We start from the raw sequence: 53049 nt of genomic DNA, 5'->3' as shown, positions 1-53049 counted from the left end.
TCCGGGCGGAAGCCCGACCAGTGGTCCTCGTCGCTCGCGACGACCACCGGGGCGGCGGAGTAGCCCAGCTCCTCCGTGACGTAGGCGAGCGCTGCGGGGTTCGTCGTGACGTCGACAGTCGTGTACTCGATGCCCTTCGCGTCGAGGGCTCGGTAGGTCGCGGTGCACTGCACGCACGAGGGCTTCGAGTAGACGGTCAGAGCCATGAGGAATCTTCCAGATAGAACTCCATGTGCGCTTCGAACTCCTCGCGCTTCTCCTCGGCGCAGTGCGCGTGGATCCACCACCCGGCCGCGTCGCGGTCACCGGCCTTGTCGAGCATCTGCGCGATCACGTTGACCTTCTCGCAGGAGAGAGTGGGCGAGACGGTCATCGCCACGCGGAAATTCGCGAGGGCCGCGGTGTAGGTAGCGCCCGCGGTGAGGAACGCGGTCACCGCCTCGTCGTAGGCGGCCGCAGCCGCGAGATAGATTGTCACGGCGTCGGCCTTCGGCTGCTCGGTCATCGCTTCGCTCCTTCCGGGGTGTGCGCGTCGCCCTCGTCGTCGTCGGTCGCGTGCTCCGCGATCCACAGGTCGGCGGCCTCGTCTCGTCCGAATGCTCGCAGGAGTCCGGCCAACGCGTCGACCTCGCAGCAGCTCATCCGGACGGCCAGATCGTCGGCGGTGTCCCCGTGGGAGAACACGGACACGAACTCGGCCACCGCCTCCGGGAGGGTCGGTGTCTGCGGTTCGGTGGTGGCGGTGTCGGTCATGGTGAAGTCCTCTCGTCGTCGGGTCCCGGGCGGTGGTCCTGCCCTGCCCCTCCCCCTCGTTTTTTTGCCGTGATTCTCAATCAGATTTGTCAAGCCAGCGGGGGTGGTCTGGCCGGATCGTTCTTCCTTCTCTCCCAGCGTTTTTTTGCCTGGAAGGCACGTAGTGCCGAGCAGGGTCGGAGGTGGGAGCGCAACCCGGAGGGCGGCGGAGGAGAGGTTGTCGGCGCGATGGGAGGGAGCGCAGCGACCGCGTGCCGAGAACCTCGGAGGAGCCGGCCGCGCAGCGGCTTGCGTGGACGCCGGAGGCCCGTACGCTGCCGAAGGCTTCCAGGCAAAAATTCGCGCAGCGCACGACACCGCGCCGGCCTGAGGTCGGCGTCCGCTTGTTCGCGATCTGATGCGCGGAATTGCGGCCGCTCGAAACGGTCCCGACGCTGGACGTCCTAGCGACCGCTCTGCAAGGCAGAGTACAGTTGCTCTACACCACAGAGTGATCGGAGCATCATGTCGCTGACTCGCACGCCCTTAGAAGAACGGGTCCGAGACGCGCGGCACGTGTCATCACTTCCGCTGATCGTCTCCGGCGTCGGAGTGGTAACAGCCGGACTGCTGCCCCTGGCCGGTTCGACGCTGTTCACCGTCGGCTTCCTGATTCCTGCCTTCACGAGCATCGCTCTCTGGATCGTGCTGAGGGCTACTGCTGCTCACGCAGGTGTGGGAATGGGGCGCGAGCGCATGGGGCCGATCGCGGCCGTCATCGCCGCAATCTCGATCTTGACGTTTCTGCCCACGATGTTCGCCGGTCCGGCCTTTCTTGTTGAGTTCGTCGGTCCGGCGTTTCTTGTCGGGGTGCTCCTGTTCGCGATCGGTTGGCGACTCGAAAATCGCAGCCAGTGGCTTGCTGGCCTCGGGGTGGCAGTAGTTTCCCCCTTCCTCTTCAACAGCTTCTTGCAGGACGCTGCCCCCGAGAGCGGGTTGATCCTGGGTGCTTCCTACGGTTCCACGCCTTTGTCAATCGATGGCGTCGTTCTCACGATCGCCGGCATCACCCTCGTCGTTCTGGGTATTACTGCTTTCCGGCAGGAGACGGGACGTGCCCGTGGCACCAGGCGCTGAGGAGTCGACCGACGACGAGTTCGCGTCCTTGGACGATGCCGTCCACCAACGAACGCGTCTTGCGATTTTGACCATCCTTCACGAGGCCGGCGAAGCCGACTTCCGGTTCCTGCGCACCACCCTCGACCTCACCGACGGCAACCTTGGACGACACCTCGAAGTCCTACTCAGGGCCGGTCACATCACCACACGACGGGGCTACGACGGCCGCCGAGCCAAGAACTGGGTCGCTCTCACTCCTCAGGGCACCGCCGCCCTCAGCATCGAAGTCGAAGCACTGCGCGCGATTGTCGCGCGCGTCGATCGCGCGCAGAATCCCTGACCAGGATTACCCCGCAGCGAGGTGGTTCACCACGAGTGACGGTTGCCGATGCCCTCCCACGGATTCCCGCCAGCACCGAGACCACGAGCCGCCGACCCATCTGCGATCGTCCCTGACGCGAACGCGGCGGGCTCTGCGCCTGTGGGGTGATAGCTGGTCTGGTCGCGGAAAATTGCCCAGATGACGTTGATGCGGCGTCGGGCGAGTGCGATCAGTGCCTGCTTGTGCGACTTGCCCTCGCCACGTTTTCGCTCGTAAAACGAGCGAGAGACCGGGCAGTTCCTCGACGCGATGAACGCCGCTTGGAAGCAGGCGTTCAACAGCCGCCGGTCGTAGCGCCGTGGCCGGTGGTGGTTGCCGGAGATCTTCCCGGAGTCGCGCGGCACGGGAGCGAGGCCCGCGAAGCTGGCCAGCCGGTCGGGCGTCTCGAATGCGGCGAGGTCAGTACCGGTTGCGGCGAGGAAGTCCGCGGCGAGCCTGCGCCCGAATCCGGGGAGCGACACGAGCAGATCCGCAGAACTGCTGTCCTGTAGAACGGCGTCGATCTCGGCCTCGAGCTCGGCGAGTTCGTCGCGGATGCGGAGCAGATCGCGGGCGGACCGGCTCACCAGCCGGGCCGCGGCATCCTCCCCCGCGACGACCGAGGTCTGCTCGCGCGCGGCTTCCACCGCCGTCTTAGCGACGGCCGCGGACTTCCAACAGCCCTGCCCCTTCAACCACGACGCCAGACGGCTCTCCCCCGTCCGCCTGATCGCGGACGGCGTCGCGTACCGGGTGAGCAGCACCAGAGGTCCCCTGGTCGTCGCGTAGTTGAACGCTCCCTCGAGTGACGGGAAGTAGTGGACCAGGATGGCGCGTAGCCGATTTACGGCGCGGGTGCGGTCGTGCACCAGGTCCTCGCGCCGGGCTGAGAGCAGGCGCAGCTCCGCGGTGACGTCGTCGGCCTGCCGCATCAGCGTCACGTCTCGTCGGGTCCGGGCCTGGTCGGCGATGATGACCGCGTCCTTCGCGTCCGTCTTTGCCTCGCCTCGGTAGGCGCCCGAGGCGTGATGAACGACCCGGCCCGAGATGTAGAACAGCGGCTGCGCGTGGGAGCTGAGCAGCGTCTGCAGCAGCCCCGTTCCGCCGTGGTTGAGGTCCGTCGCCCACGCGACGTCGGTGCCACCCGGCAAGGAGGCGACGTCGCCCATCAGGGTCAGGATCGCTGACTCTCGGTTCTTGAAGCGCTGCGAGAGCAGCTTGGTTCCGTTGCCGTCGATGACGACGCAGTGGTGTTCGGTCTTGCCGGCGTCGATACCGGCCCAGAGTTGGGGCACGCAGGGTCCTTCCGTTGAGGGGTGCGGTGCGCCGTGAACGACCGTGCCGGCATGTCCTTACGGGGCGATCTGGTCGCGTTTCTCAATGAGCGGTCCTGCCGTTGCGGGGTCCCGGGCGGCCAATCACGGCATGCCATCAGGCGGCTGAAGGCGGTCAGCCATACCCAGGACCCCTGGCGCGTTCCGGAGCCTACAACTGCCCCGCATCCACGGAAATAACGGTAAGGAAGGCGGTTCTCCGCCTTAGCAACCGGAGGGCGCAGTGCAACCCGGAGGGCGGCGGTGGAGAGAGTTTCGGCGCGATGTGAGGGAGCGCAGCGACCGCGTGCCGAAAGTCTCGGAGGAGCCGGTGGCGCAGCCACTTGAACGGAGCCCGTAGGTAGCTACGACCGCAGCGAAGCGGAGGGAGCCGCCGAAGGCTTCACGGCAAAGAAACGTGAGCCCAACGGGCGAACATCAGCGGCCGGCACAGCCGGCCGAACCTCTGGGCGGCGCTCCGTCGCTGCTGCGCGAGTGCAGCTCGCGCCCCGGAACGGGATACCGGGGAGCGTGAGGGGTTATCCCTCACGGGGCGGCAACGCCGACCCTCCCCCACCGTCGACCGCGACATGCTGACTTGTAAACATGCCTACAAGTCAGCACGTGCTGTGGGGACTCGAACCTCCGTCACCAGAGTTGCCGAGCCGTGGGTTCGAACAGCGCCGCCGCCACCGCGCAGGTCCCCCGGAAGATAGCGGCGCCGACGCGCAGTAGCTCGTGGGTCATCCGATCCCGCGTCTGCCGGCTGCTCCCAATCACGGGGTCACCGCGGATGGCGAGTGACGGCCTGGGAGGGCCGGACGGCCCGGTATGCATGTAGGGAAGTTGACTTGATTACATGCTTACTTGTCATCAGCTTTGCGTCCCTCGTACTGGGCGAGGAGGAGTTGAAAGGCTTCCGCAGCGAGCACCTGTACGGGGACGCCCTGCTCGGCCGCCAGGATCTTCACCGCTCGGATCGACTCCTGGGGGAGTCGAACGGAGAACACGGCGAGCTGGGTCGGCGGCACGAAGGTGCCTTCGCCCACCTGGGCTCTCTTCGGTCGAGCTGCGCGGCCCGCGGCCGCAAAGCGGTTCTCGCTCACTTGACGATTCCCTTCAACTCCGCGAGCACGTTTCGGTACTGGCCAGGATCGGTGATCGGCAGGCCGTACGCCATCGCGAGAGCCTGCGCCTGCGGGATCTCGCTCGTCAGGACGGGGACGCCGAACGGTTCGAGCGCGTCGCGGATCTGCCCAGCGGCGACCGTGCGCTTGACCACTCGGGTGAGGAGGGTGAAGGCCGGCGCGTCCGTGAGAGCTTGAACCTGCTCGATGAGGTTGACCGTCTCCGCGTACTGGGAGAAGTCGCCGCTGGTGGGTTGGATCGGGATCAGGATCAGGTCAGCGGCTCGAGCTGCTGACGTCGTGATACCCAGATCGCCCGGGGGAGTGTCGATGAGCACGTTCTGGTGGCTGCTGCTCAACCAGGGCTGCTTGTGGATCGTGTTGCGAGGCAGCCCGGTCGCGTCCCAACCGAGGGTGTTGGCCCAGTCGAGCGCGCTGCCCTGCGGGTCGCCGTCGACAATGAGCACGCTCTCCCCGGTTTCGCGAAGCGCTGCTGCGAGATGGATGACGGTCGAGGTCTTGCCCGACCCGCCTTTCAGGTTCACTACCGCTGTAATCATGTTGACAAGACTACCAGTCTGCATGCTGACATGTAAACATGCTGACGTACTGACTTGGGGGATGTGCGGTTACTGGGGCCGTCGCTCGACGGCGGACGCCCAGACCCACAGTCGGCGGCTGGCGTCGCGGTCCTGCCACTCGACCATGACGGCTCGGGCGGTCCAGGCGATGGCGTAACCCTCGACGCGAACGGGGTTGCCGGGGTAGCGGACCCAAGCCCAGACGGGCAGGGGAGTGGCGGCCCAGGTGGGCCGCTGCCGGGTCTTGTCTAGCTCGTCGTCGGTCAGGCCGATGGGGTGGCCGCGGCCGGCCGTCTCTTCGATGCGTCGATCGATCTGGGCGCCGACATGGCGCTCGTAGCGTCGGTTCGTTCCCACGCCGCCAGTAGAACATATGTTCGAACGCGCGTGCGGTCGACGTCATGCGGCGGTCGAGGACCACCAGAGCGAGCCGGGGGCGAGCATGCCGGTGCGTCCCCAGTGCAGCGCCTCGCGGTGATCGCCGCGGCCGGCGGCGTCGCGGGGGTAGAGCGGCCAGACGCGCTCGCCAGCGGTGCTGTCCTCGAACAGGGGTCGGCTCGACACGTGTCGGCGTCGCGGTCGTTGCCTGGGGGAGGAGGACCGGTGAGCGAGCTCGGCTTGCCACCAGGCCCAGACTTCGCGCTCGACGTCGTAGCGGTGCGCTCGATCCGTCAAGACTCCGTCGACACCGATCGCGCGAGCGGCGGCGGTTCGGAGGTCGCGCTTGGCCTGGGTCCAGCCGTTGGTGTGCTTGACGATCAGGCGGTGGGTGCGCAGGCGGGAGAGGGCTGTGGCGGCGGTGCGGGTGGTCACTCCCAGCAGTGTGGCGGCGGCGTCGACGGCGAGGGTTCCTTCTCGGCGCAGCAGCGCGTACGCCTTCCCTGCCAGGTGTCCGAGGCCGGCGCGGGTGAAGAGGTCGTGCCGAGTGTCCGTGAGGTCCGCCTCGAGCGTGGTGAGCAGCATGGTTCGTTCAGTGAAAAGCGGCCCGGGGGGGCGGGGGTTATTAGTGGTTGTGACCGGACCTTGCAGTGAGCCTGTGGAAAAGTGCTCGGACAGTCGCCATTCGCTGGCGTTCGATCCGTCAGCGCGGACGACGAGCTGCACGTAGCCGTCCTCGCGCAGGCTCCGCAGGGCGCTGGCGGCCGTGGTGCGTCCCAGGCCCGCCAGGAGGGCCAGGTCGCGGATGGACGCGGCGACGGTGCGCTTGCCGGTGTGCAGGGTGAGGTAGGCCAGGGCGGTGAGGATCGTCTTCTCCGACGTCGCTCGCTCGGTCCTGCCCCACCGGCCCGGGCTCACCCGGAACCGGTCGAGGAGGCCGCTGACGGCGCCGACGATGCTGCCCAGCTCCGCCAGGTCGCTCATTTCGCGCTCGGGCGGGAGAACGGCGTGCAGCGCCGCGTACTGGCGGGCCTTCTCCCACTGCCGCGCCAGTCGCTCCGCGGCCTCGTCGCGGGCGCGGGGCCGGCGGTGGCCGCGGCCGGTGTTCTTGGTCCGGTAGTGCTCCATCCCGGGCGCGCTTCGGGCGGCGTGCTCGACGTCGGTCAGGGACCAGCCGGCGTGAGCAGCGGAGAGCAGGCACATGAACGCGGTCCACGATGGATTCGCGCCGCCGCCGGCCGTGGCCATGTGGGCGGCGCCGGCAGCGCTCAGCGTCCGGTGCGTGTGGTGTGCGGTGGCGGTGGGTACTGGGGGAGTGGCGTCGACGCGCTGCGGCGGACGGGACGCTTCCAGCGCGACCGTGACGGCATCGATGGCGGCCGCGGTGACGTTCGTGTCCAGCAGCTCCTCTGCGCGGCCGCGGAGGACCCTCGAGAAGCTGCCGTCGCGGTGCGGGGAGAGCGGCGGCCGGGCGGCGCCGGTGCGCGGGTTGCGGAGCATCCCGTGGTCGAGGGTGCGGAAGTTTGCTCGAGCGGCGATCGCCAATCGGGCCACCTGCTCGGCTGGGGCGGCTTCCGCGAGAGCGACCCACAGGTGGCGACCTCCGGTGCCGGAGGACTGGCAGACGACGTGAGCGACCTGGTGCGCGTCGAGGACGGCGGAAAGCGCGTCGCAGTCGTCCGCGGCCTGCTCCATGAGGTCGGCGTCGACGCCGCGGGAGTCCTTGCCGTCGAAGTCGAAGCACAGCAGCCGGAACGCTCCGGCGTCGTCGGTGAGGTAGATCGCCCACGGGGCGGCCGGCGCGACGGGGGAGACGGGGAACGCGGCCGGATAGGCGTTCTCGTCCAGGCGCCCGTAGGCATCCGGGCGCATCGTGCGCACCGCGGCACGGGGGCTCAGTCGGCGCGTCAGTGCCCAGGGCGCCGAGAAGGAGTCAACTTCGGCATTTTGGGCGTGCGCAGACACAGCAATGTGGCTTACGATGAGGTCACTTCTCCTCCCTCGGGGGGGATGGATGAGGCCCGGCCTGAGAAACCGGTCCTGATCAACTGCTTCACACCTGTCGCCCTGGTAAGCCTTTGGTGTGAAGCGAGAGCTTCTAGGCCCGTCGCGTGAGCGGCGGGCCTAATGCGTTAAGTGGTGGTGATCGGCGGCTCCGATCGGGACGCGGTGACCCGCGGGAGCGCGCCGTACTTCGCGAGCAGCTCGCTGTAGAGCATGTCGACGTAGAGCGAGACGGTCACGCCGCTGGCGGCGGCAGCCTCGGAGACGGCATCACGGTTGGTGGGCAGCACGCGGGCGTTGAGTTGCACCGCCGCCGCTCCATCGTTCCGTCGTCTTCTTCCCATGCGGCTCATCATGGTGTGAGTGCTAGCAGTATTCGGGGAGTGGTGCGGCGTGTCGAGTGTCATGGTCGTGGTCGCTGTCCCCTCTGCCTGCATCCAACGTGGGTGAGGCTGCCCGCTGGTCTGCGGCACTCTCGACCTCTGACTAACGTAATCGATACTTCACCGTAGCCGTTAACACCTGTCAGCCGGCCGCGGGGCGAGCGATGCTGGCGATTGCGTTGGAGACGGCCGTCATGTGGCGGGCGCCATCCGAAGCGACCGTGTTGGTTAGGTAGGCCACGACGAGCTGCGTGTCCGGGTCGGCCCAGGCGACGCAGACGTTGGACCCGTTGTGTCCGAACGTTCGCGGGCCGGCTATCGATCCGAGCGGCGGGTAGAGGTTGGGGGTGCGACCGCCGAGCTGGAATCCATGCGCCCAGAGGATCGGCGTGTGGGCGAAGCCGTCGACGTCGGCCTCGGTGGAGCTGGCGATCGTCGCCTGGGACAGGATCTCCGGTGAGACAACCTGCGTGTCATCGCGGCCCCGGCCATCGTTGAGCAGCATTTCGTAGAACCTGGCGACGTCGCGAGCGGTCGTTGAGATTCCGGCGCTCGGGATCACGGCCATGCGGACGGCACGGCTGTTCAAGGCCCCCATGGCGAGAGGTACGGAGCTGCGGATGGAGACGCATCGGGAGAGGTCGTGTTCAGCGACGCCCAGCATGGTGTTGGTGGCGCCGAGCGGAGTGAGCAGCACGTCGTTCATGACGTCGCGGAGAGGACGCCTGGTCACTCGTTGAATCACCTCGCCCAGGATGAAGCCGTAGGTGAACACCTGGTAGGAGGGAACGGTGCCCGGCACCGTCCTGAGGCGAGCGCTCTCGAGGTTACGGATCGAGCTGCGCCAGTCGGTCATCGCCAGGGCGTCCCCGATCAGTCCGCGCGAGGTCGAGAACCCCGCACGATGGTGGAGGACCTGGCGGAGAGTGATCGATCCTTTCCCGTGACGAGCGAACTCCGGCCAGTAGTAAGAGACTGCGGCGTCGATGTCGAGGAGCCCGTCTGCGGCCAACTGGTGCACGAGGATGCTCAGGTAGGGCTTGCTGACTGACCAGGACCAGAAGAGTCCATCGGGTGCGTACCCCTGGGAGTGGTCGAGAAGGACGTCACCGCCCCTGAGGACGACGAGCTGCGCGGACCCTCCTCGCTGACGAACGAGGTTGACCACGGGGGACAGCGACTGATTCACCCACACCCCCGGTTCTCGTGCCCGGAACTGGTCGGGGCCTGCTGAAACTAACAGTGCTCTCTACGAGCGGCTACCGTGGTCAGCATGGCTGCGAGAACAGGTAACGGCGCGTCCGAGTATTCGATGCGCGTTCACGCAGCGATCAAGACCTTGATGGCCAGAGCCGGTCTTTCGAACGTCGACTTCGCGACGCGCACGGGAATGACGCTGACCTACTTCTACGCGCGGATGCGCGGCGACGCGATGTTCGACACGAACGATCTGGAGCGCTTCGCGCAGGTTTTGGGAGTCAAGGTCGCCACCATCTTCACGATGGCGGAGGAGTTCGGCGAGCCCACCGCGGACGTTGACGAGGTGGTCGTGCTCACGAACGGTGTCGAGTTCGCCCGACGACTGAGCGTCCTCCTCCCGGCCGGCACGAGTGCGAGTGATGACGTCGCGGGGATCCCGGCGGCACGGCTGTCCGAGATGCTCGGCGCCACCGCGCGGTTCGGCGTGACTCGGAGCGAGCTCACTCGCCTCACCACTCACTTCCAGGTCCCTGAGGCGTTCTTGACGGAGCTGACGACCTCGGAGGACACCGCAATGATCGAAGCTGACCTCGAGCTGCGCCGAGCGCTCGCATCCAAGGGTGTCGAGCCGCTGGCGGCCCGGTCCCTCGGGGGAAACCTTTCCCCTGCTGCCATCCGCGGCATCGCCGCGTCGATCCGCGAGCTACGCGAATAGTGGCTGTATCTGGGAGGGGGAACTGTGGACGATCCGTGGCTCGTAACTGAGCAGATTCGCCAGACCGCCGAACGCGCCTTCAAGGAAATTTTCACTGAGAATTACCCCGGTGAACTGTCGACCGAAGAAGCCATCATCCGTCGCGCTCAAGAAGTGCTTGGTGCTGATATTGAGGTGTATCAGGGCGGAGACGAGTCGTGGGAGAACTATCTCGCCCTGACTCTTACCGAGACAATCGCCGCGCTGCTTCCTACCAAGTACATGATCCTCATCCGCAGCGACAAGAAAGCCTACTATCGGCTGTTCAATGTGTTCCACGAACTGGCTCACATCCTGTTGGGGCATCCTCCGAGTGAAGTCGAGCTCCCTCACGGTCTTAGCCTCGACAGCATGGGGCTGACGAGCGCAACGAACGCGGTACGTCACGCTAAGCAGTTTGTTTTCGATGGCGACGATTCCTCTCGGACGCATCGGATCCGCGAAGGCGAAGCTGAAGAATTCGCGCGTCTCATGGTGTCGCTCGTCATGTACCCGCGATACCGGTCGGGTGAGAGGAAGTTCGGCTAAGTGAGTCCGATCGAGAGCTTCTTCTTCACCGCCTCCTTCCTCGCCGTCACCGCCTACTTCTTGGGCTGGTTCATCGCCATCCTCGCCCGCCGACGTCCGCCGACGCGCCCATGGGTGGCAGCAGGCTTCGGGTCGGTGGGGCTGCTCGCACTGGGCGGCTTCCCGTGGCTGACGCTCGATGAGGCAGACAGCCTGTTCGGAGGAACGAACGTCTACTACTGCGTGATGCTCGTCGCCGCCTGCACGGCGATGTGGCTTCTCGTGGAGGCCGTGATCGACGTCGGCCGAGTGCGCCTCTGGTCGGTCGTCCTGCTCGTGGCGTGGATCGCGGCGTACGTGGCCGCGTTCATCGCGATCGACCGCCCGGCCACCTCGCCCAAGTTCTCGCATGAAGAAGTCGATCAGCTCCCGATGATTCTGTGCAGCGGGATCTACTTCCTCGGGCTGATGGTGCTGTTCGTGCGACTGATCGTGAAAGTCGCGAGGTTCCCCCGTCGCGCGTACTGGCCGTTCACTGTCGGCGGCGCGCTCATCATCGCCGGAGCCGCGGGCGAACTGGCCGGAATGCTGGTAGCGCGATACGTGCCCGACTCTGCCGCGACGACGAATGTCCTCTATCTCGCCTTCACCCCGGGATTCTTCGGTGGGATCCTGCTCTTCACCGCCGGCCTGTGCAGCTTCCCCGCTCGGCGTACGATTAGGGACGTCGCCGTCGACCTGAGCTCCCGAAAGCTCGTCACGATGCTGGCAGAGCGAGAAATCGCCGCCCCGCCCGTCTCATATGTGAGAGAAGGAACCGCGAGCGAGAAGAAGCTCGTGCGACTGATGACGCTACAGGTGCGCGTCACCGACGCGGTGATGGTCGGCGCAATGAAATTGAGCAACAACGAGAACGGTGTCGTTCGTCGCGCAGAGCGACTGATCGACGGTGAATTGCTAGCAGCAGGTATGGGATGGAACGAATGAACAAGTTGATCGTTGGAGCAGCAGCAGCAGGAGGCGTCGCCGTGGCCGGCGCTATCGGCTCGATCTTCGCCGCTCGCCAGGTCGTGCTTCCCGTCGATCCGCCTCAGATCCCGATCCTGCGCCAGGACGGGAAGACGATGACGCTGGCCGTTGACGGCAAGACCATCGCCCCCGGCATCCTCGGAATCTTCCGCACCGACCGCACGGGTCACGCGACACTCAGCCGCCCGATCCACACCGACCCGGTGACCGGTGCGACCACCCGGCGCATCGAATCGACCTGGGGCGCAAGCTTCGCCGGAGAGAAGGCCGTCATCTGCGAGGGCGACGTCTTCGCCGGACCGGAGGCGGTCGACCCTGACTTCGTGGAGGTCCTGGTCCCCGGGCCTCTAGGTGACTGCCCCGCCTGGCAGTTCGGGCCGGACGAGAACCCGGAGGGCACGTGGGCGATCCACGTGCACGGCATCCGCACCAAGCGGATCCACGCGCTGCGCAGCGTGCCGGCGATGACCGCGCTCGGCTACACGTCCCTCGTCGTCTCCTTCCGCGGCGACGGCGACGGCCCCGCGGTGCCTCACAGCGCGTCCATGCTCGGTCAGCGCGAGTGGGCCGACGTCGCCGCGGCGATCGACTACGCAGCCGCCCACGGCGCGCGGAAGATCGTCCTCATCGGCTGGTCCCTCGGTGGCGGTGTGGCGCTGCTCGCAGCGGAGCGCACGAGCCGCCGGGATCTGCTCTCCGGCCTCGTGCTCGTCGGGCCGGCGCTGAACTGGAAGACGGCGATCGAGCAAGGCGCCGTCGAGATGGGATTGCCTCGTCAGGTCGCGATCCTCGGCCTCGTGGGCCTGCGCAGCAAGCTCGCGAGCCGTCTCGTCGGTCTTCCGGAGCCGGTGGACTTCGACGCGCTGGACTGGGTGCGCGAGCCGCGAGCCGCCGCGCTGGGCTGCCCGATCCTCCTGTTCCACTCGGCCGGCGACACGACCTTGCCGATGGATGTCTCCCAGCGGTTCGCGAAGCTGAATGCGCCGGCCGTGGAAGTGGTCGAGACCGCAGCGACCGCCCACAACACGGAGTACAACGTCGACCCGGAGGTCTTCGACTCGACCATCGCTCGGTGGATTTCCGAGCACCAGTAACGAAACCGCTAGCACTGACATAGTGTTAACGCCATGGAAGCCCTTCCTGGCGTATCGCGAGCGGACCGTGCACTCACTGACGATGGCCGCACCGCTGATCGACGGTGGTCGGCCGTTGTCCACTTCTTCCACCTGGGCAACAGCCACCCCGTCGACTGCGCGTGCCAGCGGTGCGTGGCGACTCGCGAGCCGTCCATGGCCGATGAGGAGCTGGACGCGCGAACAGGGCTGGTGCGGCACTACCCGGTAGTGGAAATCGAGCAAGCCGCCGATGACGCGATCCTGCGGGCGGTGGCCTTGGAGACGTACTGGTTCGGCCGAGACGTCATCGCCGCCGGCTACGGGCTTCGCGCCGCGGAACGGTTCGAGGACGTCGCGGTGACCTCTCCTGACGGGGATCAGTTCGGCGTCGAAGGATGGCTCGCGGGGGATGCCTTCGAGCTCCAGTTCGCGACAGGGCTACGGGCGGTCGCGGACGAAAGCAAACTTCTGGCCCACAGATGCGTGGCGCTTCTTGAGCGCATCCCAGCAGGAACAGGGAACGCCGCGTGCGTCAGATAGCCCGCGGCGGCTCCGCGAGGTCGATCTGGCCCTTCTGATATGCCCGACTGACCTCGTGCAGGCGGTCGATCGCGTCCCAGTCGACCTTGTACGTCACGGTCTTGCGGTGTCGAACACCCGGCGCTGGCCTTCCAACGATCGCGCCAGCCTCCTCCAGGAGGTTGAGGTGACCGAAGAGGGTCACCTTGTTACGGGCCTCGGGAACCGCCTCAAGAATCTCCGACACCGTGGCCCCGTGAAGGCGCGCCGTCTCCTGCGACAGGAAGTGCAGCACGCGATTGCCGATTTCACTGGTCGTGGCACGCATGTGCATCACCTCCCTGGACGGCGGAGGGATCGGAGACGACATGAGTTCCATTGTGGCGCACTGGCCGTTTCCCCTTCACGCACGGGAGCCCGGTCGGCTTGAACCAAGCAAACTCATAAAGCTACCTAAGTTTACGTTACAGGAAACCAAAAAAACCTTATAGTGGTCGTAGCGCGCAACCGGGACGACCGGTTGCGGCACGAGCCGTAGGGGACACACATGAGGACGCCGAGTAAGGCAGCGCTGGTCGTCGCGTTCGCGCTCATCACCACCGGCTGCACCAGCTCGAGCACCGATGCCGCGTCACCCTCCACCGAGTCGGCAGCTCCCGAGACGCGCTCCGCTGAGGCACCGACCTCACCCGAGACGGCGCCGGCCGAGAGCACACCGCCGGCCGCCGCCGAACTCTCCGACGTGGAGCCGCAGCCGGAGCCGACTGTCGAGGGCGACACTGTGGCGATCGCGGTGGCAGCGACTACCGCCTTCTGCCGCCCCGCCCTGGACTACGACACCTGGATCGCTGAGCTGTACCCGTTCCTCAGCCAGCAGGCCGCGGTGGCCTACGAGACCGTCGACCCGGCCAACGTGCCCTGCACGACCCTCACCGGCGCAGCATCGGTCCGGGACGGGGACGGCGCCTTCACGATGCGCATCCTGGTTCCCACGGATGCGGGGGAGTACTCCGTGTACGTCCACCGCACCGTCGAGACCGGTCCATGGGCTGTCGAGCAGATCACCCCCCTGGCGTCGGAGTAGCCCGGTGGCGAAGGGGGGAATGGGGGTTCTCGCGGCGGTCCTGGCACCGCTTCTCGCGATCGCACTGCTGCTGTGGCTGCTGTTCTTCGGCGCCGCTGAGGACGCGGCCGCGGCGTGCCTGCCTGGCGGCGGGCCGGTGAACGTGTCCGCGATCCCCGCGGACGCGAAGGTCGGCGCCTACGGGCACGACCAGCTCGTGAACGCGGCACTCATCGTCAACGCGGGAGCCGCGAAGGGCCTCGGCGCCGATGGGCAGACCCTCGGCGTGCAGACGGCGATCGGGGAGTCCTCCTTGGTGAACATCAACTACGGGGACGGTGCTATCAACCCGGACGGGTCGGTCGCTGACTCGATCGGCCTGTTCCAGCAGCAGTCGAGCTGGGGCACCGTCGAGCAGCGCATGGACCCGACGACCTCGGCCGGCTTCTTCTACGACCGCCTCGTAGCCGTCGAGGGCTGGCAGTCGATGGAGCCCTCCATCGCGATCAACAAGGTCCAGCGCAACGCCGACCCGAACCACTACACGAAGTACCGCGCCGACGCCGTAGCGATCATGACCTACCTCAACAGCCTCGGCAGCAGCACGACCGCACCCACGACGTCGGCGGCGCCGGTGAGTGCCCCGTCGACGCCGATCGGCACTGCGCCCGCCTCCCCGGCGCCGGTCGGTGGATGCGTCGCCGTGTCCGGCGATGCGCAGGCTCTCGCAGCGAACCTCGTCGCGGCGATGGACGCAGGCAACCTGACCCTTCTCGAGGACCGGTACGCGCAGCAGATCCGCGACATGGCCGCGGGCACCCCGAAGGAGAACTGCGCGATCGACGTCCGCATTCTCCAGATCATCACGATCGCCCTGAACACGTTCGGGAAGATCGGCGTCTCCGACCTCAACCGCCAGTGCACGGGCTCGCTCCTGGGCGCCGGCACGGGTTCCTCGCACTGGATGAACGGCGGCGGCAACGCCGTGGACTTCTACAGCTTCGCCGGCACCGCCACGACCGGCTGCGACCCCAACGCCCTCCAGCTCCTTGACGTCCTGGACCCGCAGGTGCCGCAGGGCTCGCGTGCGGGCCAGATCCAGTGCCGGTCGAGCACCTATCAGCACATCACCCAGTTCGGTGACACCCCGAACCACCTGCACTTCGACGTCGCCTACGCCGACGGCCCCCTCACCACCGGATAACCGGACCCTTTCGACGTCGCGACCGCGGCGCCGATCACCCCGCACCACCCAACACAGAAAACGGAGCACACCATGTCTGCACTGCTCGCAGCAACGACCGACATCCTCACCACCGCGGGCGCGCTCGGCGCGGTCGTGCCGGACCCGGGCCCCGGCGGCATGCCCCCCGGATTCGAGGCCTTCACCACAGTCATGGGCTGGGCCAAGTGGGTCGGCCTCGGCGTCGCCGTCGTCGGCCTCATCATCCTCGGCGTCACCATGACCGTCTCCGCCCGCCGCGGCGAGGGCGGCGAAATCGGCGGCTGGCTCGGCCGGCTCCTCGTGGGTGTGATCGTCATCTCCGCCGCGTTCACGATCGTCGGGTTCCTGATGGGCGCGTAGCGTCCCCGGGAAACCGACACCACCAACAGAAAGGCAAGGGACGTCATGAACGACTCCGAACCGCGTAACCCGTTCACCAAGAAGGGCTTCATCGTCGGAGCCGTCATCGTCGGCGCACTCGCCCTCTCGGCCATCGTGCTCGGCGTGACGTCCCTCGGGACCGGGGGAGGCGGCACCACGACCGCCGCCCCCGGGACCCCCACCCCGACCTCCACCGTCTCGGCCGACGCCGAAAGCGTGTGCGGACTCTCCGGCTACGAGGAGAGCGGCACCCTCACCGCACCGCCGACGACGGAGTGGACCATCGTCGGCACCATGGCCGCTCCCAGCTCCGCTGAGGCCGGCCCCGGGGAGACCGACAGTGACGGGGTACGCACCTGCTACGCGCACACCGTCGAAGGCGCTCTCTTCGCTGTCTCGAACCTGTGGGCGATGGGCTCGGATGCTCGACTCGCGCCGCTCGCAGTGGAGCAGCTCACGGCACCGGGACCCGGCCGCGATGCCGCTATCGCCGCCGACACGCAGCAGAGCAACACCGGCACCAGCGTGCAGATCGCGGGATTCAAGGTGCTGTCCTACGACGGAGAGAACGCAACGATCGACACCGCATTCGAGCTGAACACGGGCTCGCTGATCAGCTTCCCGTCCGCGGTGAAGTGGATCGACGGCGACTGGAAGCTCGTCGTCACCGACGAAGGACAGCCGCCCTTCCGCCCCACCACGCTGCAGAACCTCGGCGGCTACATCGTCTGGGCGGGTGTCCAGTGATCGCAACCGCCACAACCGGCGGTGGAGAGGCATGCCTCCCCATCGACGTTCCCTGCTGGACCGGCGTCGCTGTCGGCAACGTCGTCTCGAAGGCGTCGAACGATGCCTTGCAGCAGTTCGTCAACAACATCTTGGAGGGCTACGGCAAGGCCATCGCCTCTCTCGGTACCGTCTGGATGAACGTCCCCTCCCCGGTCACGGTCGTGGACCAGGGCGGCGGCGTCAACGGTGGCGGCACTCCGCCGCTGCCGGAGGCGTTCGAGACGATTCTCGGCTACGTGACGTGGGTCTCTGCGGGCCTGGCAGTCATGTCCCTGATCGTTGCTGGCGTGATGATGGCGAGCCGTCGCCGGCACGGCGACGGTGAAGCTCACATGGGCCGCATCGGCGTCATCCTCTTGGCCGTACTGCTCCTCTCCTCCGCGTCGGCGCTCGTGACCGGGTTCCTGCCGCTGGCGATGCACCTGAACGAGTCCTCGAGCGTCGTCGGCTGGGTGCAGGGGCAGTTGCAGTGGTACACCGGCGGACTCGCGATCCTCGCGATCCTCGTCGCCGCCGCCCGGATGGTGTGGACGCAACGCGCGATGCCGCTGCGCGAGCTCGCCGGCTCCGTGCTGACTCTGATCGCCGTGGCCGGCGCAGGGCTGGTCGTCATCCGCCTGGCGACCCAGGCGGGCGATGCGTTCTCGATCTGGATCCTCAACAACTCGACCGACTGCGACGTGTCCCAGCAGGGCGAGAGCAACTGCTTCGGCACCAACGTCTTCGCGATGATCAGCCTCACTGCGACCTCCGGCATCGGCCTGATCGGTCTCTTCCTGCTGGGCATGCTCGCCGTGTTCATGACCTACGTGCAGATCGCGCTGATGGTGTTCCGCGGCGCGATGCTCGTCGTCCTCGCCGGCATCTTCCCGCTCGCCGCGTCGTTCACGAACACCGAGATGGGTCGGCAGTGGTTCAAGAAGGCGATGGCCTGGACTATCGCCTTCATCCTCTACAAGCCCGCCGCGGCGATCGTCTACGCGATCGCCTTCCGGATGACCGGCACCGACCTGTTCAAGTCGGACGGCACCGGGCTCTTCCAGATCGTCACCGGCCTGGCCCTGATGCTCATCGCTCTCGTGGCTCTGCCTGCGCTGATGCGCTTCCTCGTCCCGGCCGTCTCCTCGGTCGGCGGCGGAGGCGCGGCAGGTCTGCTCCTGGGCGCTGCGGCAGTCTCGGCCGCTGGTGACGTCGCGACGGGTGCGATCCGCGCGAGCAGCAACGGAGGCGGCGGCGGCGGGAACGGCGGCGGTGGAGGCGGCAACAGTTCGTCCACGGACGGACCGTCCGGCAGCACGTCGACGCCGGGCTCGCCGACGTCGTCGCCGGCCGCTGACCCGTCTGGGTCGGCGTCGACGGCCGGCAGCGGCGCAGGTGCTGGTGCCGGAAGCGCGGCGACCAGCGGCGCGGGAGCCGCTGCGTCGAGCGGCGCCGGGGCCGGGGCAGCCGCGAGCGGCGCCGCGGCCGCGGCCGGATCGATCGGCGCCGGTATCGCCGTCGCAACGAAGGCCGCGGAGGGCGCGAAGCACGCCGCGCAGGCCGTGAAGGCCGGCACCGACGAGGCGACCGGCAGCAACGAGAGCGGGAGCTAACCCATGACCAGCACAGCAACCGATCCGATCAAGGCCCGCACCTACGGCAACTGGCGAAAGCCTCAGACCGCCGGCCTCGGCGGGCTGGGACAGCTCGCCACCCTCGTGATGTTCGTGGGCATCGTCGCCTCGATCATCGCGTCCATGTTCTCCGGCCTAGGTCCCGCACTCATCGTCGCCGCCATCTTCGGCGGCATCCTCCTGACCGTCTCGGTCAAGGACAAGCACGGGCAGAGCGCCCTCGGAAGGATGGTGGTCCGCGTGAACTGGTGGCGTACCAAGAGCAAGGGAGCAAACATCTACCGCTCCGGCCCGATCGGCCGCGCGAAGTGGGGCACCTTCCAGCTCCCAGGCCTGGCCGCGCCCTCGCAGCTCACCGAGCACGAGGACTCCCACGGTCGCCGGTTCGCTCTGATCAGCACCCCGATGACGAAGCACTTCACCGTCGTGCTGGCGACGGAGCCGGACGGCGCCGCGCTGGTGGATCAGGAGCAGATCAACAACCAGGTCGCGGAATACGGCATCTGGCTCGCCAACCTCGGAGACGAGCCCGGCATCGAAGCCGCGTCGGTCACCGTCGAGACGGCGCCCGACACGGGCACGCGCTTGCGCGGTGAGGTCGAGGGGTCGATGGACCCGGACGCGCCGCTGTTCGCGCGAGCGATGCTCCAGGAGGTCGTTGAGACCTACCCGGTCGGGTCGGCCACGATCCACGCCTACATCGCGCTCACGTTCACGGCGACCGCGCGGATCAACGGGAAGCGCCGCAATGCCAAGGAGGTCGCCGCGGACCTCTCCGCCCGCATCCCCGGCCTGACGTCTTCTCTCGCGGCGACGGGGGCGGGCGCGGCGCGGCCCCTGAGCGCGCAGGAGTTGTGCGAAGTCATCCGCACCGCGTACGACCCCGCCGCGGCGCTCCTGATCGATCAGGCGCGCGCAGAGGGCGAGACGGCGGACCTGTCCTGGACCGACGTCGGCCCTGCGGGTGCCGAAGCGCACTGGGACTCCTACCGTCACGACGGAGCGGTGTCGACGTCGTGGACCATGACCGCGCCCCCGCGCGGCGTCGTCCAGTCGAACATCCTCGCTCGCCTGCTCGCGCCGCACCGTGACATCGCCCGTAAGCGCGTCACCCTGCTCTACCGGCCCATCGATCCCGCCCGCGCCGCAGCGCTCGTGGAGGCGGACCTGAACGCCGCCCAGTTCAACTCCTCCGCGTCCACCAAGCCCACGGCCCGCTCGACGCTCTCGACCCGCTCGGCGCAGGCCACGGCCGCGGAGGAAGCCTCCGGCGCCGGGCTGATGAACTTCGGCCTGATCGTCACCGCGACCACGCTGCAGCGTGGTCAGGAGCCCGAAGCGCGCGCCGCGATCGACTCCCTCACCTCGGCCGCCCGCCTGCGGATGCGGCCGGCGTTCGGCTCGCAGGACTCCGCCTTCGCCGCCGCGCTCCCGCTGGGGCTGGTCCTGCCTCGGCACCTGCGCATTCCCAACGAGATGCGGGAAATCCTGTGACGCACCCCGCCACCACCAGGACGGCACTGGACACACGTCCGGTGCCGTCCCGGGTTAACCCTCAGCCCTCACCCGTCTTTGTCGCCGTTCCGACCCTTCTTGGAGGCCCCCAGTGAGCAGCACCACCAAGTTCTTCTCCCGCCACCGCGACACCGAGCCCGTCGACGTCCCCGCCGACGTCGACGGGGACGAGCTGCCGACCGGTGCCGTCGACGTCGACCAGAGCGAAGAGGCCGGCGACGTCGACGCGCTCGACTCCGCCACGCCCACGGGCGCGGTCGGAGCCCCGACGACGGCGCAGGCCGCGGCGACGTCGACGGACGCTCGCGCCCGTTCACGCCGCGTGCGGAAGGCTGAGGAGGAGGCCGCCGCAGCTCGCGCCGCCAGCTCTCCTCTCGCCCGCGAGAAGCCCTCGAAGCGGTCGCGGAAGAAGCGGGCGATCCCGCACCAGGGCGGCAGACAGAACATTGAGAAGGAGTCGGCGCCGAAGCGCCCGATGCGGCCGACGTCGACGGGATGGCTCGGCCGCGGCGGCGGACAGGCCGTCTCGATTCAGCCCGCCGATGAGTTCCGCGCAACGACCGTTCAGGTGTGCGGGCTGTACCCGTTCTCGGTCGGAACGGGCACGCCCATGATCGGCGTGCCGCTGGGGAAGAACCTCACCACCGGGGCCTCCGTGTTGTGCGACCCGATCAGCTGGTTCCAGCGGGCGCAGCTCATCTCCAACCCGTCGATGTTCGTCCTCGGCAAGCCGGGTCTGGGAAAGTCCTCGCTGACCCGCCGCATGGCGACCGGGCTCGCCGGGTACGGCACGATTCCGCTGGTCCTCGGGGATTTGAAGCCTGACTACGTGGATCTGATCCGCGCGATGGAGGGACAGGTCATCACCCTCGGCCGTGACCGCGGCTACCTGAACATCCTCGACCCCGGCGAGGCGACCAGCGCGGCGAAGCGCCTGCGCGACGACGCCGACCAGGCGCTCGAGCAAGCCGCGGAGCTCGACGCGCGCGGCGGCGACTCCAAGGAGCTGCGCCTGCGTGCGGTGAAGGCGCAGCGCCTCGCTGCTCAGGTGCTCGCGGACGCTCACGGCCGCCGGCACACGATGATCGCAGCGCTCCTGACGATCCTCCGCTCTCAGCCGCCCACGGACCGGGAGGAGACGATCATCGACCGGGCGCTCAAGTACCTGGACGAGCACCACGAGGGCATCCCCGTCCTCGCGGACCTGCTCGCCGTGATCCAGGCCGCGCCGGACGAGATTCGACAGGTCGCGCTCGACCGCAACGACCTCAAGCGGTACAAGGAAATCACCGAGAACCTCGAAGCGTCGCTCATCGGCCTCACCTCCGGTGGCCGGCTGGGCGAGATCTTCTCCCGCCAGACCACCACCCCGATGCGGCGGGACCGGCCCGTGGTCTACGACGTGTCCTCGATCGATGACTCCGAAGGTGACCTCCAGGCGGCGATCCTCCTCGCGTGCTGGTCCGCCGGGTTCGGGACGGTCAACGTCGCCGCGGCGCTGGCCGATGCGGGGATCGAGCCCCGCCGGCACTACTTCGTGATCCTGGACGAGCTGTGGCGGGCGCTGCGCGCGGGAAAGGGCATGGTCGATCGCGTCGACGCGCTCACCCGCCTCAACCGTGCCCGCGGTGTCGGCCTCGCGATGATCAGCCACACCATGTCCGACCTCCTCGCGCTCTCCAGCGAAGAGGACCGGATGAAGGCCCGCGGATTCGTGGAGCGCTCCGGCATGGTCATCTGCGGCGGCCTTCCCGGTGCGGAGATGCCTCTGCTCACGTCGGCGGTGCCGCTGTCCGCGAAGGAGCAGGAGATGCTCACGAGCTGGCAGGACCCGCCCGCCTGGGATGGCGTCTCCGGGAAGGAAGCGGACCCGCCCGGCCGTGGCCTGTTCCTGATCAAGGTGGGCGGCCGTCCCGGCATCCCCGTCCGCGTCCACCTGACCGCGGCGGAGAAGGACGTCAACGACACCAACAAGCTCTGGCACACCACGAGCCGCGCAGGCCGCGCGAACGAGCCCCTGGCGACCGATCCGGTCATGGTGGAGATTCTGCCGTGAGCGTCCTCGTCGCCCTCGGTGCGAGCTGCGTCGCGCTCGGCGCGGCCGGCGCCGCGATCGTCAGCGTGATCGCCGCCCGCCGCCGGGGGGGCGGCGGAGCGCGATCGGTTTCTACTCACGGGCTGTTGGACCGGGGTCGCCCTCATGGCGGGCTTCGTCGCCTGGGACAGTGGGACCGGGTGATCGCATGAGCTGCGCGTCGACGGTCGTCTACGACGGCTACCTCTGGGGCTGCTCGATGACGACGACGCTCCCGCACACCGACCACATGACGGACCTGCCGGTCGAGTACGCCGACAACGGCCAGGCCCTCCTCACCTGGGGCACCAGCCGGCAGGCGACCAGCGACGACACGACGGCCCCCTACGACGGGCCGATCTACGAGCGGTGCGAGCCGCGCCGGTTCCTGCCGGTATCCGTTCCGCTGCTCGAGCGGGCGACGTCGTGATCGCCGCCCGCACCGGGGGCGCGCTGCTGCGGGGTCCGCTCGGCCAGATCGGCGCGGTCGCCGGGCTGCTGGCGGTCGCGGTCCTCGTGGCCACGGCCGCCACCCTCGCGTTCACCGCACAGGTGCAGCACGCGATCCCCGCTCAGACCACTCTCACCAGCCCCGCACCGACCGAAGGAGCCGCACCATGAGCCTCACGAACAACCGCCGGAAAGAGCCCGGGAAGGCCAGTAACGGCTTCGGAGTCGCGTTCGCGGCCGGCGGTGTCCTGATCATCGCTCTGACCATCTACATCGCGGTCCGCGTCGGGTCCCAGGTCGACGGCGTGAATCCCGACATGGACACCGACCCGTCGAACTTTTTCTCCGTCGTGGTCGACGTGTTCTGCGGCCGACTCGTCTGGCCAGGCACCGCGACGCTCATCGTCGCCGGGATCGGCGCCGTGGTCGTGTTCTTCGGCACCCTGTTCCTGATCGCGAAGAACGGCGGGAAGAAGAACCGGACCCCGATCGACTGGACCGCCCGCCACACCGCGACCTCCGCGGAGATGAGCCACATGCGCGGGAAGGAGGCGAAGGAGAAGTCGGCCCGACTGGGCGTGACCGACTCGTTCGGTGTCCCTCTGGGTGACCTGCTCAGCGACGGTCGACCTCTCTACGCCTCGTTCGAGGACATGGTGCTGCTGCTCGCCGGCCCCCGCGTGGGCAAGTCGACCTCGTTCGTCATCCCCGCGATCACGGGCGCTCCCGGGTCCGTGGTCACGACCTCGAACAAGCGCGACGTGCTCGACGCGACCCGCGACCTCCGCGCAGCACGGGGGCAGGTGTGGGTGTTCGACCCGCAGCGCGTCGCGGTTGAGCCGCCGTCGTGGTGGTGGAACCCGCTCTCCTACGTCACCGACGACACCAAGGCCGCGAAGCTCGCGCAGCACTTCGCGTCCGGATCCAGCGAGGTCGGCGCCCGCTCGGATGCGCACTTCGAGCCGTCCGGTCGCGAGCTGCTGGCAGGCTTCTTGCTCGCCGCGGCCCTCGATGGCCGACCGATCACGGACGTCTACGAGTGGACGACGAAACCCGGCGACGAGACGGCCGGAGACATCCTGGCCTCGAGCGATTTCCCGCTGATGGCCAAGAGCTTGCAGGGCGCGACGCGGTTGGAGCACCGGGAGCGCGGATCGGTGTACTCCACTGCCCGGCGCATGGCGTCCTGCTTGAAGGACTCCGGCACCCGCCAGTGGGTGAACCGCACCAGCGAGAACGACACCCGGCCGGAATTCGATCCGGCCGCCTTCGTCCGCTCCACCGGGACGCTCTACAGCCTGTCCAAGGAGGGCGCCGGCAGCGCAGGCCCCCTCGTCCTCGCCCTCACCGCCGCAACGGTCGAGGCCGCGGAGGAGCTGGCCGCGGTGTCGCCCGGCGGCCGGATGCAGACCCCGATGCTCGGCGTCCTCGACGAGGCGGCGAACGTCTGCCGCTGGCGCGACCTCCCCGACCTCTACAGCCACTACGGCTCGCGGGGGATCCCGATCATGTCGGTGTTCCAGTCCTGGTCACAGGGCGTAAGCGTGTTCGGGAAGGAGGGCATGGACAAGCTGTGGTCGGCCGCGAACGCGAAGATCTACGCCGGCGGAATCTCGGAGACGGGGTTCCTGCGGATGGTGTCGGAGCTGATCGGCACCTACGACCGCGAGACGACCTCCGCGAGCATGAACAAGGGCGTGCGCTCGACCACCAGCGCGTTGAAGCGCGAACTGATCCTCGACGTCGCGGAGCTCGCGAACCTCCCCACGCCCAAGAAGGGGCGCAAGATCGGGCGGGCGATCCTGATGTCCTCGGGCTCGCGTGCCGCGATCCTGCGCACGGTGCCGTGGTTCGACGGCCCCAAGCCGCTCGTGGCCGCGATCAACGCCTCCATCGCGAACCACCGACCTGGCGCAGCGCCGACACCGACGCCGCCGCCGGCCCCGGAGCAGGGACACGGCTTCACGCCGGTGACGGACTCATGAGCGATGACTTCTACGGGGGCGTGGACGACGAGGCCGCGCCTGCGTCAGCGGCCGACGAGGCGACGAGTGCCCCGGAGAGCGAAGAGCCCACGACGCATTTCGGGTCGGCGGATGAGTTCGTGCGCAAGCAGCTCATCGGCACCTACCGGCGCCGAGTGATGGCGCAGGGCTCCGGTGCAGGTCTGCGGTGGAAAGCAGCCTGGTGGGAGTCCAAGGAAGCACAACAGCGCATCGAGGCGCTGTGGCGGGCCTGGGAGGCCGCACGCGCCGACCCGAAAGCCGGGATGAGTGCGTGGTGGATCAACCACTGCGATCCGCACATGAGCGTCCTACTCTCTGCGGACGGGCCGTTCGCTGACTCGACGGACGAGAACCGGCTCGGTGAACCGCTGCCTTACACGGCACCGGTAGAAGGCACTTTCCCGTCCGATCTACAACCGCCGCTGTACACGCAGCGCCCATCCAGAGAAAACGCCTGAGAGGCGCTCTGAGGACGTAAGAAGGGGAGCACCGTCCGGTGCTCCCCTTCTTCGTTCTCGACGCTCCGGCTAGCGGCTCAGGTCCGCGCGATCGGCGCCCTGCCCCTGGCCACGACCGCGCCGCGTCTGAGGGACGGTGCTCATCGGAGCCTTCGACGTCACCGCGGCGCTGGGCGGGGTGGCGTGCGCGCTGTCGGCGCTCATCCGCGCCTCGATGACGTGCGGGGGGACTCCCTTGGCTTCCATCGCCTGAATGGTCGACTGTCGACGCTCGGCACTGTCGTAAGCGATCTCTCCGGCCTCACGCGACGCTGACGCGCGCGGATCCGTCGCGGGCGGCGCCGACTCCGTGGACGGGCCTCCGGTGCCCTGTGCGGCCTCCTGGCGCTCTGCGGGGGCGTCGTCGCGGAAGAGCTGTGCCTGAGCGCGCGCGTCGGAGGCCAGCTCGCGCAGCTCGTCAGGAGTCGCGTTGGCGGTGCCACCGGCGGCCGCGTCGCGGTCGTAGTCGCTCGCGCGCGCTTCGAGCTGCGCAGCCATCTCCGCGCGCCCGTTGTCGACGTCGGACGCACCGGGGGTTTCTCGAGCGGCCTCCTGGTTGCGGGCGTCGTTCGCGCGGTCGAGGCGGTCGGCTTCCGCGATCAGTAGTTGTGCCTCCGTAACCTCCGCTCCCGCTCGAGCACGCTCGGGAGCTACCGTGTCCTTCCACTCCTCGACCAGCGCGGCTCGTGCAGCAGCGACGGCCGCGGGGTCCGCAGTGCGGAACTCTCCGTCGTTCCAGTCGATCGACGTCTGCACGCGGTAGTCCTGGAACCCGGCCGGGTCGGTGTCGCGCTTCCACTCCTCGGCCGCGGAGAGTTCGAGGGTGCCGGCGTCGCCCGCGAGCGCCGCGCGGTAGTCGGTGATCAGAGCGCGCTCCGCGTTCACGTCCGGCTCTGCGCGGCCGCGTATGTCCATGGTGAGACGGTCGTCGTCGTGGCGGTGGTAGTGCTCCGGCGCGGAGTTGGTGGCCCATTCCCTCGCCCGGTCCAGCTCCGACTTCGCCTGACCGGCGGCGTCGCGCAGCACGGCGGTGTCGACGCCGTAGCGCTCGAACACTTCGCGCTGAACGACGGCCGACGCGCGCTCCGCGATCGGGTCGTGGTTCTTCCACGCCTGCGCCGTCTCCGCGACCTTCGAGATGTCTTGGATGCTCGCCTTCTCCCACCAGTCGGGCCGGTCCACGACCTGCAACGTTGCGCGTGCAGCGCCGCGCTCGGCGTCGAAACGGGCCGACAGCTCGCGCGCCTGCGCGGCGGAGCGTGCCTGCGCGTCGCGGGCCAGCTCCTCGCGCAGCCGGGCGAACTTCTCGCCCATCTGCATCGCGATCGTCAACGCGATCCGGACGTTCTGACCGACCTCCTGGCCTACCTCGTCGTCGTCACTCATGACTTCCTCCCCTTGCCTTGGTGAATCGTCTATCGGCCACGGTCGCCGCGGTCCTGGTCAGGTCCCTGCCGAGACTGTCGGGCGCGGTCCGCGAGCATCGCTTCCTCGCGCTCCCGGTCAGCCTTGGTGAGCTTCGTGGGCACGGGACTGCCCGACCCGAAGTTGGTCTGGGACAGCCGGCGAACGTCTTTGAGCTCCTCCGGGAGCGCCTGCCAGGCCCGCTCGTTCTCCGCGACCTTCTCGGCCTTCACGACGCCCTGGTAGCCATCGCGAACAGCGGACAACTGACCCCGCAACGTCTGTGACAGCTCGCGCATCCGTCGCGCATCACCGGCTGCCTTGTGAGCCGACGCGACCGCGTGCGTCAAGCGCGCGAACTGGTTCAGCAGCAGCAGCTCCGCGGCTGCATTCTTCTTGTTCCCCGCCGCGGCCATGATCAGTGCGGAGTACGCCGCCGTCGAGGGCATCATCGCGGGCCGCGGGCGCGTCTCGTGCGCCCGAAGGTGCGCCGAGCGGGCGAGCGATCGCGCAGCGTCAGCGAGCGGTCCCGGGGTGGGCTCCATTCGACGGGACCACGCCGCGTAGGCGCCGGCCGTCTCGCGAGCGACGTGCGCCCACGTGGCCTTGTCGGAGGGGTCCACGGACCTGATGTAGTCGTGCAGACGGTCCATGTCCGCGGCGTACGCCTCGAACAGCTCGGGGGCCGGCTCTGCCGTCTCCCGGCCAGGGTTGACCGGCGTGTACTTCCAGGGATTCTTTGCTGTCGCGCGCCATTCGGACGCCGCATCCGACGCCGACTCCGGCTGGTCCGGCCAGCCCTTCCGTAGCTCCGGCAACGTCAGGTCGCGCGCGAGCCGGCCGCCGCCGTGCCAGATCGCCTTCTCACCGTTCGTCGGCCGCAGCGCGACCGAATAGCCGGCGATCACATCATCACGGCCCGTCGCGAAACGAGGCCGCACCAGCACCCCGCCCTGACGCAGACGGCGAACGAACTCGCTCTCATCCTGCGACGCGGACGAGGCCGCGCGCACCGCGCGCTCGAGGCGCTGCATGTCCGGCTCGACGTGCCCGCGACGTGCAGCGGACTCACGCGCTCCCGGCCGCACACCGCGCTCCGGGAACTCGCGCTCCGGCGCCTGGTAGACCTGCAACCCGTACTCGCGCTCCAGCTCACGGCTGATCGTCTGCGACCGCTCGTAGTCCTTGTGCACCGACGCTTTCGTGCCGTCCTCGCGCACCAGCGACACGGCGATGTGCACGTGGTCGTTGCCGTGCTTCGACAGGCCATGACGCACCGCGACCCACCGGCAATCGGCCTTGCCGATGTCCTCGCCAGCGAAGCCCATCCGCTGCACGAAGTCGGTCGAGATTCGGCCCCACTGCTCGTCTGTGAGCTGGCCCTCCTCCGCCGCCAGCGACAGCGAGCAATGCCACACATCCGCCGCCACGCGATCCTTCACGATCGCACCGGCCGAGTCCCGAACCGCCTCGCCGTTCTCGTCGGTGCGCACCTTGTTGCGCGTCACCTCGACGCCGAACAGCTCCCGCGGTCGGTCCAGATCCGCAGCGATCGCCGCAGCCGCAGCGCCATCCAGAATCTCATGCCCGTACTCAGCCATGATCGCGGAATCCCCCGCGATCAGGTGCTGCTCCTCGTGCTCGTTCGTCTTACCGGGACCAACGAGGTAGCCCATCAGTCCACGCATGCGCGTGCCGCGCGTGATGTTCGTTCTCACCGTCCACCGAGCCGGTCTGCCGTCGCCTCGATCAGGCGTCGCACCCGCCGGTACTCCTCCGCAGCCTCAACAGCCTCGGCCGGGAACTGGCCCGTGCTGTTCGCGAACCGCGCGAGCTGGTTCATGTTGTCCGACGTCTTCTGCAACAGCTTCGACGCCCGGAACAGCTCAGCAACCACCAACCGCCACTCCGTGTCCGTGCGCACCTGGGCGTTCATCGCGGACTCGAACAGCAGCCGCGGCACCGTCACTTCCAGCACCTCGGCACGGGCGCGCAGGTGCGCGTCCTCCTCGGGCGTGACCGACACCTCGTACCGCTTCGACCGCGCAGCGACACCCGGCACGTTCGCGCGGCGGCGCCGGCCGAACAACCGACCCTCTCGTGACGACTCCGACACGACCCTCACCGTCCTTCCGGCCCAGCGCAGCGAACCCGCCCCCAGGCGGGGACCATACGACCAGTATGCGCCGACCCGGCCGCGCAGCGGAAGGGGCGCGAGCGGTTTACCACGGGTAAACCTATAGCTTGCTCCACAAACCATCTTCGCACCGAGCGCGACTTGGGTGTAACTCGGGTCCGAAGGACACCCGAGCGTCTCGGCTGGCGAAGCCGAACCCGAGACGCTTGAGTCCGCGCCTTCCGCATGACGGCGGCGGCGGCTAGCCTTTCCGCATGAGCGACCACACGAGGAACCCTGACGACGCCGCCGACGCCGCCCGCCGACTGCTCGAACAGAGCGTCGAGAAGCGCGTCGAGGCGGTCCGCACGATCGTCTCCGCAGCCAACGACACCGACACCGCACGCGCCGCCCTCAGCGACGCGCAGAACCGACACAGCAAGGCGTGGGCGGACGCCCTCGCCGCCGGATGGTCGGAGAAGGAACTCCGCGCAGCAGGAGTGCCGCGACCCGAGCAGACTCGCGCTCGCGTCACCCGCGCGCGACGCACAACGTCGGCGGAGGGAATTCCCGCCGATTCGACCGAGAGCGACAGCTCTGCGTCCATCGAGAACGCTGCATGACCGACGACGAGTCCTCCGCGCTCCACGGTCAGGTCCGCGCCTGGGCGGAAGGGTCCAACCCGCTCGCGGCCGCCGTCGAACTGCTGATCCGATCGGGCCTCGTGTACGCCGGAGCACCGTGGGTGAAGACCGACAACGCCTGGCACACGAGCGCAATCGACTTCGACCGCCTCGGCTACGAAATCGGAGCGCTCAGCGGAGGCGAACAGCGCGTCGCGCGGATCGCGTCGTCGCTCGGTCAGGGTGTCCCTGTCGACCTCCGCGAGGACGTCGCCGGGCTCGACCTCGAACACACGCGACTGGTCCTCGCGGCGATCGCGCACGCCGCCGGACTCGGAGAGCCCGGCACGACGATCCAGACCGTCGACGGAGTGCCGACAATCGTCCCCCATGACGCTCTGGCGTCGTGGCCGAACGAGTAGGTCGATCGCGCACGACGACCGCCCTCGTCGAGTAGCAAGCCCCCGCTCGAGCAGTCACGCTCGCGGGGGCTTCTGCCTTCCCGCGACGTGCGCGCAGGCTGCGGTCCGGCCGTCCATCCGACGCTTCACTCTTGCCTGCGCCGGCCGACCGTCAAGAGCGCTGCGCGTCCCTCCGGGATGCCCCTCCGGGGCACTCCTGACGGCCACCCGCCTCCGGCATCGCGCCGCTTATCGGATGGATGGCCTCAGAGAATGCTCCCCTCGGGAAGAGTTCCGATCAGCGGCCCCTGCCGGACGCTCACCGGAGCGCTACATCGCGTAGGTGATGACGACGGATGAGAGCTTCCGCGACGTTCACGTCCACCGACGACGTGTGCACGGCCCTCCTCGCCTTCGTCGGTTCGATCGCCGCCGGCGGACACTCCGAGTCGATCGCTATTCCCGCGCTGCGCGTGGATGGGCAGGTCATGGAAGTACGGATGACGGTGAACGCCAACAGCGCGTTCGTCGTCGTCCCAGTCGATGCCGACGCGCAAGACGAGCGCGCCCTTCTGGCAGCCTCAAAGTCGGTAGTCAGCGAGCTGCGCAAGCGAAGCGCGGCCAGCCGTCAGGATGCCGAGCGGCGCTGACAGGAGTTGCTCGACTCGCTCCGCTCACGCTCACCGTCTCGGCACTTCGTGTCTAAAGTGGCGGTGCGGTTGAGAAGTGGGGACCTCGACGCCGCGCGCGGCAGACCGACGAGGGGTCGTCGGTGTCGCTCTGCTCTCGGCCGCGTCACACAGCGCGGCCGAGAGCACCACTCGCCGGCTGCTGCTCAGGGCCGTCAACCCTCCTCCCGTGGGCACAGTCGGCACCTATGGTCGGGCATGTACGGAGTGCCGTTCGCTCCGGCCCCAGTGCTCCCGGCTCGGATGCGGCTCGGCCCCTGAGCCGGGAGTAGCGGCCCGGCCCCGCGTCGGGGGATGCCGGGTCGGGCCGCTTCCCAGGGGAAGAAGCCGCACCCGAGCGAAACGACACCAGGCGTAACGTGCGGTGGTTATGCTCCGCGCATGATCGACTTCAGCTCCGCCGAGATGGCGACAGTCGAGTACGTCGAGGACCAGTGGCGCCTCACGATTCTCGACGGGACCGGCACCACGTTGGCCGAGACCGGGCTTCCGCTTTTCGGCCCCGAGAACTTCTTCGTTCGCGCCAGCTCTGACCGGCCGGCGGGCCTGGATTACGTGGGGCCGTTCTTGAACAAGCGCGGCCTGTACTACACCCAGTGGACCGGTCGCGGCCGAGACGGATGGAGCACACAGCTCCACTACTGACGAGCACACGTTGCGCGGGCAGACGTCCAGGATGATGAGCACATGTCGCGCAACACTGAGCCGTTGGCCGGTCAAATGGTCTGGCTCGTCCGCTGGATCCAATCGCGTGACGGCTGGTCGCACGAGACCATCAGCGGCGCTTTTCAGGAGCGCACCGACACGTGCTGGCGCGTCTGGGTGAACGAGGAGCTGCGCGAACTTCCCTCACAGGACTGGTCCCCCTACAAGCCGTGACGCCGACGGTGGTCCACGCTCAGCTGTGGTCAGTGACGGATCGCGGAAGCGCGCCAGCCTTCGTCCTTGACCCAGCGGAACCCAATCCAGCAAGTCTGCGGCTCCGGCGCGTCTGCGGCCGCGTCCAGGGCGACCCGAAACGTGGCAGGTGTCGCGCCGTCGATGATCGTGAACTCCGAATCGCGGTCCGCGAGCGCCCCGCACGCATCGCGCAAGCCTGCACTGTCTGACTCGGTGTTCGCGGGAAGAAGCTTCGCGATCGCCGGATCATCGTTCAACACGGGCACGAGCTCGTACACCAGCTCCTGGCCACTCCCCGACGGCGGCACCGCTCCCGACGTCGAGTCATCGAGCGACCCGACCGCAAACATGAAGACAGCGACGACGCCGGCCAGCACCGACGTCAGCAGAACGAGTAGGACCACGGTGACGCCACGATGGTGCCGCGGCGGTGAAGGAAGATCCTCCGCCTCGTCGTACGCCCCCACCGCTTCCCCTCCGCCGACAGGTCCTCCCGACCCCGGCTCACCAGAGATACCAGACCTGAACGACCAACCATCACGCACTATCCCCATCGCCCTCCCCCGTTTGGCTGATGCTCGGCAGATCACTCAGGAACCGATGTGTATGATTCCGCATGGATTGAGCGGGGACCTGGACCGCCGATCTTTGGCTTGTGACGCGAGAGCGCCAAGCCCGCCGGCGGGGGTGCGCCGACCCGAACGGCGCGCCCTCAGCCGCGCCACGATGCCAAGCTCGGTTCATCAGCTCGATGGCGTGGCGTCCGATCGGCGTCAGGTCGACCACGACTCGTCTTGGCGTGGCCGTGCCGGCCTGCCAGGGTCATGGCCATGGAGATCACAGATGATGTCGAGCGGGCCGAATGGCTTGGGCTGCGCATGCAGCGAGAGCGAAGCTGGGCACGAGTCGGCTCGGTCGCCGGATACGGGTTCGAGGCGTACGCCCGTGTCCTTCACCCTCGACCTGACGGCGATGACATTTGGGAACGCCAGCGGTGGGCGGACGTTGCTGCTACTGCCGGCAAGGTCATGCACCCGCTCGTCCAGTGGGAACGGCTCCTAGGCAGGGACGAGCCGCGCGGCGGCACAAGTGACGTCGGACGACTCGATCCGCAAGTACTCGCCGCCCTCGCACCCATCCTCAGTTCGGCGACCACTACGCCCGGCGATGCGCTCGCGGCGTACTGGGTCGGTGGGACCGGCCAGAACCTCCTCGGCAGGCCGGTCAGCATTGACCGATACGACTACATACTGGCCGCCACGAGCATGGCGGAGCTTGCCGAACCCGGATGGGGTCCCGAGATTGGCCTCCGCGGCGAGGAAGCGCCGCAACTACTCTGGCCTGAAGATCACGCCTGGGTGCTCGCCACCGAGATCGACTGGGACTCCACCATCGTCGCCGGCTCGCACACGCTCGTAAGCGCGATCCTCACTGACGGCCGATTCGAGGCCTTCCCCGTCGATGAGGACTCCGACCTGTCGTGGAACGGTGACACGATCAACCGTCCCAAAGTCCAGGAACCGTCCTAGGAGAGCGCGAAGGACAGCGATCGCGACGTCAGTGAGTGATTGAGGCCGCCTGCCATCCGCTCCGAGTTCGAGTCGTCGCATCGTTCTACGGTGCAAGCGACGCCTACCGATCGGGAGGCCGAAGGTACGCGGACAGGGTGAAGGCGGGCGGCCCATGGGTCACCCGCCTTCACCCTCGCGGACGCGGAGCGCCTCTTGCGGTGACCCTACGGAGCCAGGATGTAGGACATGCCCACGACGTCCTGCACAGTTCGCGTGTTGTAGACGCCAGGTCCGGCGGCACCGTTCATCTCGGTGATGTTGATGTAGAGGCCGTCAGCGCGCTGCTCGACGGAATCGACCCAGGCGACGTGACCGTAGGTGGGGTCCGCCCCCTGCACGCCGGGCTCGAAGACGACGATGCTGCGAGCCTGAGCATCCAGGACGGTAGTCCAGCCGTTCGCGGCGGCGCTGGTGTCCCAGTCGAGGGCGTTGCCGTAGATGGCGGGACGCAGCCCGGTCGCCTCGAAGAACTTTTCCTTCGCACCCCATGTGCACTGACCGGCAGCGCCGCTGTTCGCTCCCTCGGTAACGCCAGTGGCGCGGCCGGAGTCAGCGACGGCGGTGGTTGTCTGAGTTGTGGTGTCCGCGAAGGCCGGCGCGGCGCCCACGATCGGGACTGCGACGGTGAGTGATGCTGCGAGCAGGCCCGCAGCGATGCGGGACCGGCGGAAGCCGTGTCCCGGGTGGTTCTGACGGTTGGCCGAGCTGGTGTCGAATTCGTTGCTCGTGCTGGTGCGCATGATGTACTCCTTCGTCTCTTCTTGCTTCCCTTGAACACCCTCCACGCTGCCACTCATACGGCTCCCATCACCGAAATGGAGGAAGCGGCCACGTAGCGCCCACCTCCCACCCAGGCGCGAAGCAGCGCCCGCCACGCACTGCGAGCGACCGCACCGGAGGGTGACGGGGGCTCCGTCTAGCTGAGGTACACCCCAACCGGACGTCAGGCACCATGGCCGAAGCGCGTCCGAATAGGGCCGTGTCGGACCTTGTCTGACACTTGCCCCTGCGGCTCTTAGACTTCAACTGGACAAGTAGGGGTCGGAGGCGGCATGTCGGGTCAGAGGGTCGGGTACGTGCGGGTGAGCACGTTGGATCAGAGCACGGTGCGCCAGCTCGACGGCCTGACGCTGGATCGGGTGTTCGAGGACAAGGCCTCCGGCAAGGACGTGAACCGTCCGCAGCTCGAAGAGATGATCGGGTTCGTCCGCGACGGAGACACGGTGCTCGTGCACTCGATGGACCGGCTCGCAAGGAACCTAGAAGACCTCCGCCGGCTCGTGCGCCGACTGACGGACAAGAAGGTCCGGGTCGAGTTCGTCAAGGAACAGCTCACCTTCACTGGTGAGGACAGCGCGATGGCGAACCTGCTGCTGAACATGATGGGCGCGTTCGCAGAGTTCGAACGCGAACTCATTCGGGAGCGTCAACGCGAGGGCATCGCTTTGGCCAAGCAGCGCGGCGTCTACCGAGGCCGCGCCCGCTCGCTTACCCTCGCGCAGGTCGCGGAGCTGCGCGAGCGGGCTGGTGCCGGCGTGCCGAAGACGACGTTGGCAAAGAAATATGGCATCAGCCGGGAGACGGTGTACGCCTACCTTCGCGCCTCGACATCGGCGCTACAAGCGTCTGAAGAGTGACGGGGCGCTGACATGGTGAGCACTGTCGGAGTCGTTCATGGCGCGGGAGGAAGCTGATGACAACACAGATGTTCCCTGGCGAGATCGGGTCGATGCCGGAATTGGGTTCGTCCGCGATTGCGACGTTCCGGCCCGCAACAGAGCTTCCGACTCCTGTGCGGTTTGTCGACGGCTTCGATCTCTTCGTTCAGTTCCTGCAACGCCATGGCGTGGACCCAGAGAGCCTTGCTGGTGACGTGTCGGGAGTGTGGCTCTTCCTGGCCAAGCATCCGACCGCCTTGACGACGCCAGAGATTGCCGACGCCGCAGCCCGGTTCGTCGGGAACGTGATCGCGGTGGTGCATCCCGCGGCGACCTGGCGAGTCACCAACGAGCCGGAAATCGGGACGAACGTCCGCTCCATTCCGGTCGCCGCCCTCGTGCGAACCATGGTGCAGCGTCCCGAGCAGCGGGAACCGTTCCTCGAGATGCTGTCCACCTGGGATCAAGAAGACCTCGACGACCGCGAAATCACCGCGCTCGCTCACGATGTCACTCCACCGCCGTTCACGGTTCCACCGGTTCCGTTCCAACGCGCCGCCTTCCCTCCCATCGAGTTCCGCGACGACAACGGCCACGTCATCGAATACGGGCAGCGCTGGCCCGACCACCACCCACCTGACGACGCGTACTCCCGCGTCTCCCACCCAGAACGCTTCGCACCCCTACGCCATGACGTCGACGCCCTGGCCGACTACCTCCACCGCTGGTACTCCGTCGACGTCCGCCACCTCGACCACGACGGGACACAGCAGATCCGGTTGCAGCCTCGCGCCGGAACCCCGATCACCGTCACTGCAACCGACGAATCAGTCCAAGTGGAAGCAGGCGTCTTCTTCCGCGCCACCCTGCCGAACTGCTCCTGCGATGCCTGCGACGAATCAGCAGAAACCGCCGCCGACCGCCTCGAAGAAGCCGTCCTTTCCATCGCCGCGGGCGGCTTCCGCGAGACGTACCCCCTCGGAAGTCGCCGGTGGCTGCACACCCAGCTCCACGCCGTTGACGGCAGCGGCTACACCGGCAGCAGTGGCGCCCCCGACAGAGACCTCACCACCGACGACCTCGAACACGCCACCACGACCCTGCGCCAACTCGACAACGGCTGGTGGCCCGCCTGGCCCCTCCGCACCCCCAACTCGCCAGACCGAACAGGCGACGACGAAACGACGAACGACCGAACCTGACGAGCGGCTCCAACTGCTTCGTTAGACGCCCCGCCACCTGGCTCCCCACCGGACGGGTCGCCACCACCCGTCCTCTGAACCCACGTTCGCGTACGAATCGCATGGCTAGCCTGGCTGAGTGGACTTCATCGGGTTGGCGCCCCAGCACTTTGACACCGCGCTCGGCACGGTACTGACCACAGCCGTGCAGGCGCAGGGCTGGAGCGCACAGAAGGTAGCCGTGTTCGCACGGCTCCGACCGCGCACCGTCCGACGCATCCTGACCGGCAAAACCTCGGCCGGCACCGTACAACTGCACCGCCTCCTGCAAGTCCTGCAACTCGACCATGACGCCACGATGCGCACCGTCTACATCGAAGCGCGAGTCGCGCAGCTGGCCGCGGACACCGAAGCAGCCGAGGACCGCGACCGCCCCCGGGACATGCTCGGATGATGACCGGCAACGACCTCGCCGTTCTTCTCAACCCCTTCGTCATCACCGGGGTCGTCGTCCTCGTCGCGATGATCCTCGGTGGGCCGTGGCTGCGCGAGCGGTACATCTTCCGCGAGCTCAACCGCGACACCGGCGTCACCCGACACCAGCCCACCGCCCTTTTCACCCCAGGCCGGGCCGGCAATCCGCCGCTGGTGTATTTCCTGGAACTGCACTACGCCGAACGCCTCGACACAGTGCTGATGCTGCACCGCGTCGGCGCCATCGCGAGCCTCCACGACGGCTCCATGACCATGCACGACCGCGCCGGACGCCTCCTCACCCACCTCAGCGCGCTCGACGTCGCCTACTATCGCCGCCTCAACGACACAGCCCCGCAACCACCCAACCCGGGATAGACAAGCCGGCCTGGCGCTCGGCCTTCCCTGCCCCGTTTCACGCCCCCTCAGCGGAATCACCACCGGACAGGTCTAACGAGACGGCCCCGCCCGCGCCACGCCGCGGCGGCGCACGCAACTCGCGTGCGACCGGTTGACGACCCCCTACCGGACGCTGGATAGCAGTGGGTAGTTTTACCGTCCGGACGACGATCCCCATATGGGACGCCGTTCTACCTTGCGTTGCGCAACCGCAGACGATCGACGGTGACGCCGACCGCGACGGTGACTGCGGCGGCGACCAAGCCCCATCCGAGCCCGAGCGTGTATGTTCCCCTGCTCGGGTCAGCCCAGTTCTCGATCTCCGGGCGTCTGGCGAAAGCAGCAGCGTTGAGCTGGGTTGCCACGAAGGCGACAACAAGAGTCACCAGCGCAAACACCACCAGCGAAGCCAGAACCCACATCAGGAGCTGCCGACGTCGACTCCGCGCGTTCCCCGGAACAGTCATGTGCTGAGCGTACGAACTGGACCGCCGTGGCGCACTAGCCGCGGTGCAAAACGTCAACGATCAACCGGTCATCCTCCGTCTCTCGACGAAGGAGCAGGGCGTCCGGTGGTCGATCCCGATACGGGACGCGCGCCAGCACTGTGATACCTCGCGCCACGGTGACCGAACGACGTCGGAACCGACGAGGATCCGAGGCGTGAAGAACAGCAGTGACGGTGAGCACTACCTCCTCCTCAGGACAGCCCTCTGGGCAGACGCCACCGACGTCGTTGGAATCTATGGCAGCGAGCAGCGCGCTCGGGAAGCAGCAGGTTCCTCTACGGGACCCGATCAGTGGACGCTCGAGGAGTGGAGAGGAGACGTGCGCCGCAGCAGTCTCCAGCTCCAGGCCGCTACGCGCTCACGCTGACGCAATGGAGTTGCACGGCTACAGTCACGAAGGAGGGTCGCGATGCGGCGACCGCTGGGGAGGTCGCTGTGGGCGAATCGAATGATGGCCGCTTCAAGAAGCTGCCCGATCGGATCGAGCCGGCTCAGCAGACCGTGAGCGTCCCGGCCAGCGAAGACGACTCCACGACGCCACCGCAACCGCCGGCCGGCGTTCCTGACCTCGTGATCGCGACTCGCGTGGCGGACGCCGCCACGATGACCGGCCTTCTCCGCCGTACGGCGGGGCGCGTTGCACTGACGGTCGTCGTCGTCGCGGCCGGCCTCGTCACCGTCCTCGCCGCGCTCAACCTGCGCCTGTAACCAGACCGATCAGCCGTGAGCGAGGACGGCGCGTCCGACAGCGGCGCCTCTCGACTCGCCCACCGAACATTCCGGGGATCCCATGCTCAGAGCACTTTCGTCCACTTCCATGTTCTGGATCGGTGTCGCCGGGATTCTCCTGGGCATCGTCTTCGGCACGATCGTGCCGTTCTGGATCGCCCCCTACCAAGCCAACGGATCACCCACCGTCGAACAGATCATCAGCACCATCCCGGTCCTCACACGAATCGCGGAGGGCATCGGCTACTCGTTCGTCGCAGGAGCCTTCGTCGTTCGCCACTTCGAGAAGCGCGAACTCGTCGACGCTCGACGGTCCGTGCACTTCGTCGGCCGAGCAGCCCGGAAAGACGAGCAGTAGCCCCTCCGAGCAGTCCGCTGAAAGCGTCCCGCGGATCGATCCCCTTACAGGACACTCTCGGTCGCGAGTCGGTAGCTCCTCGTGGTGAGAGCCGCGTCACGCCTACTTTTCTCCCGTGGGAGAACTCAAGGTAACGAGCTCGGCGGCGGTCGAGGCCGCTTCACGTCGCGCCGAGGGGTGGATACGCCGTGGTTGAACGCCTGGACAGTTGGGACCCGAGCAGACTCTCGCCGGACCGGCAGACACCACCCCGCCAACGACGGTTGGTGAGACTGTCGATCGCGCTGGGAGCTCTAGCCGTCGTGGCGGCCGCGGTTCTGTGGGTGGGTGATCTGCTGTTCGGAGTGCATGGCCCTTCCCACTACGTCAGCATCACCAACGACACCGGAGCCTCACTCACCTGGTCCTGCTCCTGGTCCGATCTTCACCTCGCCGCCGGGGAGACAGGTCAGCTGCGAATCCTCGACCAGCCCGACCAGGACTACGGCTGCGTCCCACAAGCAGCGACCCCCTTCGTAGCGGCGGCGCACAACAACGACATCTGCCCGTCACTGACCTCTATGACCGAGGGAAGGCAGTTCACGGCAACCGACTTCGCGAAGACCTACCGCTGCCCGTAGCTGGATACGCGACCGGTGAACGATCCCCTAACGGGACGACCCAAGTCCGATCGAAGGTCAGTAGGCGACGTCAGCGGGCGCTGGCTTCCCGACTCGGCTGTGATCGGGCCGACGGGCTCGGTAGGAAGATCCGGCCAGGAGGACACCTGCAGTCACAGCAGCTAGCGACGTGGCGACGCCGGTAAAGGGCAAGGTGTCCGCGACATCCCACGGGAGAAAGAACGCTCCAGGGTCGGTGAGGGGGTTGATGACCATGAGGAGCCCAACACCAATCAGCGTGACGGGTCGTCCTGGCGAGAGTACGAAGGCGCCGAATATCACGAGCGGGAAGGCGACGGCCCAGACGATCGTTGTGGCGATCCACGTGAAGTCTGACTGTGTGGCGCTGTAGCAACCCTCGTTCAGGCCACCGAGGCACGAGCTCCAGTGCACCAGGAACGCGGCGGCACCAGCAGCCCCGAGCAAGGCGATTGTCCATCCAACCAACTGGCCTGACGTCGCGAGTCGCTTCATGGGCTCAACATAGAACTCGAAGGTGAACCTGAGCTAGATCCACACGGTCGAAGCGAAGGCCACCGCCCCCTCGCCCCGATGAACGATCTCCATACGGAACAAGCGGTCGTTCGACCGTGCCGTGGGCTGCTCAACCGATGATCATGGCGGTACGCAGAGCGAGAACCCAGCTGGTGACGGCGCCGACCACGCCCAAGGCGAGCAACAGCCACCTCCATCGAGCGTGAGAGCGCCTGCTGGCGCGCATCGCTACGACCAGGAGAACAAGGGTCGCGAGGGCGACAGAGCACAGAGCCGGCCACGCGACGTCAAACCCCGTGCACTGAGCCGGAAGGGACTCGTTGCACGCGAACGAGAATCCGTCGAGGAAGACGCCCGCGACGAGGGCGAGGAGAGTGATTGCGCCCGCGATCGCTGCGGAAGCCTTGAGCGACAGCGTCTGCACAACATCACTATCGGACCAACGGGTGAACGGCAGGAGCGCGCTGGACCACTCGGGTCAGATCCGCATCGGTGAACGATCCTCTTACGGGACGGCCATTGCGCTGACCGGGAGACTCTCCGGCTAACGTGGCTACATGCGGCAAATCGTCCATCTTCATCGGAGGGCCGCTCTCTGTGCTGTACCCGTCGGCGTGGTGCTGGGTGCGCTGCTCGGTCTGGGATTGGTCCTTACGGGTAACTCCGACTTCCGCGAACAGGGCGGGTGGGGCGCCTTCGCCTACTTGATTATGGTGGGCGCCATTATCGGTGGGGTCAGTGCCCTGGCTGCCGTCGCCGGAGGATTCGTGGCGATTCTGATCACTCTGCGGTCGGGACGAGCCACCGAGTCGTCCCCGCTGATCAGCCCTATTGGGCCGGCCGTAGGGTCGAGCGTTCCGTGGGTTGTTGCGGCCGGCGTAGCTGCCGTCGTGGGTGATCCGATGACGGCGGGGATCGCTGTCGGTCTCGGTGTCGTGGCGGCTGTAGTCGGCGGGGTGAGTGCTGCACTACTTCTTCGAGGGGTGAAGTACTCGAGCATCACTACTGCGGCTGACGATTCCGGCGCGCTCACGTCGGTTGTGCAGACGAACTCGAAGACCTGAACGTTCACGGTCATCTGCACGAGGTTTGGGACGCAGCGACGAGCTGTGCAGGCGACCGTGAGGAACGACAGGCGCTCGGTGTCGCGTCTGCGTGCACCGATGAACGATCGTCCACCGGGACGGTCGGCGGACTAGCATTTTCAGCATGGGGCGACGCCAGCACACTAAGGCTCTAGTCCGGTTGGCGTGCGCAGCTACGCTCATGGGCGTCGCGCTGTGGGTGACCTGGGCGACGTCGTCCTACTGGCAGCCATGCACGGGCGCTAGATGGAATGAAATGAACCCGTCCTGCGCTGAGGCCATGTCGTCGTACGACCTCATGCCCCTTCTGTATCTCTGGGGTGCCCTCGCTCTCGTCGTTGTAGCTCTGGTGGTCGCACGCCTCGTTCCCTAGGTTCCCGCAGGGGTAGCGACGGTTGCAGCAGTTGTTCTCGCCTGCCCTGTGGCAGACCCCGGATTCTTCTGGGTCGAATGGGGCAGCGCCGACGGCACTCCCGGACACGGCCTCTGGACGGCGTGCTGGATTGCAGCTGCCGGTCTAGCCCTCGTCTACCCGTCACGCACCCGGAACCCGAGTATTCGCACAAACACGCCGGATGGAGCAGCTACTACACCGTCCGTCGCTATCTGATCGTTCGGCCCGGTGCACTCCGGGCTGAACACTGCGACGCGATTCGCTTGCGGTGACGCGCTTGCCAGTGGGTCAGGGCAGGCAGCGGAAGGGACGGCGACGGCGCGCGAGAACGAGCAGTGGCCCAAAACGTCGGACCGTCGAACGATTCCCGCACGAGACGTCTCCCGTAGCGATGCCGGTGAGAGCGGCACACCTAGACTCCTGCGCATGACCGCTTCGTCATCCGTGGACGTGTCGCGGCGCCGACGCCGTTCGGCTCGTCGCCGCCTGTCCTTCTTCGGCGTCCTCGGCGAGCTGCTGATGACCGCAGGGGTCCTCGTTCTGCTGTTCCTCGCCTGGCAGCTGTGGTGGAACGACGCCGTGATCGCGGGCCGGCAGGAAGATCAAGCGGCCGAGCTGCGCCAGAGCTGGGGTGATGACGCCCCGTCCGCTGAGGCGCCGTCCGAGCCGAGTGCTGAGCCGGCCGCCCCCGGCGACCCAGTGATCGCGCCAGTCGCAGCTCTAGACACCACGTTCGGCAACCTCTATATCCCCCGGTACGGCGAGGGGTGGGTGCGCACGATCGCTGAGGGCGTCGACGCGGAGAACGTGCTCGACGTGGGCAGTATCGGCCACTACCCGGGAACGCAGATGCCCGGCGAAGTGGGGAACTTCGCGATCGCGGCGCACCGCTCCGCCGCCGGCGGAGGAATGCACCTCATCGATGAGCTGCAACTGGGTGACGCGATCTACATCGAGACCGCCGACGGCTGGTACACCTATCGGTTCCGGAACCTCGAATACGTGCAGCCCTCCGAAGTGCAGGTCATCGATCCGGTCCCCTGGACGAGCGACGTCGTTCCGACGGATCGTCTTATCACGATGACGAGCTGCAATCCGCTGCTGTCGACCGCGGAGCGGATCATCGCCTACGGCGTCTTCGAATCGTGGCAGCCGCGCTCCGCGGGGGCGCCCGCCGAGCTCGCCGCGTCCCTCGCGACCTGACGTCCGGCGTGGTCGCCGGCGCCCTGACGAGGGCGGCGAGCCGATTTCGTGCTGCGGCAGACGTTTGCGGGTGGGGTGGACATGTACAGGATGAACCCGCTTTCGAAGGAGCCCGTCATGACTGCCGCCCCTGACCGAGACCCCCTGGACGTCCTGCTGGATGAGTCCAGCCCCCGCACATCGACAGTGACGGACGACGTCGCTGTCGAGCTGGCCGAGCTGCAGCAGCTCGCGGCGGCAGAGGCCCGCGTCAGCCGTCACCGCTGGGTGCGTCCTGCGGTCGCCGGAGTGGCGTCGCTGGTACTGCTCGGTGGCATGGCGACAGCGGCCGCCGCGGCGACGGGCGCGTGGTCGCCGTGGGCGGAGACGCCGGACGCCTCGATCACCTATTCGCTGCCCAGCGGTGTTCAGTGTGAGGAGCGCATGGGAGACGTTCAAGGGACCGATCCGGCGGCCGTCGCCGTGGTCGAGAACTTCTACCAGACGACCGACATCGACGCTCTCCTCAGCGACGGGGCACTCCAGGAGACCATCGCGCAGCTCCGTACCGAGGACCGATCCTTCATCAACGCTGACGGATCCCGCACGCCGGCCGGCTACGGCACCGAGTTCTACAACGCCGACCGGGAGTACTCGACCGCGGTTGGACGCATCATCAGCAACGCTCTCGACGCCGAACTCGCTGCGCAGAACGTCGACGTCGACGCCGCGAACATCAGCATCGCCGGCGAGGCCCACTGCCCCGGAGCGACCTGGTGACCCGCCAGAAGTCCGATGAGGCGGAGCAACTCACCGAGGCCCTGCGCGTCGCCTCGCCCGACCTGCTCAAGTACCTGCAACGCCGCCTCCCTCTCGAGGACGCCGCCGACGCGCTCGGGGACGTCATGCTCACCGCATGGCGCCGTGTCGGCGCCCTCCCCCGCACCGCGGAGGAGTCGAGGATGTGGCTGTTCGGCATCGCCCGGAACGTCCTCTCGAACAGCACCCGCACTGAGAACAGGCGAGCCGACCTCTCCGGCCGGCTCCGCGGCGTCCTCACGACCGCTTCCACCGAAGGACGCCCCGCCGACGAAGGAGTCGACGTGCGCGATGCGATCGCCAGGCTCGCGCCAGAACAGGCCGAGCTCGTCCGCCTCATTCACTGGGACGGCTTCTCCATCACCGAAGCAGGACACCTCCTCGGCGTCCCCGCGTCCACCGCACGTACCCGCTACCAACGAGCACGAGAAGACCTGCGGTCGACCCTGGCGACATCACCAGCACGCGATGACGACGCCAAGCCCCTCCGAGCGGTCCGCTGAAAGCGTCCCGCAGATCGATCCCCTTACGGGACGCGCGCCATCGAAGTGGCACTTTGTGCCGGACCCATCGCGGGGCTCTGCGGCCAGCGAGGATCCGTGGTGTGAGCATCAGCATCGACGGGGAGCACTACCTACTTCTGCGAAGCGCCTTTTGGGCCGAGACGCCGGATGTCATCGGGATCTACGGCTGCGCCGAGCGGGCCCGGGAAGCGGCCGGGGAAGCAGTGGGCGCGTCGCCCGGTCCCGATCGATGGGTTCTTGAGACGTGGAGCGGAGGTGAGCTGCGCAGCAGCGTTCGGCTCGGATGACGTTCGGGCAGCACGCTGGTGGCTCTACTGTGGCGGTGCGGTCGAGAAGTGGGGACTTCGCCGTGAGCAGCACCCGCAGGCTCAGCGGTGCTGCACCCAGATGTTCGGCTCCACATAGATCCCCTCGTCCGCGTCGCGGTCGACGCGCAGCGTCGAGAGGCCGCCGGGGATGACGTACTCCCCTGACGCCGGCAGGGCGATTCCGGTCCACTCCTCCCACTGGGCGACCGTGCCGGTCATCACCTGCGATCGCGGGGCGACGTCGAGGATGGTCGCTCCCATTCGCACGTGTGTGCGCAGCCACGGGTCCAGCGGCAGCCCGTCCTCTCGGGTCCAGGCCGCGTAGACGTCGATCGGGGTCAGCGGGTAGCGCGGCTTCATCGTCGGGCGCAGCGGCACGATCACGTGGTCGTAGCCGACGGTGATGCTGAGGTCGCGGAACGCGCCGAGCAGCGTCCCGGCGAGGCCGGCGCCGGTGCGGTCCGGGTGCACCTGCGCGGCGCAGACGACGAGGGTCGTCGCCTCGCCCTCCTCCTCGAGTGACCGGCGGAGGGAGTCGCCGTACCCGGCAGGCAGACCCTCCCGGGTGACGTCCCACCGGATCGGCACCGCCCAGCCCGCAGCGACCGGCACGTCTTCATCGAGGACCACGAGCTCGAACCGGGTGAACTGTTCGCGCACCTGCGGCAGGTGCTCCTCCGCGAGGCGGTCGGCAGAGATGAACGCCAGCCACCCCGAGCTGAACAGCGCCTCTACCTGCGCGTCGTCGCGCGCTCGCGCGCTCAACACCTCTGTCGACGTCATGGGCTCAGTCTGCGCGCAGGACGGCCGGCAGAAGATTCCCAAGCGGACGCGACGCGATCACGTCCTACATTCAGCACCCGAAGGCTGCAGAGGGTGAGAGCGAGCCCACCTAGAGTGATCAACGTGCCCTCGCTGACAGACCATGACGCCGAATACCGAGAGGTGCTCATGTCTCCCTTGCGCACCAGTTCCGGCTACCTCCCCAAGATGGGTGGAGGGGTTGAGGTTGACCTTGACGGATTCACGAGCCTCTACGGGTCCGACCCGCTGTACCACTGGATGGGTTTTGACTCGCCACTCATGTTCGCCGCACACAAGGCCGCTGGCGGGATGACCTCGCTCTACCGGCAACTCGGCATTGGAAGCGAGCGATTGGTCCGCCACGTACTCCGCGACCAGCTCGCCCTGTCCGAGGAACAAGTTCGATGGAGCTACGAGTTTCCATACGGGGGTGCAGTACGACTGATCACATTGGATGGCCGTATCGAAATTGACGCCGTGAAGGACACAGCGGCAGCCGAGCGTCTTAGAAATTGGATTACTGAACAGCAAAAGGCCCTCAAGATTTCGGTACCTCTCCGTGGTGCCGTATTAGAAGTCCGTCAAGGCTACAAGAGCGCCGACAGTAAGCGTCAAAATGGAGATTTGGCTTCCTCCGTACAGGCCGTAGCTCACGGATATCTCCCGGTACTTGCCATCATGAGCACGCAAATCAATCAGACTGTTCGAAATCGATATACGTTGGGTCGATGGGCTGTCCTCGCTGGCACGACCGGCACCGCCGACACAATGACATCGACTTTTGCCTTTTTCAAGAATGTTGTGGGTTATGACCTCGCGGCATTTTTTGAGCGCAACGCCTCGGTACTACGCACAGAAACGCACGTGGTCCTCAAACACCTTTTGGAAGCAAAATGACTATTCTTGAACGAGTTGCGCGAGATAGTGTTGCGCGTAACGAGTACATGACTTTTCGCGCCAACGCCGGGGTGGGTCGACATGGTTGGCTGCGTCTTACCCCCGCCTACGGTGTCAAGGTAGTGCGCGAACGGCTCGAGCTACTCGAACCAGGGTCCGTTGTAACAGACCCGTTTAGTGGCACTGGAACCACTCCCCTTGCAGCAGCGGAGTACGGCCACCTGGGGCAATCAGTCGATGTGAATCCATTTCTTGTATGGCTTGGAAATGCGAAAACTCGCGACTATCAAGAGGATATTGAGGCGACTCTTCTTGGGGCAGTTTCAGACGTAGTTGATACCGCTCAGTCTTTTCCTGCACGAGACCGCCTTTGGCAGCCTGATATCTTTCGAATCGAGCGCTGGTGGAGCCCTGGATCCCTCCACGGTCTGCGCACGCTTCGGGCGAGCATCGACACCTACAATGGCGACATTCGCGACCTACTAGAGATATTGCTGTGCCGCACACTCATCGCAAGCAGCTCAGCCGCATTCAATCATCAAAGCATGAGCTTCAAGGATATAGCGCCTGGGACCCGCTTCAAGGCAACTGATGACGATGCAACAATTGCGCTTTTCCTCGCCGGTGCCGCTGACCTAGCTTCATCGGCCTCTTCCACCCTTGCCGGAAGTGCCGCAGTGCGACTTGGAGATTCCCGCACAGGCCTAGCCGACCTTGAACCAGCCGACCTTGTGCTCACGTCACCACCGTATTGCAATCGCATGTCGTATATTCGAGAGCTCAGACCTTATATGTATTGGACGCGCTATCTCGACGCACCCAGTGACGCGGGTGACTTGGACTGGCGCGCCATCGGTGGCACCTGGGGAACGGCGACGAGCAAGCTCGCTTCCTGGGCTGCTGAGCATCCGACGCCGATCGACTCGCAGCTTCTCGCGGTTTGCGAGAACATCTCCCGCGATGGTGGCAAAAGCGGACCCGTCCTCGCGGCGTATGTCCATAAGTACCACTACGACATGTGGCTTCACTTCCAAGCCGCCGCCGGCCACGTCAAGCCTGGTGGAAGCGTCTCCTATATCGTAGGAAACAGCACTTTTTCCGGTCACGAGGTACCTGTGCAGAAATGGTACGCGGACATGCTCTCTGCGCTAGGTTATGTCGATGTAACAGTGCAGACGATTCGAAAGCGCAACAGCAACAAAGCCCTTTACGAATACGACGTTTCTGGACGTCGGCCAAGCTTCAGCTAATGAGCCGTGAAGGCGCGTACAGCGTCATTGGGATCACAGCAGGACAGCAGAACGGCTTGATGGCACCAATCACGAAGTTAATGGAGGTCCTGGCTTGACTTGGCACAGCAGCAATTCCGATGCGCTAGAAAAACAATTGGGCATGCTGATCGACGCGACGCGACGCGAGCGAGATTTGACCTCCGCCCGATCTTCGGCAACTCAGACGCGCGCGGGAGTTTTAGTCGGCGCTGCCGGTTTAGTTGGAACTGCAAGCACCCTATCAACAGATCTTATGTGGATTCCATTGCTCGGTTTTGGAGTTGCGGTTGCCCTAGGGATTTGGGCCTTAGTACCGGACAAAGGCCACGCCGTCCCCACTCAAAATTACCTAGACAATGCTACCTCTTACACTCCTGTTGATCTATTGGAAACTATTCTGCGTAAGGAAATTGAGGCAAACGAAGCTAGTGCGAAAGTTGTTTCAGAACGCTCCTGGCTAACGATCGTTGGCTTTATTGTCTTGGTTTTGGCCTTCGGAATAGCAATCTTGTTTAATATCAACGATGCGTTAACCGAACCTAGTCCGCTAAAAGTTATGATTGTTGAGGAATGATGCCAAAGTCCACCGAGCCTTGCCCGCCTGGCTTTTACAGAACAATCTCTGGGAACTGTGTGCCAAATCCCCCCTTGGTGACCAGACTTGGAGAAAGTAAAAAACCCTCAGACTCGAAGTGATGCGGGCGTAACGGTCTACGCACCTGGGCAATCGCTACGATTCACACAGAACACTGTCGACAAAGCTTCGGGTGACCCACCAGTCGTGGTTTCAGTGTGCGGAGTCCGATGAGCATCAAGGTCAACAGTGAGGGCCAGGTGTTCCTTACTCCGCGTGCCTCGATGCGCTGACTGGCCTCGCACCGTCGACCCCAGTACGGGCGGCGCCGTCCGTAAGCTAGGCGCATGTGCGGTCGTTTCGTCGTTAAGGACAACACCGAGGGCTTGCTCCCGGACCTCTTCACGGGCGGCTTCGCCGGAATGCGGCCGAACTTCAACGTGGCGCCGACGTCGCCAGTGACCGTCGTGCGTGAGCGCGACGGGGAGCGGTCGGCGCCGACCGTGCACTGGGGGTTCGTGCCGGTTTGGGCGAAGGACTTCAAGAAGCAGCGGCCGCAGCCGATCAACGCGCGGATCGAGACGGTCGCGAGCTCGCCCATGTTCCGGAAGGCGTTCGCGACGTCGCGGGTGCTGATCCCGGCGGCCGGCTACTACGAGTGGACGGTCACGGAGACGGGGAAGCAGCCGCACTTCATCTACGAGCCCGACGCGGCCCTCGCGATGGCGGGCATCGTGTCGGCGTGGCCGGATCCGTCGAAGGCGGAGGACGATCCGGAGAAGTGGCGCCTGTCGACGGCGATCATCACCCGCGACTCGCATGTAGCGCCGGGTGAGGTCCACGACCGGATGCCGGCATGCATCACGCCGGACGGGTACGACGACTGGCTCGGCGGACACCTCGACGTCGACGCTCTGATGCAGCTGCTCGACCGGGAGTCGTACGCGGTCGCGCACGACCTCGAGCACTACGAGGTGTCCCGCGACGTGAACAGCGTCCGTAACAACGGACCGCATCTGCTCGATCCGCTCCCTCCCGTAGCGGGAGGCTAGGCGGATGACTCTCGACCCGTCGACGGATGCGCCGGCCGCGGCTGACGGTCACCCGCAGCTCGGGTCCATGCACAAGAACGGTGATCGCCGGTTCGGGATCGCAGGGGCGCGCTCCCAGACTCTTGCGGACCGCGGGACCCCGATGCTGTCGAGCCTGTACCACTCGACGGTCACTGAGCATGTGGGGGCGGTGCGGGTCGGAGACGAGCTGCGGGTGGAGTGGAACGGCACTCAATGGTGGGCGTCGTCACCGGCCGGCGTCGTCGGCCGGCTCTCCTGGTCGAAGAGCCTCCGGATCGACGCGACCCACGTCCTCGAAGGGCGAAGTCCGTACGACGACTCCGGCACTCTGCTGGTGCAGAGCGTCACGGTCGACCGGGAGGGCGCCGTGGTCGACTGTGGCGGCTACGTCGTCCCGGACGGTCACGATCCGGCCGAGTGGTCGACGTCGACGCCGGATGAGTCGGCGCGGGAGCTGCGCATCACGCTGACCCCGAGCGCGCCCGATGCGGTGGCGGCGCAGCCGCCGGCGCCGCGATCCTTTCTCCGTAGGCTCCTCGGGCGCGATCACTGGCGGGCTGCCAGCGGTCGCGGCGGGCGCCGCTGTTGGCGTCGAGCTGGCGTTCGACGTCGGCCAGGATCGCGCGGGCCGCGCTGCACCGGTGCTGGTTAGAGTGCGTCCGTGGTGTTGGTGCTGATGGACGCAGTTGTGATGACCGACTACGGGCAGTTCACGGTGACGCAGACAGGCATGTGGGACGGGGACGCGGACCGGTTCTTCGCCGGTCAGGTCAACGGCTGGGTCGCTGCGGCCGTTCCGGGCGTTGTGCATGTCGTGATGGCGCGACGGTCGGGTGGTTCTGGGGTGCGGGTCGAGCTGTGGGAGCGGGAGCCGGCGCCGAGTGATTGGGACGATGTTGTCGAGGTGTCGGCCGCGTTCCAGGACGGTGATGCCGTCCGGTGGGAAGGGTGGGGCGGCATGTCGGGCGGAGACCTCGCTCTGCCGGCGGGCAGCTATCGCGTGCGGGTGAGCGCTCAGGGCCGTGACGCCGGGAATGCTGACGAGTTCGCGGAGGGGGTGGTCGATCGGTACCTTCTTCAATTCTGGCCAGCTTCGGCAGCGCCCGATGAGGTACTCCGCACACTCAGCGAAAACGCCGAGTACTGGAACGGCGCGTGGGGGCAACGGCAATAGGGAATGCGTGACTGCTAGACATGAGGCGACTACCTTTACCTGCTTGGAGAAACCCTGATGGCGCAGAAGCTCACTCTTATCGATGACCTGGACGGCTCTCCGATCGAGGGTGACGGTGGAACCGTCACGTTCTCGATTGACGGCGCGAACTACGAAATCGATCTGTCGGCAGAGAACACCGCCGAGCTGCGCCGCGTGTTCGAGAAGTACGTCGATGCCGGCCGCCGCGTGCGGCGTGACGGCAACGCCGGCTCCTCGGCTCCTTCGCGCGGGAAGAGTGACCCGGAGCGGTTGAAGGCGATCCGGGAGTGGGCGGCGAAGAACGGCCGCAACGTCTCCGAGCGTGGCCGCATCTCTGCTGAGGTCCAGAAGGCGTACGACGACGCCCACTAGGGCGGCGTTACCGTTGACGCTCGGATGAGCGTCGGACGGGAGGAGTGCCGGTGAGTGTCGTGCGGGAGATGTCGGCCCTGTATCGCGGACCGTGGGGACGCCTGGGCGGCCTGATCACAGCGAACGCGGACGGCAGCGATCGCCAGCGCGTGCGCTCGGCGGTCGCTCGGTCGGTGTTCTCGCGCGGCGGGAAGATGATCCACTACTCTCCCGCCGCCTCGATCTTCGGGGACGGCGACGAGCGCGTCGAGCCGTCGCACGAGCTGCTGGCGTTCGCCGCGCATCAGTACGCGGTGCCAGAGGGGTATCTCACCGGCGCCGATGACAACGAGCTGCGCGACGTCGCCTTGCATCGCGCTCTGAACGCGAAGCACTTGCACGGGACGCCCGTCCCGGATTCGTTCACGGTGACGACGCGCTGCCCGACGCTCGGAGGCGAGTTGGGCGAGGCCGGCCACGCGGCGACGGCGCTGCGCACAGCGGAGCGCCGATCGCTACTTACCGCGATTCCTTACGCGCTGGTCGGTGTCGCGTTCCCTGGCCTGCTGACCTGGGCCATCTTCGCGAACGGCAACGACGGGCAGCACTGGTTCCTCGGACTCTTCTTCCTCGCGTTGACGGTGGCGAGCGTGTCGGCGGTGGCGCGGCGTGTGATCGCCGCTGTGAGGTTCTTCCGCCTGCCGCCGGCTACGGCGGAGCTGTGGTCGGACCTGCTGCTGAAAGAAGCGATCGCGACCTACTTCCACGACCTCTACTCGGAGGGGTACCTCCCGCGGGCGTGGTTTCACGACACCTTCTGCCGAAACCGGCCGATCACTCGACGGGCCTATGAGCGGCTGGGGACAGAGACTCTGACCCGCTCGATCATCACGTTCGAGGCGCTGAACGGCTTCCCGAAGCTGCGTCGAGCTCGACGGCGCCGGGACGGCGACGGGCAGCCGGCGAACTGACTTGTCTACTTGTCATCAAGTAAGCAAGTCGCCCTGGTCCCGCTGCTCGGCGGCACTCCATCGGGGTCAGTCCCAGCCTCAACTGCGAGGGTGAGGGCATGGCGAATCCCCGCACTCCCCTGGCTCGTGCCGCGCTGGTCAGCAACGGCATGGTCTGGTTCGGCCTGTCGCTGATGTTCGCCAGCATCGCGGGCGAGCAGACGTTCGCGGCGTTCGCCGGCCAGTGGTTCAACGTCCTCGGCTGGGTGCTCCTCGTCGCAGTCGCGATCGGGCTGGCCGTCGTCGGTGTGATCGAGAACCGGAACATCCGGGCGGGGAAGACGCACAAGGCGCGTCCCCGCCGCTGACCACCGCTCGAGCGCGGGTGGCCGTTCCACGCGCGTGACGGGGGGTCGAGGGGGCTCTCCCCCTCGTGCGGGCCGGCCCGTTCCGGGTCGGCCCGCACGCACGCTCAGAGCATGTAGAGGTGGTATCCGACCGCCACGCCCTCGCTGAGGGGTCCGAAGGTGTCGGCGTAGTCCTGTGTCTCGTGGCTGTTGGTGATGAGGTCGAGCGCGACGCGCTCCTCGTCGCTCTCGTCGCTCATCTCGTCGGGCTCGTCCTCCCACTCCCGCAGCACGCGGTGTCCGGAGTCGGTGACACGCCAGAGCGCCCAGAATCCGGCGAACGTGCCGACCGTCTCGCGCTTGAAGACGAGGGCCGTGGCGGTGGGCCAGGCGTGGTGAGCGGCGGCGGTGAGCAGGACGCGCACGGCGACGTGAAGGGCGCGGGTGTCGCCAGACTCGGCGGCGACGTTGACGAACACTTGCGCGGCGCGCAGCGCGGGGGTGTGTCCCCACTCATCGACGTCGGGGGCGGGGGTCGTGGTGGTAGTCATGGTGGGCCTTTCTGCAGAGTCGAGGGAGGAGGGCGGGGACCGGCGGCTGCCGGTCCCCGCGGAGCGGGCTAGTTCAGGGCCGCGGCGTCGGCGGCGGTGGTGTCGCCGGTGACGACCTGCTCGACCGGGGAGAGCGCGTAACCCCAGGCCGCGAGCTGGCGGAAGTGAGCGGCGGCGCGGGCGTCGCCGCGGCGCCAGGACTCTTTGCTCGTGTTCGCCTCCTGCCCTGCGAGGACGACGGCCAGCGCGACCAGGCGGGCCTTCGCGGGGTTCGCCTCGACCAGCGGGGCCAGCGCGTCGGCGTGGTAGCCGGAGGGCTGGGTGACGCCGAGGAGGGTGTGAGCGAGCGCGTTGCCGTTGCCCATCCCGCCCGACACCGACGAGCGGTGCGCGGTCAGTCCCAGGGCGATGACGCGCTCGGCGTCCTTCGGGAGGGTCTTCCGGGACAGGAGCGTCGCGATCCAGTCGCGGCGCACCGTCTCGGCGGCGATCCAGGCGCGGTTGTTCGCGAGGAGGATGCGGCGCTCGGCGGACTTCGCGGCCTTCTCTTCCTCCGTCTCGGGTGCGGCGGGCGCGTTGTAGGCGTAGCTGAATCCGTGGGCGGCGGGGTCCTGGATCGCGTAGGAGACGTGGGTGTTGCCGTCGTAGATGGTGCTCACGAGGACGCCCCGCGGCTCGATGGTCGCGATGTGCTCGACGGTGACGCGCTTGCCGTCCTCCGTGCGCAGCGGGTCGATGACGACCCACGCGCTGCCCTCGCCGTCGACCTGATCGCGGGTGAGGAGGGTGAAGCCTGCGGCCTCCTGGTTCGCCTCCTCCACGAGGACGGCGATGTGGCGGGCGCGCGCCTTGCGGTGGCGCTCTGCGGTGTGGGTGAACTGGCTCGGGTTGGTGGTGGCGACGGTGATGAGGTCGGCGCGGGCTTCCTCGTCGTCCTCAAATTCGAGGATGATCGCGGCCTGGTCCAGGGTCAGCTCGTGCTCGTGCAGCGCGGTCCGCGCGACTGCGGACTCCTCGACCGCCAGTCCCGCTTTCACGGTCGCGGCCTTGGTGCCGGTGCGCTTGGCGATGCTCGCGGCCGACAGGCCCTCGAACGACAGCTGCGCCCACGCGGCGGTGCGGTCGGCGGTGGTGAGTTCGGCGCGCTGGTCGTTCTCGATGATCTGCTGCACGATCCGCTCGGCGGTCTTGTCGTCGCCCTCCACGACGTAGACAGGGATCGTCGCGAGGCCGATTTCACGGCTCGCGAGGGTCCGGCGCTGCCCCGCGCGGACGATGACGTTGCCGTGCTCGTCGCGGCGTCCGAGCACAGGCGACAGGATCCCGCTCTGACGGATGGAGTCGATGAACTCCTTGGTCAGCGGGGCGCTGGTGCGGACGTTCTGCTCGATCACGAGGGCGGTCGGGTCGATGTGCTCGATGGTCCCGGTTGCGGTGGTGTTCACGATGGTTTCTCCTCAATCAATGTGCGATCATTGAGGCGACGGGTCCCGTGGTTCTAGATCAACTACGGGGCTTTTGTCGTCTTCCTGATCGTTTTTCTTTGCCTCTCCGGCGGGATGAAATCAATTGAGTGGAGTCGGCGGAGTGCCGAGCATTTCGGGCGAAATAAGGGCGCTTGCGCCCGCGTCCGAAATGCTCGGCACGTAGCAGACGGAGCGAGATAGATTGAAACCGCGGAGAGGTGAAGAAAACGGGGAAACGGGCCGCGTAGCGGCTTCCCTTCGGCGGTGCTCCGTCACCGCTGCGCGGGCGGAGCTCGCGCCCCCGGAACGGGGATGCCGGGGAGTGTGAGGGGGTCGCCCCTCACGGGCCGGCCCGGA

Annotated in this window: 66 protein-coding genes (1 of these 66 only partly in view); 45 read left to right on the top strand and 21 right to left on the bottom strand. The window is 67.2% G+C overall.

Going from position 1 to position 53049, the window contains the following annotated elements; translation table 11 throughout:
• The 3 genes in view from nrdH to C5C46_RS13885 are tightly spaced (each overlapping or abutting the next) and all read right to left on the bottom strand, a layout consistent with a single transcriptional unit that may run on beyond the window.
• A protein-coding gene (nrdH, locus tag C5C46_RS13895; protein ID WP_104224209.1) for a glutaredoxin-like protein NrdH crosses the window boundary here: on the bottom strand, positions 1 to 206 show its 5' portion. The gene continues 25 nt to the left of window position 1, outside the view; only the first 206 of its 231 coding nucleotides appear in the window; it begins with the start codon at positions 204 to 206; its stop codon lies off the left edge, out of view.
• A complete protein-coding gene (locus tag C5C46_RS13890; RefSeq protein ID WP_104224210.1) occupies positions 197 to 505 on the bottom strand; it encodes a hypothetical protein in 309 nt (102 codons plus the stop codon). Before C5C46_RS13890 ends, nrdH begins: the two co-directional genes overlap by 10 nt.
• Positions 502 to 753 carry a hypothetical protein gene (locus C5C46_RS13885; protein WP_104224211.1) on the bottom strand — a complete coding sequence of 84 codons (252 nt, stop codon included), beginning with the start codon at positions 751 to 753 and terminating at the stop codon, positions 502 to 504. Before C5C46_RS13885 ends, C5C46_RS13890 begins: the two co-directional genes overlap by 4 nt.
• Before the next feature lie 504 nt (positions 754 to 1257).
• Between C5C46_RS13885 and C5C46_RS16655 the strand changes: the two genes are divergently transcribed.
• Positions 1258 to 1869, top strand: a complete 612-nt coding sequence (locus tag C5C46_RS16655; RefSeq protein ID WP_146078846.1) for a hypothetical protein — start codon at positions 1258 to 1260, stop codon at positions 1867 to 1869.
• Positions 1847 to 2191: a transcriptional regulator gene (locus C5C46_RS13880; protein WP_258059507.1), complete on the top strand. Its 345-nt coding sequence runs from the start codon at positions 1847 to 1849 to the stop codon at positions 2189 to 2191. Before C5C46_RS16655 ends, C5C46_RS13880 begins: the two co-directional genes overlap by 23 nt.
• A 26-nt stretch (positions 2192 to 2217) precedes the next feature.
• Here the strand turns inward: C5C46_RS13880 and C5C46_RS13875 are convergent, their stop codons facing one another.
• The 7 genes from C5C46_RS13875 to C5C46_RS13845 all read right to left on the bottom strand — a co-directional run bounded on the left by C5C46_RS13875 (position 2218) and on the right by C5C46_RS13845 (position 9187).
• Positions 2218 to 3507: an IS110 family transposase gene (locus C5C46_RS13875; RefSeq protein WP_258059506.1), complete on the bottom strand. Its 1290-nt coding sequence runs from the start codon at positions 3505 to 3507 to the stop codon at positions 2218 to 2220.
• A gap of 881 nt (positions 3508 to 4388) precedes the next feature.
• Positions 4389 to 4631, bottom strand: a complete 243-nt coding sequence (locus C5C46_RS13870; RefSeq protein WP_146078847.1) for a ribbon-helix-helix domain-containing protein — start codon at positions 4629 to 4631, stop codon at positions 4389 to 4391.
• Complete coding sequence (locus tag C5C46_RS13865; protein ID WP_181072910.1) at positions 4628 to 5212, bottom strand: AAA family ATPase; 585 nt, start codon at positions 5210 to 5212, stop codon at positions 4628 to 4630. Before C5C46_RS13865 ends, C5C46_RS13870 begins: the two co-directional genes overlap by 4 nt.
• 69 nt (positions 5213 to 5281) lie before the next feature.
• Positions 5282 to 5590 carry a hypothetical protein gene (locus C5C46_RS13860; RefSeq protein WP_104227116.1) on the bottom strand — a complete coding sequence of 103 codons (309 nt, stop codon included), beginning with the start codon at positions 5588 to 5590 and terminating at the stop codon, positions 5282 to 5284.
• Between the two features lie 42 nt (positions 5591 to 5632).
• Positions 5633 to 7483 (bottom strand): hypothetical protein, encoded by a 1851-nt coding sequence (locus C5C46_RS13855; RefSeq protein WP_181134912.1) that lies wholly within the window; start codon positions 7481 to 7483, stop codon positions 5633 to 5635.
• 260 nt (positions 7484 to 7743) lie between these two features.
• Positions 7744 to 7923 carry a hypothetical protein gene (locus C5C46_RS13850; RefSeq protein ID WP_104224217.1) on the bottom strand — a complete coding sequence of 60 codons (180 nt, stop codon included), beginning with the start codon at positions 7921 to 7923 and terminating at the stop codon, positions 7744 to 7746.
• A 217-nt stretch (positions 7924 to 8140) separates the two neighbouring features.
• A complete protein-coding gene (locus C5C46_RS13845; protein ID WP_181072912.1) occupies positions 8141 to 9187 on the bottom strand; it encodes a serine hydrolase in 1047 nt (348 codons plus the stop codon).
• A gap of 84 nt (positions 9188 to 9271) precedes the next feature.
• On the opposite strand from C5C46_RS13845, the gene C5C46_RS13840 reads away from it, so the two are divergent.
• The 5 genes from C5C46_RS13840 (at position 9272) to C5C46_RS13820 (ending at position 13143) form a co-directional block, all read left to right on the top strand.
• Positions 9272 to 9913 carry a helix-turn-helix domain-containing protein gene (locus tag C5C46_RS13840; protein ID WP_146078848.1) on the top strand — a complete coding sequence of 214 codons (642 nt, stop codon included), beginning with the start codon at positions 9272 to 9274 and terminating at the stop codon, positions 9911 to 9913.
• A 24-nt stretch (positions 9914 to 9937) separates the two neighbouring features.
• A complete protein-coding gene (locus tag C5C46_RS13835) occupies positions 9938 to 10480 on the top strand; it encodes an ImmA/IrrE family metallo-endopeptidase (RefSeq protein WP_104224220.1) in 543 nt (180 codons plus the stop codon).
• A complete protein-coding gene (locus C5C46_RS13830) occupies positions 10481 to 11446 on the top strand; it encodes a hypothetical protein (protein WP_104227113.1) in 966 nt (321 codons plus the stop codon). It begins immediately after the preceding gene.
• A complete protein-coding gene (locus tag C5C46_RS13825; RefSeq protein ID WP_181072913.1) occupies positions 11443 to 12582 on the top strand; it encodes a S9 family peptidase in 1140 nt (379 codons plus the stop codon). The genes C5C46_RS13830 and C5C46_RS13825 overlap by 4 nt, the downstream gene beginning before the upstream one ends.
• A 195-nt stretch (positions 12583 to 12777) precedes the next feature.
• Positions 12778 to 13143, top strand: a complete 366-nt coding sequence (locus tag C5C46_RS13820) for a hypothetical protein (protein ID WP_104227112.1) — start codon at positions 12778 to 12780, stop codon at positions 13141 to 13143.
• On the opposite strand, the gene C5C46_RS13815 is transcribed toward C5C46_RS13820, so the two are convergent.
• Positions 13136 to 13450, bottom strand: coding sequence for a hypothetical protein (locus tag C5C46_RS13815; RefSeq protein WP_146078849.1), 315 nt, complete (start codon positions 13448 to 13450; stop codon positions 13136 to 13138). The genes C5C46_RS13820 and C5C46_RS13815 overlap by 8 nt on opposite strands.
• Positions 13451 to 13669: 219 nt before the next feature.
• On the opposite strand from C5C46_RS13815, the gene C5C46_RS13810 reads away from it, so the two are divergent.
• The 11 genes from C5C46_RS13810 to C5C46_RS13755 all read left to right on the top strand — a co-directional run bounded on the left by C5C46_RS13810 (position 13670) and on the right by C5C46_RS13755 (position 24696).
• Positions 13670 to 14206 (top strand): hypothetical protein, encoded by a 537-nt coding sequence (locus C5C46_RS13810; protein WP_104227110.1) that lies wholly within the window; start codon positions 13670 to 13672, stop codon positions 14204 to 14206.
• 19 nt (positions 14207 to 14225) lie between these two features.
• A complete protein-coding gene (locus tag C5C46_RS13805; RefSeq protein WP_104227109.1) occupies positions 14226 to 15389 on the top strand; it encodes a hypothetical protein in 1164 nt (387 codons plus the stop codon).
• Positions 15390 to 15461: 72 nt separating this feature from the next.
• On the top strand, positions 15462 to 15770 hold the full coding sequence (locus C5C46_RS13800) for a hypothetical protein (RefSeq protein ID WP_104224227.1): 309 nt from the start codon (positions 15462 to 15464) through the stop codon (positions 15768 to 15770).
• Positions 15771 to 15815: 45 nt separating this feature from the next.
• Entirely contained in the window at positions 15816 to 16538 is a 723-nt protein-coding gene (locus C5C46_RS13795; RefSeq protein ID WP_104227108.1) for a hypothetical protein, read from the top strand.
• A 107-nt stretch (positions 16539 to 16645) separates the two neighbouring features.
• On the top strand, positions 16646 to 18172 hold the full coding sequence (locus C5C46_RS13790) for a hypothetical protein (protein ID WP_104227107.1): 1527 nt from the start codon (positions 16646 to 16648) through the stop codon (positions 18170 to 18172).
• A 3-nt stretch (positions 18173 to 18175) separates the two neighbouring features.
• Positions 18176 to 19687 (top strand): SCO6880 family protein, encoded by a 1512-nt coding sequence (locus C5C46_RS13785; RefSeq protein ID WP_181072914.1) that lies wholly within the window; start codon positions 18176 to 18178, stop codon positions 19685 to 19687.
• A gap of 496 nt (positions 19688 to 20183) precedes the next feature.
• Positions 20184 to 21764 (top strand): ATP/GTP-binding protein, encoded by a 1581-nt coding sequence (locus tag C5C46_RS13775; RefSeq protein WP_243616529.1) that lies wholly within the window; start codon positions 20184 to 20186, stop codon positions 21762 to 21764.
• A gap of 187 nt (positions 21765 to 21951) precedes the next feature.
• The gene (locus tag C5C46_RS13770; protein WP_104227105.1) at positions 21952 to 22212 is read left to right on the top strand and encodes a hypothetical protein; all 261 of its coding nucleotides are present in this window, start codon (positions 21952 to 21954) and stop codon (positions 22210 to 22212) included.
• On the top strand, positions 22209 to 22403 hold the full coding sequence (locus C5C46_RS13765) for a hypothetical protein (RefSeq protein ID WP_104227104.1): 195 nt from the start codon (positions 22209 to 22211) through the stop codon (positions 22401 to 22403). Before C5C46_RS13770 ends, C5C46_RS13765 begins: the two co-directional genes overlap by 4 nt.
• Positions 22400 to 24217 (top strand): type IV secretory system conjugative DNA transfer family protein, encoded by a 1818-nt coding sequence (locus C5C46_RS13760; RefSeq protein WP_104227103.1) that lies wholly within the window; start codon positions 22400 to 22402, stop codon positions 24215 to 24217. The genes C5C46_RS13765 and C5C46_RS13760 overlap by 4 nt, the downstream gene beginning before the upstream one ends.
• A complete protein-coding gene (locus C5C46_RS13755) occupies positions 24214 to 24696 on the top strand; it encodes a DUF4913 domain-containing protein (RefSeq protein ID WP_104227102.1) in 483 nt (160 codons plus the stop codon). Before C5C46_RS13760 ends, C5C46_RS13755 begins: the two co-directional genes overlap by 4 nt.
• Before the next feature lie 69 nt (positions 24697 to 24765).
• On the opposite strand, the gene C5C46_RS13750 is transcribed toward C5C46_RS13755, so the two are convergent.
• Genes C5C46_RS13750 through C5C46_RS13740 form a run of 3 tightly spaced genes read right to left on the bottom strand, consistent with a single transcriptional unit; the run spans position 24766 to position 28165 of the window.
• Positions 24766 to 26121 (bottom strand): hypothetical protein, encoded by a 1356-nt coding sequence (locus C5C46_RS13750; protein ID WP_104227101.1) that lies wholly within the window; start codon positions 26119 to 26121, stop codon positions 24766 to 24768.
• A 29-nt stretch (positions 26122 to 26150) separates the two neighbouring features.
• A complete protein-coding gene (locus C5C46_RS13745) occupies positions 26151 to 27857 on the bottom strand; it encodes a relaxase/mobilization nuclease domain-containing protein (protein WP_146079000.1) in 1707 nt (568 codons plus the stop codon).
• Complete coding sequence (locus C5C46_RS13740; protein WP_236553717.1) at positions 27854 to 28165, bottom strand: plasmid mobilization relaxosome protein MobC; 312 nt, start codon at positions 28163 to 28165, stop codon at positions 27854 to 27856. Before C5C46_RS13740 ends, C5C46_RS13745 begins: the two co-directional genes overlap by 4 nt.
• Before the next feature lie 365 nt (positions 28166 to 28530).
• Here C5C46_RS13740 and C5C46_RS13735 point away from each other — a divergent pair, with 365 nt between their 5' ends.
• From C5C46_RS13735 to C5C46_RS13715, 5 genes are all read left to right on the top strand, one after another.
• Complete coding sequence (locus C5C46_RS13735; protein WP_104227099.1) at positions 28531 to 28878, top strand: hypothetical protein; 348 nt, start codon at positions 28531 to 28533, stop codon at positions 28876 to 28878.
• Entirely contained in the window at positions 28875 to 29300 is a 426-nt protein-coding gene (locus C5C46_RS13730) for a hypothetical protein (RefSeq protein ID WP_104227098.1), read from the top strand. The genes C5C46_RS13735 and C5C46_RS13730 overlap by 4 nt, the downstream gene beginning before the upstream one ends.
• A 335-nt stretch (positions 29301 to 29635) precedes the next feature.
• On the top strand, positions 29636 to 29929 hold the full coding sequence (locus tag C5C46_RS13725) for a hypothetical protein (RefSeq protein ID WP_104227097.1): 294 nt from the start codon (positions 29636 to 29638) through the stop codon (positions 29927 to 29929).
• Positions 29930 to 30349: 420 nt separating this feature from the next.
• Positions 30350 to 30613, top strand: a complete 264-nt coding sequence (locus C5C46_RS13720; RefSeq protein ID WP_104227096.1) for a hypothetical protein — start codon at positions 30350 to 30352, stop codon at positions 30611 to 30613.
• A gap of 42 nt (positions 30614 to 30655) precedes the next feature.
• Positions 30656 to 30847, top strand: a complete 192-nt coding sequence (locus tag C5C46_RS13715) for a hypothetical protein (protein WP_104227095.1) — start codon at positions 30656 to 30658, stop codon at positions 30845 to 30847.
• A gap of 29 nt (positions 30848 to 30876) precedes the next feature.
• Here C5C46_RS13715 and C5C46_RS13710 read toward each other — a convergent pair whose 3' ends face one another.
• On the bottom strand, positions 30877 to 31335 hold the full coding sequence (locus C5C46_RS13710) for a hypothetical protein (protein WP_104227094.1): 459 nt from the start codon (positions 31333 to 31335) through the stop codon (positions 30877 to 30879).
• A gap of 363 nt (positions 31336 to 31698) precedes the next feature.
• Here C5C46_RS13710 and C5C46_RS13705 point away from each other — a divergent pair, with 363 nt between their 5' ends.
• Complete coding sequence (locus C5C46_RS13705) at positions 31699 to 32397, top strand: hypothetical protein (protein WP_146078502.1); 699 nt, start codon at positions 31699 to 31701, stop codon at positions 32395 to 32397.
• A gap of 206 nt (positions 32398 to 32603) precedes the next feature.
• Here the strand turns inward: C5C46_RS13705 and C5C46_RS13700 are convergent, their stop codons facing one another.
• On the bottom strand, positions 32604 to 33179 hold the full coding sequence (locus C5C46_RS13700; protein WP_219812207.1) for a CHAP domain-containing protein: 576 nt from the start codon (positions 33177 to 33179) through the stop codon (positions 32604 to 32606).
• Between the two features lie 312 nt (positions 33180 to 33491).
• On the opposite strand from C5C46_RS13700, the gene C5C46_RS13695 reads away from it, so the two are divergent.
• The 4 genes from C5C46_RS13695 (at position 33492) to C5C46_RS13680 (ending at position 36130) form a co-directional block, all read left to right on the top strand.
• Entirely contained in the window at positions 33492 to 34076 is a 585-nt protein-coding gene (locus C5C46_RS13695; protein WP_104227091.1) for a recombinase family protein, read from the top strand.
• 56 nt (positions 34077 to 34132) lie between these two features.
• Positions 34133 to 35299, top strand: coding sequence for a DUF6226 family protein (locus C5C46_RS13690; RefSeq protein WP_104227090.1), 1167 nt, complete (start codon positions 34133 to 34135; stop codon positions 35297 to 35299).
• Positions 35300 to 35417: 118 nt separating this feature from the next.
• Positions 35418 to 35732, top strand: a complete 315-nt coding sequence (locus C5C46_RS13685) for a helix-turn-helix domain-containing protein (RefSeq protein WP_104227089.1) — start codon at positions 35418 to 35420, stop codon at positions 35730 to 35732.
• On the top strand, positions 35732 to 36130 hold the full coding sequence (locus C5C46_RS13680; protein WP_104227088.1) for a hypothetical protein: 399 nt from the start codon (positions 35732 to 35734) through the stop codon (positions 36128 to 36130). The genes C5C46_RS13685 and C5C46_RS13680 overlap by 1 nt, the downstream gene beginning before the upstream one ends.
• A 212-nt stretch (positions 36131 to 36342) precedes the next feature.
• Here C5C46_RS13680 and C5C46_RS13675 read toward each other — a convergent pair whose 3' ends face one another.
• Positions 36343 to 36618, bottom strand: a complete 276-nt coding sequence (locus C5C46_RS13675) for a hypothetical protein (RefSeq protein ID WP_146078850.1) — start codon at positions 36616 to 36618, stop codon at positions 36343 to 36345.
• A gap of 477 nt (positions 36619 to 37095) precedes the next feature.
• Between C5C46_RS13675 and C5C46_RS13670 the strand changes: the two genes are divergently transcribed.
• The 3 genes from C5C46_RS13670 (at position 37096) to C5C46_RS13660 (ending at position 38367) form a co-directional block, all read left to right on the top strand.
• Entirely contained in the window at positions 37096 to 37368 is a 273-nt protein-coding gene (locus C5C46_RS13670) for a hypothetical protein (RefSeq protein WP_104227086.1), read from the top strand.
• A 109-nt stretch (positions 37369 to 37477) separates the two neighbouring features.
• Positions 37478 to 37747: a hypothetical protein gene (locus C5C46_RS13665; RefSeq protein ID WP_104224259.1), complete on the top strand. Its 270-nt coding sequence runs from the start codon at positions 37478 to 37480 to the stop codon at positions 37745 to 37747.
• 344 nt (positions 37748 to 38091) lie between these two features.
• A complete protein-coding gene (locus tag C5C46_RS13660) occupies positions 38092 to 38367 on the top strand; it encodes a hypothetical protein (RefSeq protein WP_146078503.1) in 276 nt (91 codons plus the stop codon).
• Between the two features lie 57 nt (positions 38368 to 38424).
• Here C5C46_RS13660 and C5C46_RS13655 read toward each other — a convergent pair whose 3' ends face one another.
• Complete coding sequence (locus C5C46_RS13655; RefSeq protein WP_104224249.1) at positions 38425 to 38880, bottom strand: hypothetical protein; 456 nt, start codon at positions 38878 to 38880, stop codon at positions 38425 to 38427.
• 578 nt (positions 38881 to 39458) lie between these two features.
• Here C5C46_RS13655 and C5C46_RS13645 point away from each other — a divergent pair.
• The 5 genes from C5C46_RS13645 to C5C46_RS13625 all read left to right on the top strand — a co-directional run bounded on the left by C5C46_RS13645 (position 39459) and on the right by C5C46_RS13625 (position 43192).
• Complete coding sequence (locus C5C46_RS13645; protein WP_146076974.1) at positions 39459 to 39965, top strand: hypothetical protein; 507 nt, start codon at positions 39459 to 39461, stop codon at positions 39963 to 39965.
• A gap of 841 nt (positions 39966 to 40806) precedes the next feature.
• Complete coding sequence (locus tag C5C46_RS13640) at positions 40807 to 41583, top strand: class E sortase (protein ID WP_104227082.1); 777 nt, start codon at positions 40807 to 40809, stop codon at positions 41581 to 41583.
• A 117-nt stretch (positions 41584 to 41700) separates the two neighbouring features.
• Entirely contained in the window at positions 41701 to 42342 is a 642-nt protein-coding gene (locus tag C5C46_RS13635; protein ID WP_146078999.1) for a hypothetical protein, read from the top strand.
• A complete protein-coding gene (locus C5C46_RS13630; protein WP_104227080.1) occupies positions 42339 to 42884 on the top strand; it encodes an RNA polymerase sigma factor in 546 nt (181 codons plus the stop codon). The genes C5C46_RS13635 and C5C46_RS13630 overlap by 4 nt, the downstream gene beginning before the upstream one ends.
• 101 nt (positions 42885 to 42985) lie before the next feature.
• Positions 42986 to 43192: a hypothetical protein gene (locus C5C46_RS13625; protein ID WP_104227079.1), complete on the top strand. Its 207-nt coding sequence runs from the start codon at positions 42986 to 42988 to the stop codon at positions 43190 to 43192.
• Between the two features lie 81 nt (positions 43193 to 43273).
• Here C5C46_RS13625 and C5C46_RS13620 read toward each other — a convergent pair whose 3' ends face one another.
• On the bottom strand, positions 43274 to 43996 hold the full coding sequence (locus C5C46_RS13620) for a hypothetical protein (RefSeq protein WP_104227078.1): 723 nt from the start codon (positions 43994 to 43996) through the stop codon (positions 43274 to 43276).
• Between the two features lie 123 nt (positions 43997 to 44119).
• Between C5C46_RS13620 and C5C46_RS16650 the strand changes: the two genes are divergently transcribed.
• The 9 genes from C5C46_RS16650 (at position 44120) to C5C46_RS13585 (ending at position 50696) form a co-directional block, all read left to right on the top strand.
• On the top strand, positions 44120 to 44914 hold the full coding sequence (locus C5C46_RS16650) for a hypothetical protein (protein ID WP_146078852.1): 795 nt from the start codon (positions 44120 to 44122) through the stop codon (positions 44912 to 44914).
• Entirely contained in the window at positions 44911 to 46164 is a 1254-nt protein-coding gene (locus C5C46_RS13615; RefSeq protein ID WP_104227077.1) for a DNA methyltransferase, read from the top strand. The genes C5C46_RS16650 and C5C46_RS13615 overlap by 4 nt, the downstream gene beginning before the upstream one ends.
• Before the next feature lie 142 nt (positions 46165 to 46306).
• Positions 46307 to 46759 carry a hypothetical protein gene (locus C5C46_RS16645; RefSeq protein ID WP_146078853.1) on the top strand — a complete coding sequence of 151 codons (453 nt, stop codon included), beginning with the start codon at positions 46307 to 46309 and terminating at the stop codon, positions 46757 to 46759.
• Positions 46760 to 47106: 347 nt separating this feature from the next.
• Positions 47107 to 47811, top strand: coding sequence for an SOS response-associated peptidase (locus C5C46_RS13610; protein WP_104227076.1), 705 nt, complete (start codon positions 47107 to 47109; stop codon positions 47809 to 47811).
• 4 nt (positions 47812 to 47815) lie between these two features.
• Positions 47816 to 48484, top strand: coding sequence for a hypothetical protein (locus C5C46_RS13605; RefSeq protein WP_104227075.1), 669 nt, complete (start codon positions 47816 to 47818; stop codon positions 48482 to 48484).
• 9 nt (positions 48485 to 48493) lie between these two features.
• On the top strand, positions 48494 to 49006 hold the full coding sequence (locus C5C46_RS13600; RefSeq protein WP_104227074.1) for a hypothetical protein: 513 nt from the start codon (positions 48494 to 48496) through the stop codon (positions 49004 to 49006).
• A gap of 57 nt (positions 49007 to 49063) precedes the next feature.
• The gene (locus tag C5C46_RS13595; protein ID WP_104227073.1) at positions 49064 to 49399 is read left to right on the top strand and encodes an Lsr2 family protein; all 336 of its coding nucleotides are present in this window, start codon (positions 49064 to 49066) and stop codon (positions 49397 to 49399) included.
• A gap of 50 nt (positions 49400 to 49449) precedes the next feature.
• Positions 49450 to 50349: a hypothetical protein gene (locus tag C5C46_RS13590; RefSeq protein ID WP_104227072.1), complete on the top strand. Its 900-nt coding sequence runs from the start codon at positions 49450 to 49452 to the stop codon at positions 50347 to 50349.
• A 98-nt stretch (positions 50350 to 50447) separates the two neighbouring features.
• On the top strand, positions 50448 to 50696 hold the full coding sequence (locus tag C5C46_RS13585; RefSeq protein WP_104227071.1) for a hypothetical protein: 249 nt from the start codon (positions 50448 to 50450) through the stop codon (positions 50694 to 50696).
• A 104-nt stretch (positions 50697 to 50800) separates the two neighbouring features.
• Here the strand turns inward: C5C46_RS13585 and C5C46_RS13580 are convergent, their stop codons facing one another.
• Positions 50801 to 51226, bottom strand: a complete 426-nt coding sequence (locus tag C5C46_RS13580) for a hypothetical protein (RefSeq protein ID WP_146078855.1) — start codon at positions 51224 to 51226, stop codon at positions 50801 to 50803.
• Positions 51227 to 51294: 68 nt separating this feature from the next.
• Positions 51295 to 52671 carry a ParB/RepB/Spo0J family partition protein gene (locus tag C5C46_RS13570; protein ID WP_181072906.1) on the bottom strand — a complete coding sequence of 459 codons (1377 nt, stop codon included), beginning with the start codon at positions 52669 to 52671 and terminating at the stop codon, positions 51295 to 51297.
• Positions 52672 to 53049: the final 378 nt, after the last annotated feature.

Source organism: Rathayibacter sp. AY1E6 (genome assembly GCF_002931115.1).
Lineage (GTDB): Bacteria > Actinomycetota > Actinomycetes > Actinomycetales > Microbacteriaceae > Rathayibacter.
The sequence above is the reverse complement of the archived record's forward strand: the minus strand, read 5'-3'. Positions and strand labels throughout refer to the sequence as shown.

What these genes read in the sequence shown, in the direction of transcription:
- C5C46_RS13890 (WP_104224210.1), bottom strand. Translation starts at nt 505, where the DNA reads ATGACCGAGCAGCCGAAGGCCGACGCCGTGACAATCTATCTCGCGGCT.
- C5C46_RS13885 (WP_104224211.1), bottom strand. Translation starts at nt 753, where the DNA reads ATGACCGACACCGCCACCACCGAACCGCAGACACCGACCCTCCCGGAG.
- C5C46_RS16655 (WP_146078846.1), top strand. Translation starts at nt 1,258, where the DNA reads ATGTCGCTGACTCGCACGCCCTTAGAAGAACGGGTCCGAGACGCGCGG.
- C5C46_RS13865 (WP_181072910.1), bottom strand. Translation starts at nt 5,212, where the DNA reads ATGATTACAGCGGTAGTGAACCTGAAAGGCGGGTCGGGCAAGACCTCG.
- C5C46_RS13855 (WP_181134912.1), bottom strand. Translation starts at nt 7,483, where the DNA reads ATGCGCCCGGATGCCTACGGGCGCCTGGACGAGAACGCCTATCCGGCC.
- C5C46_RS13840 (WP_146078848.1), top strand. Translation starts at nt 9,272, where the DNA reads ATGGCTGCGAGAACAGGTAACGGCGCGTCCGAGTATTCGATGCGCGTT.
- C5C46_RS13825 (WP_181072913.1), top strand. Translation starts at nt 11,443, where the DNA reads ATGAACAAGTTGATCGTTGGAGCAGCAGCAGCAGGAGGCGTCGCCGTG.
- C5C46_RS13820 (WP_104227112.1), top strand. Translation starts at nt 12,778, where the DNA reads ATGGCCGATGAGGAGCTGGACGCGCGAACAGGGCTGGTGCGGCACTAC.
- C5C46_RS13815 (WP_146078849.1), bottom strand. Translation starts at nt 13,450, where the DNA reads ATGCGTGCCACGACCAGTGAAATCGGCAATCGCGTGCTGCACTTCCTG.
- C5C46_RS13810 (WP_104227110.1), top strand. Translation starts at nt 13,670, where the DNA reads ATGAGGACGCCGAGTAAGGCAGCGCTGGTCGTCGCGTTCGCGCTCATC.
- C5C46_RS13805 (WP_104227109.1), top strand. Translation starts at nt 14,226, where the DNA reads ATGGGGGTTCTCGCGGCGGTCCTGGCACCGCTTCTCGCGATCGCACTG.
- C5C46_RS13800 (WP_104224227.1), top strand. Translation starts at nt 15,462, where the DNA reads ATGTCTGCACTGCTCGCAGCAACGACCGACATCCTCACCACCGCGGGC.
- C5C46_RS13795 (WP_104227108.1), top strand. Translation starts at nt 15,816, where the DNA reads ATGAACGACTCCGAACCGCGTAACCCGTTCACCAAGAAGGGCTTCATC.
- C5C46_RS13785 (WP_181072914.1), top strand. Translation starts at nt 18,176, where the DNA reads ATGACCAGCACAGCAACCGATCCGATCAAGGCCCGCACCTACGGCAAC.
- C5C46_RS13775 (WP_243616529.1), top strand. Translation starts at nt 20,184, where the DNA reads ATGCGGCCGACGTCGACGGGATGGCTCGGCCGCGGCGGCGGACAGGCC.
- C5C46_RS13770 (WP_104227105.1), top strand. Translation starts at nt 21,952, where the DNA reads ATGAGCTGCGCGTCGACGGTCGTCTACGACGGCTACCTCTGGGGCTGC.
- C5C46_RS13760 (WP_104227103.1), top strand. Translation starts at nt 22,400, where the DNA reads ATGAGCCTCACGAACAACCGCCGGAAAGAGCCCGGGAAGGCCAGTAAC.
- C5C46_RS13755 (WP_104227102.1), top strand. Translation starts at nt 24,214, where the DNA reads ATGAGCGATGACTTCTACGGGGGCGTGGACGACGAGGCCGCGCCTGCG.
- C5C46_RS13750 (WP_104227101.1), bottom strand. Translation starts at nt 26,121, where the DNA reads ATGAGTGACGACGACGAGGTAGGCCAGGAGGTCGGTCAGAACGTCCGG.
- C5C46_RS13735 (WP_104227099.1), top strand. Translation starts at nt 28,531, where the DNA reads ATGAGCGACCACACGAGGAACCCTGACGACGCCGCCGACGCCGCCCGC.
- C5C46_RS13730 (WP_104227098.1), top strand. Translation starts at nt 28,875, where the DNA reads ATGACCGACGACGAGTCCTCCGCGCTCCACGGTCAGGTCCGCGCCTGG.
- C5C46_RS13725 (WP_104227097.1), top strand. Translation starts at nt 29,636, where the DNA reads ATGAGAGCTTCCGCGACGTTCACGTCCACCGACGACGTGTGCACGGCC.
- C5C46_RS13720 (WP_104227096.1), top strand. Translation starts at nt 30,350, where the DNA reads ATGATCGACTTCAGCTCCGCCGAGATGGCGACAGTCGAGTACGTCGAG.
- C5C46_RS13715 (WP_104227095.1), top strand. Translation starts at nt 30,656, where the DNA reads ATGTCGCGCAACACTGAGCCGTTGGCCGGTCAAATGGTCTGGCTCGTC.
- C5C46_RS13705 (WP_146078502.1), top strand. Translation starts at nt 31,699, where the DNA reads ATGGAGATCACAGATGATGTCGAGCGGGCCGAATGGCTTGGGCTGCGC.
- C5C46_RS13700 (WP_219812207.1), bottom strand. Translation starts at nt 33,179, where the DNA reads ATGCGCACCAGCACGAGCAACGAATTCGACACCAGCTCGGCCAACCGT.
- C5C46_RS13695 (WP_104227091.1), top strand. Translation starts at nt 33,492, where the DNA reads ATGTCGGGTCAGAGGGTCGGGTACGTGCGGGTGAGCACGTTGGATCAG.
- C5C46_RS13690 (WP_104227090.1), top strand. Translation starts at nt 34,133, where the DNA reads ATGACAACACAGATGTTCCCTGGCGAGATCGGGTCGATGCCGGAATTG.
- C5C46_RS13680 (WP_104227088.1), top strand. Translation starts at nt 35,732, where the DNA reads ATGACCGGCAACGACCTCGCCGTTCTTCTCAACCCCTTCGTCATCACC.
- C5C46_RS13675 (WP_146078850.1), bottom strand. Translation starts at nt 36,618, where the DNA reads ATGACTGTTCCGGGGAACGCGCGGAGTCGACGTCGGCAGCTCCTGATG.
- C5C46_RS13665 (WP_104224259.1), top strand. Translation starts at nt 37,478, where the DNA reads ATGTTCTGGATCGGTGTCGCCGGGATTCTCCTGGGCATCGTCTTCGGC.
- C5C46_RS13655 (WP_104224249.1), bottom strand. Translation starts at nt 38,880, where the DNA reads ATGAAGCGACTCGCGACGTCAGGCCAGTTGGTTGGATGGACAATCGCC.
- C5C46_RS13645 (WP_146076974.1), top strand. Translation starts at nt 39,459, where the DNA reads ATGCGGCAAATCGTCCATCTTCATCGGAGGGCCGCTCTCTGTGCTGTA.
- C5C46_RS13640 (WP_104227082.1), top strand. Translation starts at nt 40,807, where the DNA reads ATGACCGCTTCGTCATCCGTGGACGTGTCGCGGCGCCGACGCCGTTCG.
- C5C46_RS13635 (WP_146078999.1), top strand. Translation starts at nt 41,701, where the DNA reads ATGACTGCCGCCCCTGACCGAGACCCCCTGGACGTCCTGCTGGATGAG.
- C5C46_RS13620 (WP_104227078.1), bottom strand. Translation starts at nt 43,996, where the DNA reads ATGACGTCGACAGAGGTGTTGAGCGCGCGAGCGCGCGACGACGCGCAG.
- C5C46_RS13615 (WP_104227077.1), top strand. Translation starts at nt 44,911, where the DNA reads ATGACTATTCTTGAACGAGTTGCGCGAGATAGTGTTGCGCGTAACGAG.
- C5C46_RS16645 (WP_146078853.1), top strand. Translation starts at nt 46,307, where the DNA reads ATGCTGATCGACGCGACGCGACGCGAGCGAGATTTGACCTCCGCCCGA.
- C5C46_RS13610 (WP_104227076.1), top strand. Translation starts at nt 47,107, where the DNA reads ATGTGCGGTCGTTTCGTCGTTAAGGACAACACCGAGGGCTTGCTCCCG.
- C5C46_RS13605 (WP_104227075.1), top strand. Translation starts at nt 47,816, where the DNA reads ATGACTCTCGACCCGTCGACGGATGCGCCGGCCGCGGCTGACGGTCAC.
- C5C46_RS13595 (WP_104227073.1), top strand. Translation starts at nt 49,064, where the DNA reads ATGGCGCAGAAGCTCACTCTTATCGATGACCTGGACGGCTCTCCGATC.
- C5C46_RS13585 (WP_104227071.1), top strand. Translation starts at nt 50,448, where the DNA reads ATGGCGAATCCCCGCACTCCCCTGGCTCGTGCCGCGCTGGTCAGCAAC.
- C5C46_RS13580 (WP_146078855.1), bottom strand. Translation starts at nt 51,226, where the DNA reads ATGACTACCACCACGACCCCCGCCCCCGACGTCGATGAGTGGGGACAC.